The sequence below is a fragment of the Dyadobacter alkalitolerans DSM 23607 genome (assembly GCF_000428845.1).
GTDB classification, from domain to species: domain Bacteria; phylum Bacteroidota; class Bacteroidia; order Cytophagales; family Spirosomataceae; genus Dyadobacter; species Dyadobacter alkalitolerans.
The window spans coordinates 57672-115342 of record NZ_AUAS01000002.1 but is presented as its reverse complement, the minus strand read 5'-3'; the positions used below and the strand labels follow the sequence as shown (position 1 = coordinate 115342).

Annotated in this window: 39 protein-coding genes (1 of these 39 only partly in view); 15 read left to right on the top strand and 24 right to left on the bottom strand. The window is 47.4% G+C overall.

Translation table 11 applies throughout. The features are described 5' to 3' along the window. Window positions 1-407, top strand: partial view of a Crp/Fnr family transcriptional regulator gene (locus tag G395_RS0103620; protein WP_026628831.1) — the 3' portion only. Its footprint begins 163 nt before the window's first position; the window shows 407 of its 570 coding nt (coding positions 164-570); the start codon falls outside the window, past its left edge; its stop codon occupies window positions 405-407. Between the two features lie 76 nt (window positions 408-483). Continuing rightward, window positions 484-1143, top strand: a complete 660-nt coding sequence (locus tag G395_RS0103615) for a metal-dependent hydrolase (RefSeq protein ID WP_026628830.1) — start codon at window positions 484-486, stop codon at window positions 1141-1143. A 57-nt stretch (window positions 1144-1200) separates the two neighbouring features. Here G395_RS0103615 and G395_RS28440 read toward each other — a convergent pair whose 3' ends face one another. Beyond that, window positions 1201-3750, bottom strand: coding sequence for a glycoside hydrolase family 95 protein (locus G395_RS28440; protein ID WP_051349959.1), 2550 nt, complete (start codon window positions 3748-3750; stop codon window positions 1201-1203). Between the two features lie 92 nt (window positions 3751-3842). On the opposite strand from G395_RS28440, the gene G395_RS0103605 reads away from it, so the two are divergent. The 6 genes from G395_RS0103605 (at window position 3843) to G395_RS0103580 (ending at window position 9245) form a co-directional block, all read left to right on the top strand. Beyond that, complete coding sequence (locus tag G395_RS0103605; protein WP_026628829.1) at window positions 3843-4745, top strand: helix-turn-helix domain-containing protein; 903 nt, start codon at window positions 3843-3845, stop codon at window positions 4743-4745. Window positions 4746-4832: 87 nt separating this feature from the next. Continuing rightward, complete coding sequence (locus G395_RS0103600) at window positions 4833-5678, top strand: oxidoreductase (protein ID WP_026628828.1); 846 nt, start codon at window positions 4833-4835, stop codon at window positions 5676-5678. A 186-nt stretch (window positions 5679-5864) separates the two neighbouring features. Further along, on the top strand, window positions 5865-7229 hold the full coding sequence (locus tag G395_RS0103595; RefSeq protein WP_026628827.1) for a sensor histidine kinase: 1365 nt from the start codon (window positions 5865-5867) through the stop codon (window positions 7227-7229). A 26-nt stretch (window positions 7230-7255) separates the two neighbouring features. After that, complete coding sequence (locus G395_RS0103590; protein WP_026628826.1) at window positions 7256-7630, top strand: response regulator; 375 nt, start codon at window positions 7256-7258, stop codon at window positions 7628-7630. Next, a complete protein-coding gene (locus tag G395_RS0103585) occupies window positions 7627-8673 on the top strand; it encodes an adenylate/guanylate cyclase domain-containing protein (protein ID WP_026628825.1) in 1047 nt (348 codons plus the stop codon). Before G395_RS0103590 ends, G395_RS0103585 begins: the two co-directional genes overlap by 4 nt. Window positions 8674-8675: 2 nt before the next feature. Continuing rightward, window positions 8676-9245, top strand: coding sequence for an HD domain-containing protein (locus tag G395_RS0103580; RefSeq protein WP_026628824.1), 570 nt, complete (start codon window positions 8676-8678; stop codon window positions 9243-9245). Here the strand turns inward: G395_RS0103580 and G395_RS30935 are convergent. From G395_RS30935 to polA, 13 genes are all read right to left on the bottom strand, one after another. Then, window positions 9240-12485 (bottom strand): cyclic nucleotide-binding domain-containing protein, encoded by a 3246-nt coding sequence (locus G395_RS30935; protein WP_051349958.1) that lies wholly within the window; start codon window positions 12483-12485, stop codon window positions 9240-9242. The two genes, G395_RS0103580 and G395_RS30935, sit on opposite strands and share 6 nt — an antisense overlap. Window positions 12486-12524: 39 nt before the next feature. Then, window positions 12525-14798 carry a cation:proton antiporter gene (locus G395_RS0103570; protein ID WP_026628822.1) on the bottom strand — a complete coding sequence of 758 codons (2274 nt, stop codon included), beginning with the start codon at window positions 14796-14798 and terminating at the stop codon, window positions 12525-12527. A 92-nt stretch (window positions 14799-14890) separates the two neighbouring features. After that, complete coding sequence (locus tag G395_RS0103565) at window positions 14891-16375, bottom strand: mandelate racemase/muconate lactonizing enzyme family protein (RefSeq protein ID WP_026628821.1); 1485 nt, start codon at window positions 16373-16375, stop codon at window positions 14891-14893. 30 nt (window positions 16376-16405) lie between these two features. Continuing rightward, on the bottom strand, window positions 16406-17338 hold the full coding sequence (locus G395_RS0103560) for an RraA family protein (protein WP_026628820.1): 933 nt from the start codon (window positions 17336-17338) through the stop codon (window positions 16406-16408). A 43-nt stretch (window positions 17339-17381) separates the two neighbouring features. Beyond that, window positions 17382-18914, bottom strand: coding sequence for a SusD/RagB family nutrient-binding outer membrane lipoprotein (locus tag G395_RS0103555; protein ID WP_026628819.1), 1533 nt, complete (start codon window positions 18912-18914; stop codon window positions 17382-17384). An 86-nt stretch (window positions 18915-19000) separates the two neighbouring features. Beyond that, on the bottom strand, window positions 19001-22459 hold the full coding sequence (locus tag G395_RS0103550) for a SusC/RagA family TonB-linked outer membrane protein (protein WP_026628818.1): 3459 nt from the start codon (window positions 22457-22459) through the stop codon (window positions 19001-19003). Window positions 22460-22552: 93 nt separating this feature from the next. Next, on the bottom strand, window positions 22553-23659 hold the full coding sequence (locus tag G395_RS0103545) for a FecR family protein (protein ID WP_026628817.1): 1107 nt from the start codon (window positions 23657-23659) through the stop codon (window positions 22553-22555). 119 nt (window positions 23660-23778) lie between these two features. Further along, window positions 23779-24393, bottom strand: coding sequence for an RNA polymerase sigma factor (locus G395_RS0103540; protein WP_026628816.1), 615 nt, complete (start codon window positions 24391-24393; stop codon window positions 23779-23781). A gap of 190 nt (window positions 24394-24583) precedes the next feature. Then, window positions 24584-26584, bottom strand: coding sequence for a plastocyanin/azurin family copper-binding protein (locus G395_RS0103535; protein WP_026628815.1), 2001 nt, complete (start codon window positions 26582-26584; stop codon window positions 24584-24586). Between the two features lie 22 nt (window positions 26585-26606). Next, window positions 26607-28334, bottom strand: coding sequence for a 3-keto-alpha-glucoside-1,2-lyase-like domain-containing protein (locus G395_RS0103530; RefSeq protein WP_051349956.1), 1728 nt, complete (start codon window positions 28332-28334; stop codon window positions 26607-26609). A gap of 176 nt (window positions 28335-28510) precedes the next feature. Further along, window positions 28511-29986, bottom strand: a complete 1476-nt coding sequence (locus G395_RS0103525; protein ID WP_026628813.1) for a SusD/RagB family nutrient-binding outer membrane lipoprotein — start codon at window positions 29984-29986, stop codon at window positions 28511-28513. A gap of 21 nt (window positions 29987-30007) precedes the next feature. Then, window positions 30008-33337, bottom strand: a complete 3330-nt coding sequence (locus tag G395_RS0103520; RefSeq protein WP_051349955.1) for a SusC/RagA family TonB-linked outer membrane protein — start codon at window positions 33335-33337, stop codon at window positions 30008-30010. Window positions 33338-33563: 226 nt separating this feature from the next. Continuing rightward, window positions 33564-36434 (bottom strand): DNA polymerase I, encoded by a 2871-nt coding sequence (gene polA, locus G395_RS0103515; protein ID WP_026628811.1) that lies wholly within the window; start codon window positions 36432-36434, stop codon window positions 33564-33566. A gap of 247 nt (window positions 36435-36681) precedes the next feature. On the opposite strand from polA, the gene G395_RS0103510 reads away from it, so the two are divergent. Beyond that, the gene (locus G395_RS0103510; protein WP_051349954.1) at window positions 36682-38826 is read left to right on the top strand and encodes a S9 family peptidase; all 2145 of its coding nucleotides are present in this window, start codon (window positions 36682-36684) and stop codon (window positions 38824-38826) included. Between the two features lie 161 nt (window positions 38827-38987). Here the strand turns inward: G395_RS0103510 and G395_RS0103505 are convergent, their stop codons facing one another. From G395_RS0103505 to G395_RS0103490, 4 genes are all read right to left on the bottom strand, one after another. After that, entirely contained in the window at window positions 38988-40274 is a 1287-nt protein-coding gene (locus G395_RS0103505) for an O-acetylhomoserine aminocarboxypropyltransferase/cysteine synthase family protein (protein ID WP_026628809.1), read from the bottom strand. A 132-nt stretch (window positions 40275-40406) separates the two neighbouring features. Next, window positions 40407-41354 carry a helix-turn-helix transcriptional regulator gene (locus G395_RS0103500; protein WP_026628808.1) on the bottom strand — a complete coding sequence of 316 codons (948 nt, stop codon included), beginning with the start codon at window positions 41352-41354 and terminating at the stop codon, window positions 40407-40409. Between the two features lie 36 nt (window positions 41355-41390). Beyond that, entirely contained in the window at window positions 41391-42404 is a 1014-nt protein-coding gene (locus G395_RS0103495; protein ID WP_026628807.1) for an LLM class flavin-dependent oxidoreductase, read from the bottom strand. 126 nt (window positions 42405-42530) lie between these two features. Beyond that, the gene (locus G395_RS0103490) at window positions 42531-42968 is read right to left on the bottom strand and encodes a DUF2147 domain-containing protein (RefSeq protein WP_026628806.1); all 438 of its coding nucleotides are present in this window, start codon (window positions 42966-42968) and stop codon (window positions 42531-42533) included. Window positions 42969-43453: 485 nt separating this feature from the next. Between G395_RS0103490 and G395_RS0103485 the strand changes: the two genes are divergently transcribed. The 3 genes from G395_RS0103485 to G395_RS0103470 all read left to right on the top strand — a co-directional run bounded on the left by G395_RS0103485 (window position 43454) and on the right by G395_RS0103470 (window position 46406). Further along, the gene (locus tag G395_RS0103485; RefSeq protein ID WP_026628805.1) at window positions 43454-44680 is read left to right on the top strand and encodes a GAF domain-containing sensor histidine kinase; all 1227 of its coding nucleotides are present in this window, start codon (window positions 43454-43456) and stop codon (window positions 44678-44680) included. A 202-nt stretch (window positions 44681-44882) separates the two neighbouring features. Beyond that, the gene (locus G395_RS0103475) at window positions 44883-46106 is read left to right on the top strand and encodes an RsmB/NOP family class I SAM-dependent RNA methyltransferase (RefSeq protein WP_026628803.1); all 1224 of its coding nucleotides are present in this window, start codon (window positions 44883-44885) and stop codon (window positions 46104-46106) included. Between the two features lie 57 nt (window positions 46107-46163). Next, window positions 46164-46406, top strand: coding sequence for a hypothetical protein (locus G395_RS0103470; RefSeq protein ID WP_026628802.1), 243 nt, complete (start codon window positions 46164-46166; stop codon window positions 46404-46406). 99 nt (window positions 46407-46505) lie between these two features. On the opposite strand, the gene G395_RS0103465 is transcribed toward G395_RS0103470, so the two are convergent. Then, window positions 46506-47348 (bottom strand): ThuA domain-containing protein, encoded by an 843-nt coding sequence (locus tag G395_RS0103465; protein WP_026628801.1) that lies wholly within the window; start codon window positions 47346-47348, stop codon window positions 46506-46508. A 98-nt stretch (window positions 47349-47446) separates the two neighbouring features. Between G395_RS0103465 and G395_RS0103460 the strand changes: the two genes are divergently transcribed. Beyond that, window positions 47447-49564: a Tex family protein gene (locus G395_RS0103460; RefSeq protein ID WP_026628800.1), complete on the top strand. Its 2118-nt coding sequence runs from the start codon at window positions 47447-47449 to the stop codon at window positions 49562-49564. A gap of 54 nt (window positions 49565-49618) precedes the next feature. Here the strand turns inward: G395_RS0103460 and G395_RS0103455 are convergent, their stop codons facing one another. Next, the gene (locus G395_RS0103455; RefSeq protein ID WP_026628799.1) at window positions 49619-50065 is read right to left on the bottom strand and encodes an SRPBCC domain-containing protein; all 447 of its coding nucleotides are present in this window, start codon (window positions 50063-50065) and stop codon (window positions 49619-49621) included. A gap of 111 nt (window positions 50066-50176) precedes the next feature. On the opposite strand from G395_RS0103455, the gene G395_RS0103450 reads away from it, so the two are divergent. Beyond that, window positions 50177-50632, top strand: a complete 456-nt coding sequence (locus G395_RS0103450; protein WP_026628798.1) for an SRPBCC family protein — start codon at window positions 50177-50179, stop codon at window positions 50630-50632. Here G395_RS0103450 and G395_RS0103445 read toward each other — a convergent pair. The 4 genes from G395_RS0103445 to G395_RS0103430 all read right to left on the bottom strand — a co-directional run bounded on the left by G395_RS0103445 (window position 50629) and on the right by G395_RS0103430 (window position 56156). After that, window positions 50629-51951 (bottom strand): putative porin, encoded by a 1323-nt coding sequence (locus tag G395_RS0103445; protein ID WP_229203943.1) that lies wholly within the window; start codon window positions 51949-51951, stop codon window positions 50629-50631. The genes G395_RS0103450 and G395_RS0103445 overlap by 4 nt on opposite strands. Window positions 51952-52385: 434 nt before the next feature. After that, window positions 52386-53039 (bottom strand): NAD(P)-dependent oxidoreductase, encoded by a 654-nt coding sequence (locus G395_RS0103440; protein ID WP_026628796.1) that lies wholly within the window; start codon window positions 53037-53039, stop codon window positions 52386-52388. Between the two features lie 71 nt (window positions 53040-53110). Then, window positions 53111-53539 (bottom strand): Rrf2 family transcriptional regulator, encoded by a 429-nt coding sequence (locus G395_RS0103435; RefSeq protein ID WP_026628795.1) that lies wholly within the window; start codon window positions 53537-53539, stop codon window positions 53111-53113. 412 nt (window positions 53540-53951) lie between these two features. Further along, window positions 53952-56156 (bottom strand): T9SS type B sorting domain-containing protein, encoded by a 2205-nt coding sequence (locus tag G395_RS0103430; protein WP_026628794.1) that lies wholly within the window; start codon window positions 56154-56156, stop codon window positions 53952-53954. A gap of 62 nt (window positions 56157-56218) precedes the next feature. On the opposite strand from G395_RS0103430, the gene rlmD reads away from it, so the two are divergent. After that, entirely contained in the window at window positions 56219-57640 is a 1422-nt protein-coding gene (rlmD, locus tag G395_RS0103425; RefSeq protein WP_026628793.1) for a 23S rRNA (uracil(1939)-C(5))-methyltransferase RlmD, read from the top strand. Window positions 57641-57671 lie beyond the last annotated feature (31 nt).

The following is a 57671-nucleotide window of genomic DNA, read 5'->3' as shown; positions in this document are numbered from 1 at the left end:
TGCGGGTTTATGTGGATTTGGAAGATAGGGAAGTGACGCAATGGATTTCTTCGAAGGGTTATTTCATCACCGACCTTTCCAGCCTTGTTTTCGGAAAGCCTTCCCGCTGGAACATTCAGGCGCTTACAGATACGAAATTATATACCATTGATAAAGCCGATTATGACCGGATAGGCGACTTCGTTCCCAAATGGCACCAGACCGAAAAGTTGTTCATTGCGCATTGCTTTGTTATGCTGGAAGAGCGTGTGTTCTCGTTCCTGTCCATGACCGCCGAGCAGCGTTATAATGTGCTGTTCGAAAGCAGCCGAGAGATTTTCAATCAGGTGCCGCTGCAATACATTGCATCCATGCTCGGTATGACACCCGAAACGATCAGCCGCATCCGTCGTAAGCAGCTCATTTGATTTCTTGATATAGGTCAAGTGGCTTTGATTGGACCGACTATACTTTTGTACAGTCATTAATCAACCAGCCATTTGTATGTTTATAGGTCATTATGGATTAGCATTCGGAGTTAAGAAAGCAGCTCCTCAAATATCGCTTCTGACATTGTTCGTCGCCGTCGAATTTGTCGACATTCTCTGGCCGTTCCTGCTATTGTTTGATGTCGAGCAGGTGAAGGTTACGCCGGGCATTACGGTTGTTACGCCATTTGATTTCGTACATTATCCCTACACACACAGTTTGCTGATGGGCATTGTGTGGGGCGCATTGGCAGCATTGGTTTATTGGTTTTTCAAAAAAGAGACCAAAAGCGCTGTGATTGTAGGCCTCGCCGTGCTGAGCCACTGGTTCCTGGATGCCGTCGTGCACATTGCCGATTTGCCGCTGACTCCTTTTTCGGATATGAAAGTCGGAATGGGCCTTTGGAATTCGCTCGAAGGGACCCTGGTTGTAGAAAGCATCATCTTCATCATAGGCGTCGCGCTTTATTACAGGGGCACGAAGGCTATTAATAGCAAAGGAAAATGGCTTTTCTGGCTGCTCGTTGCCTTCTTTATCATCATCGATATCTTCAACATGTTCGGCCCGGCGCCGGAAGATTCGATCCCGATGCTATTCGTTTCCTTCGCTGTGTTGCAGTTGATCGTGCTTACATTGGCTCATTTTGTAGATAAGAACAGGGTTGCGGTTCAATAAAAAGGTCAGGACATTGCTCCATAGCAACGTGCCTGACCTTTTAACGCATTTACCTGTTTATTTCCCTTTGAAAACATATTCCTTACCGGGCTCAGTCGGGAAGTCGAATGCCACTTTTCCGGCTTTTACGATTGCGGTGCCCGCAGGAACAGGTTGAATGTTCTTATAAAATGCATTTGAATTTTCACCTTTCGCAGCCTTCAACGCAACTTTCGAAGCAGCCTTCATAGCCCCAGGAACGCCTATGCGGCAGTTTCCTCCCAGCTTGGATCGAACGATGAGCTGTGTGATTTTACCATTGGTCCAGGCAATGTCGAGCTCGAAACCGCCCCTGGCTTTCATGCCTTTTACTTCGCCGCTTGTCCAGTTGTCGGGGATGGCAGGAAGGATGTTGATGAGGCCGTCGTGGCTTTGGAGCAGCATTTCGGTGATGCCGGAAGTGCCGCCGAAGTTACCATCGATCTGGAAGGGTGGGTGAGCGTCCAGTAGGTTAGGGTAGGTCCCGCCGCCTTTTGCATAGTCGGTTCCTTCAACGCCTGTCAGTTTCAATTGCTCGCGGATCAGCTTGTAAGCATGATTTCCATCAAGTAGCCGCGCCCATACATTGATTTTCCAACCCTTACTCCATCCTGTGCCGCCGTCGCCACGCAATTCCATGGTTTTTCTGGATGCTTCTGCAAAATTTGGCGTCGTGATCGGGGAGATCTGGCGGCCAGGGAATAAGCCGAATAAATGTGAAATGTGACGGTGTTCCGGTTCTACGTCCTCCCAGTCTTTATACCATTCCTGCAAGTTTCCCTTTTTCCCGATTTGCATCGGGAACAGTTTGCTGCGCTTTTGAATAAGCATTTGCCTGTATTCCGCGTCGATGCCTAACCTTTCGGAGGCTTCGATTAAATTCGTGAAAAGGTCCCAGATAATGGCCATGTCCATGGTGGTGGCCACCGAGACCGAACCTTTGAAGCCTTTTTCTGTTAAGAAAATGTTTTCAGGAGTCGTGGATGGTGCGGTTACCAGGTTGCCGTCTTTATCCTCGATCAGCCAATCTAGACAAAATTCTGCGGCTGATTTCATCAAGGGATAAGCGGTTTTGGACAAATATTCTTTATCACCGCTAAACTGGTAATGTTCCCACAAATGCTGGCATAACCAAGCGCCGCCCACCGGCCAGTTGGCCCAGGAAGGGCTTCCGCTTACCGGATTTGTTGTTGCCCAGATGTCCGAATTGTGATGGAGCGTCCAGCCTTTTGCGCCGTAGAAATTTTTGGCTGTTTCCTTTCCTGTCACGGCAATGTCGCCAATCAGGTCTATTAATGGTGCATGCAGCTCCGATAGATTGGCCGTTTCTACCATCCAGTAATTCATTTGTGTATTAATGTTGGTTGTGAAATTGCTGCTCCATGGCGGGCGCACTTCACGGTTCCAGATGCCTTGCAGGTTGGCAGGAATTCCTCCGGGACGCGAACTGGAAATCAGTAAATAGCGGCCAAACTGAAAATAAAGCGATTCCAAACCTGCATCTTTCGCGCCCTCAGCATATGCTTTCAGGCGTTCGTCCATAGGAAGCTCCGTCTTGGGATTACCATTAATAACAAGGCTCACTCGATTAAAAAACTTCTGATAATCAGTGATATGGTCACTTTTCATGGCGTCGTAGCTCTTCGTTTGTGCTGCTGTCAGATATTTTTCTGCGATTTGCGACTCGTCTTTACCTTCTTTGTCAGGACATTTATCAAAACCATTGAAGCTGGTCGCCGCCGACAAAACCAGAATGACCTCGGTCGCGCCCGTGATGTGCAATCCCTGCACATCGGCAACGGTTTTGCCATCCGATTCCTTTACTTTCATACGCAGCTCAAACCGCATTCCCCGGCATTTGGAAGGATCATTATAGATCACCGGCTGCTCCATGGTCTGCATGTAACTGGGATCCGTGTGCGCAGGCGCCTGTCCCTTCATCGCCACCTGATCTTGCCCGATCGCTACATTATTATACACAAGCTGGCTTTGTGTGCTTGCAGTAAAATTCAACGCGCCCTTTTTGCTCGCTTTGAGTTTCACAATCATTACCTGATCCGGCGCTGAAATGAAGATTTCTCGACTGTAATCGACGCCGTTTATCGTAAACGAAGTGGAAGACAATGCATTGGAAATGTCCAGGTCGCGCTTGTAGGCGGTAGGTTGACCTTCAAAATCGTGCTTAATGACCAGATCGCCCAGCGGTTCGTACGATTCCGTGAAAATGCCCTGCAGTTTCTGGGTCAGCTCCTCGGCCAGTTTGTAATCTTCGTTAGCCAATGCCGTCCGGATTTGCGGGAGATAGTTCTTCGCATTTGGATTGGGGTTCGTGTTCACCGGCCCGCCCGACCAGAGCGTTTCCTCGTTCAGCTGGATGATTTCTTCATTAACCCTTCCAAAGACCATGGCACCAATGCGGCCATTCCCGATGGGCAATGCTTCATTCCAGTTTTTGGCAGGTTGTTTATACCAAAATTTCAGATCGGATTGCGCGAAGGCAATGTTGCAGGTATGAAGAAAAATGAATGTACATATAGAAAAGCGGAGCGCCCTTCCCGCACCGGAAAGTCGGATTTTGGTTAATCTCATAAATGGTTTTTAAAGTATTTCAATTGGGACAGGTTAACAAGATTGTATCGTTTGCATTCTACTATTCTATTTGAATTTTGTAACTTCGCTTCATGGCAAATTCAGAAACACTCGAAGAATTCTATCAGCACAAGTTTAATTGGCTGCCCGATAACCTCCAACAGGACATTGGTCATTTCAATGTATTTCGTTTGGAAGACTGTATGGGGCCAAATTCCGCACCTATCCAGTATAGCCGCAAGGATTTTTACAAAATTACCCTTATCCGCGGAAAGAACATTTACCATTACGCGGATAAAAGCCTCGAAACGGACGGTGCGACGTTGATTTTCTTCAATCCGCAGGTTCCATACACCTGGGAAGGCGGGCCTGACAGCATTTCAGGTTACTTCTGCATTTTCACAGAGGGTTTCTTTTCCGGTCGGATCAGGGACGGATTGGGTGATCTGCCGATGTTTACACCTGGTGGAAAACCAGCTTACTTGCTCAACGAGGCACAGGAAGCACATGTAGAAGGGATATTTAAGAAAATGCTGGAAGAAATTGACTCGGATTATCAATATAAATATGATCTGCTGCGCAACTATGTGACCGAAACAGTGCATTATGCAATGAAAATGCAACCCTCCGAGTCGCTGTATCAGCATCCGAATGCCAATTCCAGGATCACAGCCGTATTTACGGAGCTCTTAGAAAGGCAATTTCCCATTGAATCCCCGTCTCAACGTTTTACATACCGATCGGCTAATGATTTTGCACAGCAATTATCGGTTCATGTGAACCATCTGAACCGTGCCATCCGCGAAACGACGGGAAAAACAACCACTACGCACATTGCAGAACGCATTGCCAGTGAAGCCATTGCACTTTTGAAGCATACGAACTGGAACATTTCCGAGATCAGTTACAGCCTGGGATTTGAGGAACCTGCGCATTTCAACAACTTTTTCAAAAAGCAAACCAGTCAAACGCCCACTTCTTATCGCATTGTTTGAATTTTGCAATCATCTGTTTGAACCGCGCAATGCAGGATTTTACCCGGTAACCTAATTTTGTTTCATCAAATTAAAACAAACAAAAGAATGGAAACTGATAAAATTTGGTTCGTAACAGGTGCTTCAAAAGGATTGGGGCTGACATTGGTACAAAAACTCCTGGCTAATGGCTATAAAGTGGCTGCTACTTCGCGGAGCCGGGAAGATTTGCAAAATGCGGTAGGCAATGACAGCCCGCAGTTTCTGGCGCTGGCAACCGATCTGAAAAGCGAGGCGAGCGTCCAGGAATCGATTGAAAAAACCGTTGCACATTTCGGCCGCATCGATGTGGTTGTGAACAATGCAGGTTATGGTTTGGTAGGAAGCGTAGAAGAGCTTACCGACAGCGAAGTGCGCGATAACTTTGAAATCAATGTATTCGGCGTGTTCACCGTTATCCGCAAAGCGATGCCTTACCTGCGTGCGCAGCGCTCCGGCCACATTCTGAACATTTCATCCATAGGCGGTTTTATGGGCGGTTTCCCTGGGTTTGGTGCTTATTGTGCCACAAAGTTTGCGGTTAATGGCATGTCGGAGTCGCTGGCGGAAGAAGTAAGGTCGTTCGGCGTGCATGTAACGGTTGTGGAGCCGGGCTATTTCAGGACCAACTTCCTGACCGATTCATCCATTGGCCTTCCCAAAGTTCAGATTGAGGATTACAAAGAAGTGCGTGATTCCCAAAATGCGCACCAAAACGAAATCAACGGAAAACAGCCCGGCGATCCGGAAAAAGCAGCTGACGCTATGATCCGCATCGTAGCAGAAGCCAATCCACCTATGAACCTCTTCCTGGGCAGCGACGCCTTCGCCATCGCAAACGGCAAAATCGCCGCCGTCCAAAAAGAACTATCAGATTGGAAAGATCTCACCATTTCGACTGACTTTGAAGTTTAGGGCGGTTTGGACATAATTTACAAGGGGCAGGCTGCTTTGCAGTTTGCCCTTTCGTGTTATCACGTAGACTTCGAGCGGGCAGTATGTTTGAAGCCGCAGCCCTGATTAGTAAATTGGCAGAAAATAATTACTTTGCTGTTAAATTGGCATTCTTAAAAACGCAAAAAAACAGCACCGTAAACCTGCATGGATTATTTTCTCGTTTCGTTTTTCCTGATCCAGTACGTCCGGTCTTCATTGCAGACAGCCACAAGCCTTCCGGAATGGGACCGCAAATTGCTGATTGGCCGGTATACCAGTATCGCATTACTTGTTACGTATTATGCGACGGACACGCCGGACTGGTTTTCCTGGCTCTGGCATCTATTCATGATCATAGTCCTGCTCATTCTTTTAACTAAGGATGAGTTTCTGTCGATGAAATCGGTTTCGCAGTCGGTTGTCCCGTTTGTGGTCATTTCAATTATAAACGACCTAGTAGATCTGGTTGCTCCCAAATTCCACGATCAATATCACGACTTTCTGGACATTGCGGTCGCTTTCGCATTCATACTCTGCTTTGTGATCTGGTTCTATGCCCGCAAGCAGCAGAAAGTATTGTTAAAAGAACGGGAGGATCGTTTGCGTGAGGAACTGGCCAGTAAAGCACAAAAGGAATCATTGGAATATCTCGTTGCCGAGCGCACAATGGAGCTTACGGCGCAGAAAGAGGAACTGCAAAAGGCAATTGAAGACCTGAAATCTACGCAGAACCAGCTGATACAAAGCGAAAAAATGGCTTCGCTGGGTGAGCTTACTGCCGGGATTGCACACGAGATCCAAAACCCGCTAAATTTCGTCAATAACTTTTCCGAAGTCTCAGTGGAGCTTTGCCAGGAATTGGAAGAAGAAGTGGACAAAACTTCAATTGCGGACGAGGATAAGGATTATATCAAAGGCATCATCGCCGATTTAAGCCAAAACCAACAGAAAATAACGCATCACGGCAAACGCGCCGACTCTATTGTAAAAGGGATGCTGCAACATTCCCGCGCATCGTCCGGGGAGAAAGAAATGGTGGAAATCAATGCGTTGGCTGATGAATACATGCGCCTGGCTTACCACGGTCTGCGCGCCAAGGACAAAGAATTCAATGCAGCGCTGGTTACGGATTTCGACCCTACTATAGGCAAAGTGCTGGTCATGCCGCAGGATTTGGGAAGGGTTTTTCTGAATCTTTTTACCAATGCATTTTACGCCGTTGCGGAGAAAAAACGACTGCTCACAGAGGCTGGCACGCTGGACGATTACAGGCCGGAAGTCAAGATTTCCACCAAAATGTTTGCCGGTAAGCTTTATATAAGAGTGTCAGACAACGGCACCGGCATGCCGGAACATGTGAAAGCCAAGATATTCCAGCCTTTTTTCACAACCAAACCAACAGGCCAGGGAACTGGATTGGGCCTTTCCATGAGCTACGATATCATTACCAATGCGCACAACGGAACGCTGGATGTGGAGACCATTCCGGGGCAAAAGACAGAGTTTAAAATCACAATTCCTGTTGCCTGATTCAAACGACAGCTTATAGATTTGATATGAAAATACTTGTAGTGGACGACGAGGAAGACGTAAAGTCCCTTTTTGAACAAAAATTCAGGAAGGAAATCCGCAGCGCGCAGTTTGAATTTTCATTCGCGTTTTCGGGCGAGCAGGCTTTGGCTTTTCTTGCAGATCATCCTTCTGAGGTCGTTATGATCTTGTCGGACATTAATATGCCCGGTATGAGCGGCATTGAGCTGTTGAAGACCATCCGGAAGGATTTCCCCGCCGCGCCGCCGCAGGTAATGATGATCACGGCTTATGGCGATAGCAACAACCACGATCAGGCAATGCAGCTCGGAGCGGACGATTTCCTGACGAAGCCGGTCAATTTTGTTGAATTAAAAGAGAAATTGCTTAAATCCTTATGAAAGCCAAGATACTGGTAGTGGATGATGAGGCTGACCTGCAGTTACTGATCAAACAAAAATTCCGAAGACAGATCCGCGAGCAGGAATACGAATTTATCTTCGCCGAAAACGGCTTCAAAGCCCTCGAAGCACTTGCGCTGCATCCGGACACGGACATGGTGTTAAGCGACATCAACATGCCCGAGATGGATGGTTTGACGTTGCTCATCCGGCTTGGCGAAGTGAGCCCGATCCTGAAATCGGTCATCGTGTCGGCTTATGGGGATATGGACAACATTCGTACAGCCATGAACCGCGGCGCGTTTGATTTCCTGACCAAACCCATTGATTTCAAGGATCTTGAAGTCACCATGGAAAAGACGCTCACCTATGTGGCACAACTCCGGGAAACCCTGCGCGCCGTTCGGGAAAATGATATTTTAAGAATGTATGTCGACTCGTCCGTGCTGCAATTTATGACGCAGGATGCATTCGAGAAATCATTAATGACCAGCGAGAACATTGAGGCGACGGTCGTTTTCATGGATATGTGCGGGTTTACTTCTATTTCTGAAAAAGAGCCGGCGGATCTGGTTGTGAAGCTCATTAACAAGTATTTTGATGTGATGGTGAAAGAGATCATCGCGCAGGGTGGTCTGGTCGATAAGTTTATGGGAGATGCGGTGATGGCGGTTTTTCGGGGTGAATATCATTTGGACCGTGCCATCGAATCTTCGCTGGCCGTAAGAAACCAGATCGACAATTTTAAAGAAGAACCAGAAGGGCATACGGGCTATTTTCCTAAGGTTTCGATCGGAATTAATTCAGGCGAAATGGTTTCTGGGAACATTGGTTCTGCAGCGCTGAAACGGCTGGACTATACTGTCATCGGCGATGCCGTTAATGTAGCTCAGCGCTTGCAGAATGCAGCAAAACCCGGCCAGGTTTTACTTCCCGAGTCTGCATATCTTGCTGTAAAAGAGGCGTTTAATTGTAATCTGGTGGGGGAGGTCGTTTTGAAAAATAAGGCAAATCCTGTTAAGATTTACGAAGTTTTGGAATAGCCATGAATGTTCAGGAAGCAGAAATTTACATCGTTGACCAGTTTCGCCGGAAATTACCCGACACATTGTATTATCACGGCCTGCACCACACGCTGGACGTCACCAATGCAGCATTGCACCTCGCCAAGCTTGAAGGCATAACCGATCCCGAAGCACTTGACCTGCTCAGAACAGCGGCTTTGTACCACGATTCAGGATTTATGGTCACTTACCAGGGCCATGAGGAGGCTGGATGTGACATTGTACACCAGTCGTTGACCCGCTTCGGTTACAATGCGGATCAGATCGAAGTCATGTGCGGCATGATCATGGCCACCCGGATCCCGCAGAGTCCGAAAACACATTTAGAAAAGATCATTTGTGACGCGGACCTGGACTATCTGGGCCGTGCAGACTTCGAGCAGATCGCCGAAACATTGTATCGGGAGCTCAAAGTCCGAAATATGGTTGCCGACATTGAATCCTGGAATGCCTTACAAAAAACATTCATCAGCAGCCATGCTTACTGGACAGAATCCGCAAGGCGCCTGCGGGAAATTCCCAAACAGGAGCGTTTGAAAACCCTATTATAGGAGCCGCATTTTCTCGTTCTGCACGCGGATCCGCTGGCAAAGGATACGCAGCACGTTTCTCAATATCTCGTCACGCTCTTCCATCAGTTCAAAGAAATCTTCCTGATCGATGCGGAAAACGAGCGTGTCCGTTTCAGCAATTGTTGTCGCAGATCTGGGCTCCGTATCCAGCAAAGCGAGCTCGCCAAAAATCTCTCCCTTATCAAATAATGCAAGCTGTTTCTTGCCGTCGTAAATCCCGATTTGTCCCGTATATATAATGTACATGGAATCGCCGGGATCTCCTTTTGCAAAAATTTGCTGCCCGTCGCTGTAAGTGATTTCCTTCATGATCGGCGCGATGGAGCTCAGGACATTCTCGGGAGTCTGGGCGAAAAGTTGGGTGTTTTTTAAAACAATCACTCGCTCCATTTCCGAAATCTGCTGTGAAGTTTCTGCGTGTTTCATGGTTGTTGTTGTGAGATTAAGGCCTGTGGCTTGTGTATTCGATATGCCCAATTTCAATCGCGCCGCATCCCTGATGAGCCGGGAAGCGTGGCTTGTGAAGCTTTCGATGAGCGCAATTTCGTTGTCCGTATGGCTCTTGTTAATCGCCAGCGCAATGGTCCATTCGGTAAATAATTTTTCTTTCTGGGTCAGAATGTAAGGCACTAATGATACGCCCGATTCCTGGTTTCCCATGTATTGGCGCAAAGCTTCGCGTTTCTTTTGAATAGGGATGTTTTCAAACAATGCGTGCAGCGACGGATACAGCATACGCGGCAAAAGGCTCTCGATCATTTCAAGAGAATTAGCCCGCTTCTCGCGGGATGCATGCCGGATTCCCTTCCAGGCATTTTGCACAGCGTCCTTATCATACTGCATCATGAAAAGGTAAAAGAGACGCTGGCTTGTCAGTTCCAGTTCGTAATCCAGGGTGTTATTCCAGCGTTCATCCGCTTCCTGCTCGTCCATCCCGCTCAGGAGCATGGAGGCGTGAAACAATTCTTTTTCTACAAATTCAGAAATAATGTGCTTATAGTCAGCCATTAACGAATAGTTCGTCAATGCTTTCAATGCGTCCCGGTGAATATAAGTATCTATATAATCAGAATGCACTGAACTTTCTGAATTTACTAAATTTATATTATGGTAAATATTTTTAATAAGTTTAAAAAGTATTTGAAGTATAAATTCGTGTTTCGTTTTTTCGGCCACCTTTATGAGCGTTTGCATACGCTCGCGGGAAGGTTCATTTTGCAGCCATTCCTCCACAATACCAATGCCCGAGTCGCCGGATTTGATCAGCGACGCAACGGTTTGCCGGTTCAGAGAGCCGGTGAGAGATGGCTTCAATTCGCGTAAAAGTTGCGGGGAACCCACGGTTGCGGCTACTTCCAAAGCATAGTTTCGGACCTTTTCCGACCCACTTCGCAGGCACATTTTAACATACTCTTCATGTGCTTTCAGACCGGTACTTTTGACGCAGTCCAATGCTACCATTTGTGCCTGCTCATCCTCCGAAAGAAACAGTCTGCGTAATGTGCCATGGATCAGCGGCAATGCTTTTCCGGCCTCCCAGCTTCCCAGGATCGACCCCTTCACAATGTCCAGATCTTCATGCGAGAGGAATCGCGCCAGCTGCTCTTCCGTAAGCTGCGATTTGGACGCTGCAATCCTGACGGCCAGTGTCTGGCAGGCTGTGTCAGGTTCAGTCTCAATGTATTTTAAGAACGTTTCTGAAAGCTCCGGTTTTTCAAGTCCGGCCAGCGTTTGCAATGTTTTCAGGCGAACCGCAGAGACCGGATTTTTCAATAGGAAATCTACATTCTTACGAAACACAGATTCCTTATTACGGGCCAGCCAGTCAATCGCATTCAGCACTTCCTCTTTTCTTTCGCTCTTTAAATTTTCAGTGATAATGGGCAATGCTTCCGACGGCGAGGCCATTTCACCGCTGCGGATGAAACGCTTGCTGATGGCGCTTTTCAATTCCTGAATGTAATGGCCATAAGCTTTGCGAAATATGATCAGCGCCGCCACCGCGAACAGCAGGGAAAGGTCGAATGTGAGGCTGATATTGCTAAGCTTCTGCGTGTAAATGATCCATAACAATGCGCCGGCAATGAGCATACCCAATGGCTCAAACAGCCCCTTCGCCAATGTATGTCCCTTCAAGCGGGTTTTGGTGGAAAGCGGCTGAAACAGCACAAGGAAAACTGGGTCGAAAATGGTCCTTCTCACCAGTTCAAACAAAAGGTAAGCCGCACAATAATACACCAGCAGCGAAGGTTCATCCTTTCTGAAATACGACGATATAAGCAGGCCAAGCGATATAACAATGGTCGTCAGCGGCAATAGGAACAGCGTAAGCCTGACCCCGAACCGTTCCACCGTTTTGCCCGAAAAAATCAATTTTACAAACGTAGCAACGATATAAGTGGCTGCCAACAGGGTTCCCACGAACACGATCACATCGTGCTGGCTGTGGAATTTGTATTTGACATTCACAAAGAAATGATACTCAATCCACGTTGCGGCTGCCGCAACGAACACCATACCCAGACAAAGTGAGGTAAGGAGCTTATTTCCGCCAAAGTATTTTTCAATGATCTTGGAGTCCGAGGCGGTGATTTGTCTTGGCCTGGCGTGGTGCGGATTAGGAATTTCTGTAAACCGGAAAGTCAGGATCTGGGTGTAGAATGCGAGGGCAAAGAAGACCAGCGAAATGACCAGCAGGATCATTAAAACAGACGGAGAATGGATCAAAACGGCCAGAACAGCACCCAGCGCCTTAGCAGGCATATCGCCCGATCCGATGACGCTGAACAGCCTTTTGCTTTGGCGTACATCAAAAACCAAGGCCGATAATCCCCAGAATTCCAGGTTAATGAGCAGGTAAATGATCCGGTAACCCACCATAATAGCAATGGCCGTTGCAATGCCGCGACCCGCCCAGAGCAGGCCCATCACCACCAGAACCATCAGCAGTGACGACAGCATGGTGCCCAGGCTCAGCCTTTTCAGAAGCAAATGGTGCTCAAAATATTCATACACTTTTCCCGCCGCCATAACTGCAACCGCAGCTGCAACGTAAGCGATGGGCAGTGAATATTCGGGATGGTTTTCAAGCAGGAGCACGTTGGCCGAGACGTAAACCAGCGTTGTCCCGACATTGATAAAGAAATTATGAAAGAAGAAAAGGATCGTCTGGGGATTGATGGAACTGAAAATCTTGCTATTCTTAATCTGGGATATCATATGTTCGGAATGCTGTCGTCGCTTATGTAAATTAAACACTTATCCCCGCACGATCAAAACGGATGGACAGTGCGATAACCAAAGGCTGTGGGACTCGACGGCCTTTTTCCAGCTTTCCAGACTGATAATCATCACGTCTTTTTCAAGCAGGAAATCCTTTTCCAGAACATTCTCAGTGAACAGCGTGACCCGGTCGTTACCAAGTCCGTTTATGGCATCCAGCTCAGCCTGGATATCAGGCGATTGGCTGGCAGCATTGGTGGGATCCATGATGGTAAGCTTCACATTTTCATGCAACACAAGCTTTCTTACAAATTGGAACAGAACCTTGTCATCCGGTGAGAAGATCGGCACAAAGATATTGTCAATCCTTTCAAGCTTATTCTCGATCAAAATGCCGACCGGGATCTTTACCGATTTGATAATGTGCGTCGTGCGTTCGTCAAAAACACCCGAGTGGAAGAGCTTTTCCTTGCCCGTAATGGTGTCAAAAAGCCTTTCCCGACTGATCATTTTGGAGGTGAAACCCAGGATTTTACCTAAAAAGGTGCCTTCGAAAACATTGCGTCCGATCCCGATCATCAGCATGTCATAGTCTCCGCCATTGGCAGTTTCAATAATGTCGTGCTCGATGTCCTGCGATGGTTTCAGCACCGTCGCGAATGTTGCGCCCAGACTGGCCGATTCTTCGGTAATGGGCCGGAATGTTTCCCGCTGATATTCTTCGGTGTTGACCTGGTTCAGGTAACTGCTCGGCGAAAGGTGCAATGCCGTTATGTGGTGTGATTGAAGTTGTTTTTGTATAAAATGATAGGCAATGCGCATCATTTTTCGTCCGCCCTGAGGGCTTGCAAATGCGATCAGAATGGAAAATCTGGATTCTTCGATGGCTGTTTCCAATGCCTCTGAGTTATTTTCAGGCAGGAAACGGTCGATCAGGTCTAGGGCAGGGCCGGTCATACAAGTGGTTGCAAGAGCCATAATGACCATCATCGCAAAGATTTCAGGCGATAGTACGCCGATATCATAGCCAATGTTCAGTACAACAAGCTCCATAAGCCCGCGGGTGTTCATGAGGGAACCGATAATTAAGCTGTCACGCCAGGATTGGTTTACAAAACGCGCCGCAACAGCACTGCCGATAAACTTTCCGGTTGTCGCCAGAAGGATGATTAACCCCGTGATTTGCCAGAGGTAAGGATCATTCAGCAGGCCGATCTGCGTCCGCAAACCCGTAAAAACGAAGAATAACGGCAACAGCAAGACCATAGAAACGTCCTCCACTTTTTCGATGAACAGATTCCGGAAGCTCTGGTTCGCAGGCATAATCACCCCAGCCATAAATGCTCCGAACAAGGCGTGAATGCCGATGACCTCGGTGCAGTAGGAAGAAAATATCAGTACAAGAAAAAACAAACCGACCACCGGTTTCGTCAATCCTTCGCGGTAGGAATAATGGTCACCCAAGCGTTTCAGGACGGGTTTCAGCACTTTCAGCATGAAAAGAACATAGGCAGCAGCCAGGAGAATTGTATATATGGAGCTTACAAAATCACCTGCTTTGACAATAGCAATCACGGCAGCCAGAATGCACCATGCGGTAATGTCGTCGGTGGCCGCGCAAGTGATTACCATCATGCCGAGCTTTGTACGTGAGAGCCCCCGCTCCTGGACGATCCTGGCCAGAACCGGAAATGCCGTGATACTGAGTGCTATACCAATAAAAAGGGAGAAGGACAGGAAGCTGATGCCATCCGGCGCAAATTGTTGATATAAATAAAATGCAAGCCCTACACCCAGCGCAAACGGCAAGATAATGCTCGCATGACTGATCACGACCGCTTCCTGTGCCTTGGTTTTGAGGACTTTGAGGTCCAGCTCCATGCCAATGATAAACATGAAAAGGATCAGCCCCACCTGGCTCAGGAATTGCAAGTTACCCAGCGATTGCGTAGGAAGCAGAAATGTCGAGAACTCAGGAAAATACATGCCGAGCAACGACGGCCCGAGGAAAATACCAGCGGCTATTTCACCAATAACGGTAGGTTGCCCGATGGATTTACATATCCAGCCAAAAATCCGCGCGACCAGGATGATCGTGATGATCTGCAAAAGCAGGGTAGCGAGCGGGTGGGTCAGGTTATGACTGAAAGTGTCTGTGAACTGGTCCCAGGACGACGCTGTCGAAGCCGGGTTATTGGCCAGTAAGTCGGCTTTTTCCAGGGTTTGGCCTTGCCGGATAAAGAAATAAAGTAAAGCAGAAAAGGCACCAATTGTAATCGTGTAGAAAAGTATATTGCGAATGCTCTTCATCGTCAGTAATGAGTGTGAAGCACGCAAAATAGCGAATAAATGCTGAAAACGGGTTCCCAGACCGTTAAGAATGGAAACCCGTTTTTAAATTTTCAACTCCACAAGCGGTCGTGCGAGCGCTTGTCGTTCCAGTCCGGCGTAGGGGCGAAGAAGCTTTTGTCCTTCGGGTTCAGGTGTTTTTTAACTTCTTCTTCGTTCAGCTCAATGCCAAGTCCGGGCGCTTCCAGCGGCACAGGTGCATAGCCTTTGTCAATCAGCTTGCGACCGTCAGTTGTCTTGACCAGGCTCTCCCACCAGGGCACGTCTACCGAATGGTGTTCGAGGGCCAGGAAATTTTGCGTGGCGGCTGCACAATGCACATTAGCCATAAAGCTGACCGGTGTTCCGGCAAAGTGCATGGCCATCGCGATCCCGTTGTCCTCTGCATAATCGCCGATGCGCTTGGTTTCCAGCAAACCGCCCGACGATGCCAGATCAGGATGGACAATGTCCACGGCACGTTTATCGATCAATGCTTTGAAACCTTCTTTCAGGTAAATGTCTTCGCCGGTCAATGTCGGGGTTTCCAGTGCGTCGGAAATGGTCTTCCACTGGTCCGTATATTCCCAGGGAACCATGTCTTCCAGCCAGGCTAGGCGGTATTTATCCAATGCCCTGCCCAGGCGAATGCCGTTATTGAGGTCAAAATGGCCATAATGGTCAGTGGAGAGCGGGATTTCATAACCTACAACGCTGCGCACGTCTTCCACGACCCTGGCCATTTCGTCCAGGCCTTTCGGCGTGATCTGGATCGCTGTGAATGGGTGTTTTGTGTTGGCATAGGAATGATAATCGCCAGCCCATTGGGAAAATCCGCCGCCCCACACCTTATTATTCACAACGCTGTTCTCACTATTCCGCAACATGCCGATGGAGACATCCATTTTCAGCCAGGTATAGCCCTGATCCTGCGTCCTGAATTTGATTTTATCTTTGAATTCATTGAGGTCATTGGATTCCGGCGTATCCGCGTAAAGCCGCACCTTATCCCGGTAACGACCGCCCAGAAGCTGCCAGCAGGGCACATTATAAGCCTTTCCACAAAGATCCCAGAGCGCCATTTCAACGCCGCAGACGCCGCCTGCCTGGCGACCATGGTAACCAAACTGCTTGATCGATTTGAAAAGCTGCTCTACATTGCAGGGGTTTTGTCCCAATAAATGGCTTTTCAAAAACAATGCATAACGTTCGTCCGCACCGTCGCGCACTTCTCCCAAACCGTAAATGCCCTGGTTCGTATCAATGCGGATAATGGGCGTGCGGCCGACATTCTGTACAATGCAATAGCGCAGGTCTGTTATTTTCAGTTCGGATGGTTTTGAAGCGCGGTTAACCTTTGAAGTGGCCTGCGCAATGGTGTCTTCTGTTGACATGGACATAAAGCCGCCCAACGCGATCCCGCCAACGGCTGTTTTTCTCAAAAAGTTACGCCGACTGTCCTTGGTCACCGGGTTGTTGATCTCCGCAGCCGTTGCTACTTTTTCAGCTTGTTCAACTTGTTTGTTAGAAGCAATAATGTCTTTTAAAATGCTTTTCATTAGTGTAGGATTTGAAGTTAGCAAATTGCATTAGTAATTCCTTTCTTTAAGATAATCATCCAGTTCCTTCTTGGTCATAGGAAGCTTGCCCGGATAGTTGTTCACCCAGTTTAAAAAGTCCTTCTGGATCGCAGCAGACCATTTCGTATCGATTTCACCAGGCGTATATTTTCCTTCTTTGAGCCTTAAATGCCCGAATTCATCCCGCAGCGCAGTTACTTCCGAAGTAAGCACGAGCTCTTCCGCCAGGTGGGCAGGAATGAAGATCGTCCCATATTTTTTAGCTAAAACCACATCACCGGGCAGTACAATAGCACGACCGATGCGGATGGGCGTATTAATGTTAGTAAGCATCATTTGCTGAATGTAAGACGGGTCCTGGCCCTTCATCCAGGCATTGAAACCTTTAATCTCACTCAATCCCTCCACATCGCGCACGGAGCCATAGAATATGACACCGCGCTTGGATTTAGCATAAATGGAGTTTCCCAAATTATCACCGATCAATGTTCCATCTGCGATTTTCCCATAACCGTCGGCTACATAAACGTCGCCATCTTTAAGCACATCAATAGGCCAGGAATTGGTCCCGCCGGTTTGTACGCGTCCTTCTTTTTTTCCGGTTTCTTTTACCAAAGCCTCCAAATCAGGCCGGGAGGGCACATACTGGGCGGTTACTACGCGGCCGGTCATGGCGCTGTCGGGGTATATGAGCTGCCATTCGCCTTCGAACTGATTGTGATAACCTTTGTTTCTCAAAACACCCCAGGCTTCTTCCATGGAAATGTTTTTCAATCGCGCCAGGATCGCGTTTGACACTTTCGGGCGGCCGTCCGGTGAGCGCTCGCCCTTCCACGCCGACGTGTAGGCCTTGATCTGATCCGGCGTGGGTGAAATGGACTGCGCCTGCGAGGCCAGTGCCAGGAGGAGAAGCGCTCCTGTTAACAGATTTTGTTTAAGCATAAGTCACTAAGGGTTGGTTTAACTAAGAATATGAGCATCGATTTTATTTATCCCAAAAAACAGGCGTTCCCAGCTCGTCAGGGCCCATCCGTGCTACGGCTTCCTTATAATTGGCCTCATTCACGGATCTCTCCCGAACCGGATATACAAGCCTGCGGATAAAATCTTTCACAGAAGGGTCCTTACCCGGATACGTGTTGACCGGCAGCACTGGGAAGCCGCTCCTGCGGAAGTTTGCCCATGCTTCGGAGCCGTTCAGGAATGAGGAAATCCAATATTGGGTATTGATTTGTTCCAAAGCTTTGGCAGCTGAAAAGGGTTGGGCGGCAAGGTAAGCGTCCTGATTGGCGGCGCTGATCGTGGCGGCAGCATCATAAGTGGCCATTTGTGCCATATGGGCCTTTACACCGGCTTCGTAAAGCTCCTTCACATTGCCCGTAGCCCATCCGCGCTGAACCGCCTCGGCTTGCAGCAACGCCGTTTGCGAATAGGTGATAAAGAACTCCGGCGCATCAATTTTGCCCAGAGTTTTGCGGTTGATCTGCGAGTATTTGAATGCAGAGCCGATTTTGCCAGGAAAACCAGGCGCATTAGCAATGGTCGATTCATTGTAACCATAGGGCATTCCTTCCTGGCTTGCAGGCGTCGTATCCTCTGCTCCGGCCGTAGCGATCGGGTTTCCGGGCGTTTCGTATTTAACGGAAATCACCCTTAGCCGCGGATCATTTGTAGCTTTCAGGGCATCCACAAATGCCTTGCCCAGATAAACATTGCCGCGCTCAGTTCCCTGAAAATAATTGGCTAGCGGATGATTGAATGTGCTGTTAAATGCGATGAAAGCATTATCGGCATTGGAGCTCATCAAGCCGCCGTTTGCCGGGTCCACCGCTTTGGCAACGATCGTTTTTGCCTTAGCGGCATCCACTTTTGAAAACCGCATGCCTGCCCGCAGCAATAAGGAGTTGCCCAGCTTTTTCCATTGTGCAATGTTTCCTTTATAAAAAAGATCACCCGGTTCCACGGCTTTGGCAGCGTCCAGGCCTTTTGTGCCTTCTTCCAATTCTTTCAAAATGTCATCGTAAATGAGCTTCTGGTCATCGTATTTTGGTAGATTAATGCCTTCCAGAAACCCCTTACCAGCCTCAAAATAAGGCACATCGCCGTAAGTATCCACCAGAACCATGAACACGTAGGATTTCCAGATCCGCGCCATGTTATAGAGGTTGCTCCGCGCAGGATTGTCCCTGGTTTGCGTAATAACCGTCGTCAGTAAGTTCACGGGGCCATTTTGCAAATACAGCGAATTGAAATTTGCATTGGAATTAGGATCCGAAACCGCATTGTGATTGCCGCCTTCCAGCACACCGGTGTACGGCGTGTTGATCTGCTGCACGATTTGCAGCTGGTAATTCTGCGTAGCAATAGCTGAGCCGAATTGTGCATTTGAAAACAGATAGGCGGGATCGATGCTGGTAGCCTGAACGGGGTTTTTATTAACCTCTTCGAACCCCTTATCGCAAGCGCTTGCAGTAGCAAGGACGGCGACGACTGTGAGATATGTTAGTATTCTGTTCATATTAATGACTGAATGAGCGGTTGCCGCTGTGATGAATGAGTGAATGACTGAATGAATTTCTGGTCGCTTTTGGGTGAGTGATTCATTTACAGCTTGATATTTAAGTTTAGGCCGTAGCTTCTTGTGGTTGGAAGGGTGTGCGTTTCGATGCCTTGCAGGTTATCGGACGCGGACACTTGTGCTTCGGGATCCAGGTTGTCAATGTATTTTTTGAGCAAAAACACATTGTTGCACATGGCAGAAATGCTAAGACCTTTGATAAATGTCTTTTCCTTCAAGAAGCGCGAGAGATCGTAACCCAGCGAAATGGTCCTCCATCTTACGAAAGCGCCGTTGTAGACAAATGGTGTCGCAATGTTGGTGCTGCGGTAAGCGGTGTAAAATTGCTGTGCTTCAACCCGTTGTGTATTTGGATTTCCTTCCGGCGTAACGCCTTCGAGCAAAACACCGCCTTCACGACCCACAAGAGAGGGCTTGGAAATGCCTTCGCGCAGGAAGTTCAGGTTGGAGTTGGAAAGGATTTTATTCCCCGCTTTGAAATCAATCTGCGTGCCGATCCGGATGCCTTTCACATTGATCGTGTTCACCCACGCGCCCACCCAGGTAGGGATCGCGCTTCCGAAAGTGGTCAGGCTGCCTTGCTGCGGCAATCCACCAGAAGTGACAATGCGGCCTTCCCCATCGCGTTTGTAGTCGAATCCGCGCAACGAGGCGAGGGGTTTGCCCACTTCATGGGAAACGATCCCGAAAAATTCACCCGTTCCTACATCAAACCGTGGCTGACGCGCTGCCAGCTCAATTACTTTGCTGATGTTATAACTTCCGTTAAAGCTCGTTTCCCAGGTTACGCCTTCCGTTCTTACCGGCACAAAGGTCAGGAGGAATTCAACGCCCTGATTTCTTAATTTACCCACATTCACCTTTGTCTGACTGAAACCCGATGTATTGGAAATGTCCACATTCAGAATTTCGTCAACCGTGTTTTTCCGGTAGAAAGAAACGTCCAGATTCAGGCGGCTGTCAAATGTTTTCATTTCAAGACCAACTTCCGTTTCCTTCACTTTTAATGGTCGCAGATTAGCATTAGGCGCAATGGTCGACGGCAGATTTCCCAGTGCAGTTCCATTGAACGGGTTTGCATTGATTCCGTAATATAAATTATCGGAATAGGGATCCGTATCACCTCCAACTTCCGCATATGCGCCCCTTAATTTACCGTATGTCAGCCAGTTAGGTGCATTAGCAAAAGCCTGGCTGAATACAAAGCTCGCACTCACAGAAGGATACAAATAGCTGTTTGATGCAGGATTCAATGTGGAGAACCAGTCATTACGGCCTGTTACATTCACGAACAGAAAGCCTTTGTAAGAGAATTCAGCCGCTCCGTAAACCGAATTAACCTTCTTCTTACTATAACTGTAATTAGGATTTTTTACCTGACCATTGGCAATTGTATACAGGTCGCGCACATAGAAATTGGTTACGGCAGTAGACACATTGTCGCTGATCTGCTGCATTTGGTTTCCTCCCAAAGTGATATCAATGCCAAAGTCGCCAAACGTCCGGTTTGCGCCGATCAGCACATCCAGGTTACGCTCGCGGAATGTAGCCACGTCCTGATAGTAGTAACCATTAAAGCCCGTCGCAACAGCGCCAATCGACCTCGTTCCTGTAGGACGGTTGTAATTATATGGTCTTGTGAAGTAATCCTGCCCGATGCGGCCTTGTACAAAAAGCCAGTCGGTGAAATCATAGCGAACCGATGTGTTTCCGAAAATGCGGTCGCGGCGGACATTCTCGAAGCGGTCGAGAGCAACCCAGTAAGGGTTATTCCGATTTGTAAATCTTGCCAAAGGCATTTCGTTGCCATTCGCGTCTTTGCGGTTTTTGAGCCATTCTGTGTCAATGCTTGTCGCCAGCGTGTAAATGGTCGTATTCGCATTCATATCCTGGATCCCGATCTGAGGCGGGTTCTTGTTATGCTCATTCGAATAGTTAGCATTCAGTTGCGCCGAAAGCTTGTCCGAGAATTTGTAGTTCAAACCCAGGTTGAAAATTTTCTTATGGTAATCAGAATTAGGCATGATGGCATCTGCGTCCGTGTTGGCAAACGACAACCTGAAATTGCCCTTTTCATTTCCACCCGAAAGTGCCACGGAGTTCGTAAAGCTTGTTCCGGTGCGATAAAAGTTTTTGATACGATCTTTGTTAGCGGAATATGGTTTGGAGGTGCCGTCAAACTGAGGGGTCATAGCACCGTCCATCCGCTCTCCAAAAGCAAAAACACCTGAACTTTGTGCCTCCGCGGTTGAGGTAGGGCGTTTTCCAAATTCTCCCTGCCCGTATTCATATTGAAAATCGGTGTAATCCAAAGCCTCCTGCGCCTGGAAATTGGAGTTGATCTCCACACCGATGCCGGTTGTTTTGCTTCCGCTTTTGGTGGTGATAATGATGGCTCCGTCCTTTGCGCGGAATCCGTAAAGTGCGGCAGCGGCAGCACCTTTCAAAACGGTCATGGATTCAATATCGTCCTGGTTAATGCTTTGCAAACCGTCGCCTCCGTCGGACGAGCCGCCGGTGGGGTTACCCGTTCCGTTTCCATTGGACCCGCCCGCAGAAACGCTGCTATTGTTAATGGGAATGCCGTTTACAATGATCAGCGGCGAGTTATTTCCGCCAAAAGACGACTGACCACGGATACGGATTTTGGTCGAGCCGCCCGGTCCGCTTGCTGGCGGCGTAACATTTAATCCTGCTACTTTTCCCTGCAAGCTGTTACCGAGATTCGTTGTGCGGTTTGTCGTAAGTTCCTCTGTATTAATGGTTGCCGTGGAGTAACCGAGCTTTTTCGCATCTCTCTTAATGCCTAATGCCGTCACCACAACCATTTCCAGATTGCGTTCGTCTGGCTTCATTGACAAATCGTAAGTGCTTTGGCTGCCAATGGTCACTTCCTCAGGCGCATAACCCACGTATGAGAATATTAGCACGCCACCCGCATCGGGAACGCTTAATGAATAAGTCCCTTCCGCATTGGTGGCTGTTCCTACTTTTGTAGACTTCACCACAATGCTAACTCCGGGCAGTGGCTGGCCTTTCTCGTCGGACACTTTTCCCGTAATGGTCCGGTCCACGGAAGTGCGATTGTCGGTGTTGCCGGGAACGCGGCTACTGGGCTCAGCGTTGCTTTTGGTGAGGACAATCTGCTTACCCTCAATCTTATAAGCAATGTTAATGGGTCTGAAAAGCTGGTCGAGTACGTCCGCCAGCGGTTTATCCACCGCATTGATAGAAACCTTCTGCTGCGAGCGGATCAGCGCGGAATTGTAAGTGAACCGGACCTGCGTCAGCTTATTCAGCTTGTTGAGCACCGTCTTAATTTCCTGGTTATTCACCTGGATCGTGACTTTCTGGTTCAGCATATCCTGCGCGCCCACAGCGCTTGCTAGCGAAAGGTGTGCGAAGATAAAGGCAATTAATAATTGATAAAGTGACATTCGCATCGTGCTGCAAATCAGCCTGGACAAGAGTCGATGTTTTTTCATACGTGTAATGGTTAGTTTGGTACTTGAAAGATTAGCACTAAAAATTCACTGAAGGCGCGTGATGCCATAGGCTATGGCATTAGCAATGTTTGTTTAGTTGCACCCTTTGCTGGTGATGACAACTTTGCCGTTCACCATTTCATAACCAGCGTCAATCGCCTGGCAAATCGCACTGAGTCTTTGTTTAAGGTTTTCATCATTAAACTGAGCACTGATACTGCAATTCGCGAGCATATGCTGGTCATAATCAATCACAATCCCATACATTTCCTGCAAAGCTTTAAAGACCTGGGACACAGGCTTATCATCGAAAATCAGTTCCTTCTGAACCGACAGATCGGATAGGAGCTGCCGGTTGATCACCATTCCTTTTAGCAGCTTATTATCTTTCCGGTTGAACACGGCCTGTTGATTCGGATCGAGCACAATCATTGAAACCTTCTTATCCGGCTTTCTTTGCAGCGTTTCGTAATCTGTTTTTGGGTAAACAGACACCCGGCCGGTCTTGACGAGCACCATCACAGTACTTTCCTGATCCAAAGCCTTTACCCGAAAGCTCGTTCCCAGCACTTTCGTCACGGTTTCATTGGTATAAACTAAAAATGGACGATCAGGATTTTTAGCCACATCAAAGAATGCTTCGCCGGTTAAAACGACTTTTCTTTCTCCGTGTGCAAATGTAGCAGGGTAACTTATCGTGCTTCCCGGTGACAATGTTGCCACGCTGTTATCGCTCAGAAAAACCGTCATTTCCGTTGCAGTGGCATTTTTTTGCACGATAATAGAGTCAACCGCGCTGCTTTTCGAGCTTACCAGGACAGGAGCATCCGGGCGATTATCCGTTTTATAAAACCACAGACCCACTGCCGATACGAACACAAAAATGGCCGCGACACGCCAGAGTGGTTGTGCGAGTAAGTGATAAATGCTGCTGCGCTTCTGTGTATGTTTTTGAAGCTCGGCCAATCTGGAAATTTCTCCGATTTCATGTTGCAGCCTTTCATCGCTTAGGTTATCCTGATGCATGTCGGATACGGTCAGCGCAAGTTCTCTCGCCATGCCGATTTCTGCGGCTTTATCGGGATTTTCAGCGACCCATTTCAGCCAGAATGAACTGATTTCCGGAGTAGGGGATACCACCCATTTCCGGAACATTTCATCTGTGGCGAAGTCTTCAACCGTATGATGGCGGTAATCCATAAATAAAGCGTGAGGTCTTTAAGTATGTATGTCCGTTTTTTGGATTGATATAACCATAAAAATGAAAATATTTTTTTGAAATAATGATAAAATCGCTGGCAGACGGCCGAATGGGCAGTTTAAAGAAGGGATGCGAAAACAAATAAAGCCCATACAAATTCCGCCGGTGCCCATATCTGCCGGATGTCTTTCAATGTACGGTGCAAAAGATTGGAAACGCTTTGGCGTCCCAAACCCATAATGTGGGCAATGTCTTCGTTGTCAAGGTTTTGATAAAAACGCAGGTAAATGATTTCCTGCTGCCTTTTGGAGAGCAGCGTAATGATGCGTTGCAGGTGACTGGACTGGGAGTGAGCGCTTTCATCCGCAATGATCTGCGACTCGACAGGCGCATCATCCTGCTCCATATCAAAATATTCCTGACCCGGTTCCTGAAAGCGTTTCAGGCGGATGCTTTCTTTGATCAGCTTATGTCTCAGTGCTTTCAACAGATAGGATCTTACAAATGCGGTTTCTGACAGATGCTCGCGGCGTTCCCATAGTTCGAGATAGAGTTCCTGGATGGAATCGCGAATGAAGTCGGGATCAGATGAAAATTTGGTGGAGTAATTGTAAAGAGAGCGGTAATGCACCTGAGCTAGCTGCCCCAACGCAACGGAGTCGCCAGCCTTGAAACGCTGCCAGAGCTGGATATTAATGTCAGAAAGGTTTGATATGTTTGCTTCGTTATTCAAAACTTTAAACCATTAACATTGTTTTATAATTTCAATGAATTGTGCTATTGAAAGCGGCGCGTAGTTTTATTCTCCTTGGAATATTTCAGGTAATGTGATTTTTAATAAAAATGAGAGGAAGAATTTGGAAAAAAACGGCTGTGCTGAACAGGAGTATGTGCAGCACAGCCGTTTACGAGAGATTTGAATCTTACTTGGTCACTTTCAATTTACCCTGCATTAATGTGTAATGTCCTGGGAATGTGCATACATACTGGTAAGTTCCAGGCTGTTTCGGAGCAACGAAATAGATGCTTTCAGATTTTTCAGGTTCCACAATGTTGCTATGGAACAGGACGTCGCTTGTTCTGGGAACATAATTCAATTCCGAACCTTTCAAGCCCAGATTAAGTCCCGCTTCACCAACCGCATTGGCGGTTCCAGGCTTGGTAATCACCAGGTTATGCAGCATATCGTCATTGTTGTTAAAGACAATTCTCACACGGCTTCCGGCTTTCACCTGAATTTCAGAAATATCGAATTTCAATCCCGGAACGGTTCCGATCGTAATCGTCTGATCCGGGCCGTTGGTCCAGCTTGCAGGCATTTCCACCACACGCTTTGCGGACGGTGCCGAATTAGCCGGTTCTGCGGATGCACTGGCAGCTGTGTGGGCACTGTGGTCAACCGCAGCCGCTTTAACCGTTGTTGTAAATGCCGATGCATTCACCGGATTGCCCGACGCAATTTCATTTAATGTATAATAACCGGTTGCATGCAGCAATGAATTGCCATCCGCACCTTTCACGCCATCAGCCTTGATTTCATGAATGTAACCCTTGCGAAGCAGCGCAGGATCGAGCACCAGACGCACTCTCAAACCATCTTCTGAAACCACAATTCCCTTCAAAGGCACTTCCAGCGTGTTAATGATCGGGCTGCCGTAGGTTTGGTGGTATTTGTAAGTGAAGCTGTTGAGCTTGTAAGCATCCTGATCAGCAGCCGCTTTTTTGTCGACCGGGCTTGTGAATGTAATTTCAAAACCATCCGGCATAGAACGCACATTTTTCATTTCAAACGGCATCTTACCCGTCCATACCAGTCGCTGAATGCCGAATTCCTGTTTACCCGTTGCAGACCAGCCACGGCTCGTTTGTCCTACGAACATGGAGCCATCCAGGCCCCATTCCATACGCAAGATCCCCGACATAAATCCTTCGCGGAAAGGGAAAACTGTTCCCTGCCACACACCATTTACTTTTTCAAGATCCACACGCGTAATAATGCTGTGTCCCTGATCCCCCACGAACATTTGTCCGGCAAAAGGACCGAAAGCGCCGTTGGTAACATCTTCCTTAAAATCCGAAGTGGAGATTCCCACGAGCGTATGCGGGAACCAAACGGCCGGCGCCTTCAAGCCAGGCAGTTTTTTGGCAACATCATAAAGTGGCTCGCCCGTATTAGGAACGTCGGAAGGAGTCAGTTTTACAGGTGAACCTTCTTCCTTGCTCCAGCGCAAACCAGCCGGGTTTCCTGCAAAATCACCCTTTTCCAGATGCGTCATACGTCCGGAACCCACCCAGTCGCCCTGGTTTTCGGTATAAAAAATATCGCCTTTGTACGAACCGAAGCCAGAAGGGGAGCGCAGGCCTGTTGCATAGGGGGTCAATTTGCCATCTTCTCTCAATTTTAGCATCCAGCCCCTCCATTTAGACTGGCTCGCACCGCGTCCTACCCAGTCGAGGTTCAATGTTACCAGCAGCTCACCATTAGGCATCGGCACAGGGCCGTAGGAATATTGGTGATAATTGCCTGATAACGGCCATTTTGCAAAGGAATCGTAAACGTCGGCGATGCCATCATTGTCCGTATCCACCAGACGCGTAACTTCTCCGCGTTGGGAGATCAGGAAGTCTTTTCCACGATATAAAAGCCCCAACGGCTCGTGCAAGCCCGATGCGAAACGGTGGAACGAAGGCTGCCCGTCGCCTTTCAGATAAGGGTTGCCGATCATCCAAACTTCACCGCGGCGCGTAGAAGTGGCAAGGCGGCCGTCGGGAAGCACTTGCATGCCGCCGACTTCCATTTTAATGTTCTCGGGAATGGGAATGGTAATGATCCGGTAAAAATCATCCTCTTTATTCTGCTTGGATTGCGCATACGCCGAGACACATCCGAGTGAAATCAGCGTCGTTAATAGTATATTTTTCATTGATTGAGATCTAAGAATATGGTTACCAGAACATCGTATATGTTGCCGAATCGGACACTGGCAACACCAGCTCCTGATTATCTCCCGCAGGCCTCACCATAGCCTGTGCTTTCTGGTTTATCTGAACATAATAGCGGTTATCGATCTGGAAAAGGCCGTTTTTGAGGTCGGTGATCTGTTTTCCTGAACCAAGCAGTGAATAGATGGCTCCGTTTGGCTTGCCTTCAACCGTGAATGTCCGGGACATTCCTTTTTCACTGGAAATGATCTGGTCACTTACCGTTGCAGAACCAATCGCGTAGCGGAACACCGGAAATCCTTCCGGGTTGATTTTATACCCCAGGAAGTTAATGTTTGAAGAATCGGGCCAGGTCGTTGCTTTATCGGCTAAAACGGCCAGGCTGCTTCTGCCCGAAACATGCACAGCTAGTCCAGCAGGAGTCAGCAATTGCGGCTCGCCTCTTTCGTACCACATTTCGGTAACGTTGGCAAAATTCCCACGCCAAGCCTGCAACATGGCGCCGCGGTTCAAGTCGATCGTGTAGCTCCATCCCTGGGGACTTCCTACTGAGATGCAATGTGTACGTTTGTATTTTTCGCCGTCGATCTGGATGAATGAACGCACCATTTCAGGTTGCTTGTCGGGCGTTACGCTGATGTACGGCTTTGGCTCCGGCTCAGGAAGCGATGAAAGCACATGCAGGTCGTAAGGACGAATGCCCGCCTTCTCCACGCGAAGTCCCAAAGCAGGTTGTCTCCATGGAAAACGTGAGTAATGTATTTTAAACTTATGCGCTCCCTGCGTCAGGTTAGCAGAACCTGTATGCGTTTCCTGTGAAGTGCTTTCGCCCAGGCTCATCACACTTTTACCGTCCACCTCGAAATCGAACATCGGTCCGGAGTAAACGCTTGTAAAAATGTATTCGCCAGCTTCCTGCACATCCATATCGCCTTCGTAAACCAGGTGAAACTCACGCATTCCGTTCGTTACTTCCTGCGTTAGTGCGGGTGATTTGCTTTCATGTGAAAGCTTACTGTATTCCTTCGCGTCCCATTTGTCGGAATAAACTTTGTAAGCGAGGTTGTTCAATGTCAATGTCTTACGGCTTGCCAGCAACTGGTAACCCAGATTTTTGAAAGCAATCGTTCCTTTATTTACTTCAAATGAAAGCGGCCTGCCTTCGGCTGTGGCTTGGGAATTCGGGAGGTAAACTGTTTCAAGAACCGTCACACCATTCAGCGAAAGCAGATTCAAACGCGCCGAATTGGCAACGCCCGGAACAGCTGCGTCATAAACGAGTTCAAGTGTTTGCCAGAGCCCGGGCGCTTTTGAAGCGTTTTGTGTTGGAAACTGGCCTATAAAGCCGGAAGTGGATGCATTGGCATCACGCTGCTGGCTGCTATCCGAGATTCTTACCTTCTGTCCGCCTGGGAGTACGATGTAACCTTCTGCGCCTGGCGAAACCATGAATTCGGTCGAAAGGCGCATATCGCCTGCTTTCAATTTTGTTGTCAGGGGTTTGCCTGGGCTGCCGACCAGGACGCCTTCGCCGGATTTGGTTTTGGGTTTTGCGTTCCCCGTCGGGTGAATTGCCACATCGCTTTGCACGGACCAGTTTGGGCTGGCGCTTTCAAATGAGCTGAGGTCTTTTAAGGGAAGCAGGGAGTAATTTCCTTTCGCTGTCTGGCCCATAACCATTATGGGACAAGTCAGAAAAAGCATGGAAACTTTCTGAATCAAATGACGCATTGGATATATTAAGTGTATTGTTCACAATTAAAAAGCGAAGTTCGCATTTTGCTACTAATATATCCTGTTAAATTGTAATTAATTTTTAAATAAATAGGGTTTTCTTCATAGTAAAAAAAGACCGCTTTTTCAGGGCGGTCTTTTTTGTTAACGGGAGTGAAAAAAGGATTGTAAGATCATTTGTCCCACCATACCTTGGTGTTGTAGTTATCTGCGCCTTGTCTTGCTACGGCTTCGGCTAGGCTAGTGGGGTTTAATGTTTGTTCGCTTCTTGGGTAGGCGAAGCGGACGGGGACTTTACCGCTGTTTACGTTGTCGACGCCCGGGGTGATTGTTGGAATGCCGGTCCTTCTCCAATCGAACCAGGCTTCTAAGCCTGTAAAGAAAAGCGCGATCCATTTTTGAGTGCCGATCAATGTTAATGCGTCGGTTTCCGAATAGGCCGAGCCGGGGGTTGTGAGGTAATTAGCTGGCATTGTGACATTTGCATAGCCAAATGCAGCTTTCACGCCTTCTTCGTAATACATCTTTGCTGTCTTCGGCGATTTTACCAAACCTTTCTTCACAGCCTCAGCCAAAATGAATTGCAACTCCGGATAGCCCATAATGTAGCCCTTAGCCACATTCAAGCCTCTTTCTGTGATCGAACCTTTGTAGAATAATGATCCTGCACGCGACACATTGTTGGGGCCGCCGTTGTAGTCCAGGGCTGCCACTTCGTTCAGGCCATTGGGGACGCCTACGTATTTGGGCGCGTTGGCAGCAACGGATGCGTCGGTGGGCTGTGCGAAAATGGCGATACGCGGATCGGCCAATGCGGTAAGCTTGTCGCCCAGATTTTTACTCAAACGAAATTCATCGAATGACCCCTGGCGTGCAGTATACAAGGGAAATTGGTTAGGAGCGGATGTAAGATAACGCAAAACTCCGTTGTCTTCGTTCTTGTTGGCATCGCTGAAAATAGGGCTTGCAGTCGGGTTGTCAATGATCGCTTGCATGTCTGCTTTCACATCCTTCACATTCGAGATCCGCATCAGGTAACGCAGGCGCAGGCTGTTTGCCAGTTTTTTCCATTTGCTTACATCACCATTATAGATCAAATCTCCCACAACGACTTCTCCCGGCCCAAGTATTTCATTGGCGGTTTTGAGATCGGCCAGGATGCCATTATATACTGCCTCCTGCGTTTCGTATTTGGGTTGTAAAATGCCCGTAACACCCTTTGTTGCTTCCGAATAGGGAATATCTCCGTAGGCGTCTGTCAGCAAAGAGTACATCCAGGCGCGCATAACGAGTGAAATTCCTTTGTAATTATTGGCTTTGTTGCGGTCACTGATCTCAATGAGCAGCTGCACATTCCGCAGGTTGTTATACATATTTTCCCAAAGCCCGTCGCGGTCGCCCCAGGTGTAACGGTCTTCTGATACGAACTGGATTTTCGCTGTATGCTGGATCACAATGTTGCCTATGGACCAGCTTTGGTCGACCATCTGGTTCACAGCCGTGCGGATGATGCCCGGCAATAGCAGGTCCGGCGTAACGGCCGTAATGGCGTTGGGATCTGTATTTTTCTCAACAAAATTGTCTGTACAAGCCGGCAAAAAGAAGGCGGCGGCCAGGATCATTAATGTATATTGTCTTATCTTTTTCATATCCTTAAATGTTTGCCTCAGTTAAAAAGTAAATCCAAGATTGAAGCCCCAGCTGCGTGTGGTAGGCATTCCAACTGATTCAATACCAGGAACAATGGTGCCGCCGCTTAGCGAAGAAGTTTCCGGATCAACGTGCGGTACTTTGCTCCAAACTGCAAGATTCCGTCCCACAACGGAAACATTAAGTCCCTTGATCTTTGCGCGTGACAGATATTTTGCAGGAATAGCATACCCCAAACGAACCTCTCTCAATTTGGCATAGGAAGCATTGAAAATCCCGCCTTGCGGAATGTCGCGGTTACCCGTGCGTGACTGGTGATATTCCCTTGCAGTGAGTTTCACATCATTCACGCGATAGCTTCCGTCCGCATTTTCGATCACACCTTTACCAATTACGCCGTTGCCAGCCTTGGTAATGTCGTAACCATCGGCACGTCCTTCAAGTGTTTCTTCCAGCTGTCCTGCTTCCAGACCTACTACAAATGTTTCGGAAAAGATCTGACCGCCGTGACGGATGTCAAGCAATCCACTCAGGCTGACGTTTTTGTAAGTAAATGTGTTCCTGATTCCGGCCATCCAGTCGGCGTTGTAGTTTCCTACTTTTACCAGATTGCTGGTGCCCATGAAACGTCCCGATTCGTTAAAGATCTGCTGTCCGAAGTAAGGGCTGTTCTTGTCTTCCACTTTCTTGAAACCAATCGCATACATATCACCCATGCGTTCGCCTACTTGTGCACGAATGGATACGCCATGGCGCTCAGCCATTTGATAATCAGTTACTTCTCCGTCAAATTTTACAACCTTGCTTCTGTTTGCCGACCAGTTTACATTGATATCCCATTTGAAATCCGAAGTCTGGATAGGAGTGCCTGTAAGCATTACTTCATAACCGTAGTTCCTGATCTCGCCCGCATTGACGATCCTGTCGCCAAAGCCGGAGGTGATGGAAACCGGAACGGATGGAAGGATCTGGTTTTTTGTATTGATATTATAAAAAGTAAAATCAAGTCCGGCGCGACCTCTCAGAAAACGCCATTCTGTTCCGATTTCAAATGAAGTGCTGATCTCCGGTTTCAAGTTGTAGTTAACAAGCCGGTTGGTGGAGTTGTAAATCGGATAGTCTCCCCATGGATTATCGCGGCTGTAACCGGAAGTAAAGCGATAAGGATCCGTATCATTACCAACCTGCGCCAAACTCGTGCGGACCTTACCAAACGAAACCCATTCCGGCATCGTAACCACATCGCTCAACACGGCGCTCAATGATGCCGATGGATAGAAATAGGAATTGATCGTTTGCCCCAGTGAATCGGCTGCCATAGGAAGCGTCAATGCCGTTGACCAGTCGTTACGCGCTGTTACGTCGAGGAAAAGGAAGTTTTTATAACCAAACTGGACCGATCCGTAAACGCTGTTAATGACCTTATTAATGTCGTCAATGGAGCTTACAAGTGGAATTCTTGTATTGTTAAAACTAAAAATTCCGGGGATAAGCAACTGGGGAGCAGTTACTTCCAGGTTATTCGTGTTGCTGATCTGGCGGTTAGCGCCAAGGTTTGCACCGAATGTAAAATCCTCGCTGAACTCCTTATTAGCACTTAATAAAAAGTCAAAATTCGATTCTCCATTCCGAACGCGCTCTTCACGATAGCTTCCGAAAGGGAAACGCTGCGTACTGAATGCCCTGCGACGTTTTCTGAGCTCGTTATTAAAGTCCGTTCCACCGCGTAATTGCAGGCTCAACCAGCTTGTGAAATCATATTTAAGAGAAATATTTCCGAAAATACGGTTGGCATTCTGGCTGTTTGTGTTCTCGTAAAGGTTGAAATACGGGTTGTCGTGATAATTATAGTTGAAGTTATATTGCTGTCTGTTCTCCATTCCAGGAATCCAATAATCCTTCAAGCTGTTCAAATCCACGTGCTGACCCATCCAGCAATGCAGTAGGTAAATGATGCTTTCTGTTCCGTAAGTCAGGTTAGGACGGTTATCACTTTCGCTGTGCACGTAGTTGGCAGATATGCGGACGCTCAATTTTGGGGAAAGGTTATAGCCCGAGTTCAGTGCAAATGTATTGCGCTTGATGTCGGTGTTGGGAATGATTCCTTTTTGGTCCAAAAGCGTGTAAGAAAGACGGAAATCGCCTTTTTCGTTCGAGCCGGTCACCGAAACGTTGGTGTTGTTGGTAATCCCCGTTTCGTAAAAGTCTTTCAGGTTATTTCCCGGGACGAAAGGCGTTGGTGTAATGGTGCCGCGTGCCGCCAGGTCGGCAGGGGAGCCCAAAATGCCATCATCGACCAGTGAAATGTCGCCGCCGCGGTAACCATTGGAAGTAGGAGAGTTGGCTTGTGCAATCAGTCTGCCGTCCATTTGCGGGCCCCAACTTTCGTCAACGCCGTCACGGGTCCCACCGCCGCTTCCGTCTACAAATGAAAATTCACCATTATTTCCCTGGCCATATTTACGCTGAAATTTCGGCAGGATCAACGGGTTTTCAAAAGTCACGCCCGCATTTACCGAAACGCCCAGCCCTTTGCTGTTTTTACCTGATTTCGTTGTGATCACTATCACACCATTTGCACCCCGCGATCCGTAGAGCGCCGATGCATTAGCACCTTTCAGCACAGTCATGGATTCCACGTCGTCCGGATTGATCAGCGATGCGCCGTTTCCATAATCCAGTTCCTGGAAATCGCGGCCGCTGGAGCCTGTCAACGCATTGGTAATGGGCACCCCGTCGATCACGAACAAGGGTTGATTTTTATTAATGTCCAGTGATTTGTCACCCCTGATGGTTATACGTGCTGATCCGCCGATGCCGCTTGGGCTGCTCATAACCTGCACACCTGCCACTTTTCCGGCCAAGCCGCTGACGAAGTTCGTCTCGCGCGCCTTATCCAGGTCGCCGCCTTTGATTTCCTGGACGGCATAACCCAGTCTTTTTGTTTCCTGCTTGATACCCAGGGCCGTGACCACCACTTCGTTTAGGTTTCTGGCGTCCGGTTTCATGAGAATGTCGATAACGGACCCGCTGCCGATGGCAACTTCCTGCGACAAATAGCCCACATAAGAGTAAATCAATGTGGCTGCATTGTCGGGCACAGTAACCGTATAGCGCCCTTCTGAGTCTGAAATTGTGCCTGATGTCGTTCCTTTGAGCACGACGCTGACGCCCGGCAGTCCCAGGCTGTTTTCGTCTGTGATCTTTCCGGTGATGGTCCGGTCGGGTTTGGCTGCATTGGCTATCGGTGCCGCGAAAGCGGCCAGGAACATAAGCAGCATTGCTACTCCTTGCTGGCATAGCCGCGGAATTTTCCGGCTCTCAATTAGTGGTAAAAGTTTGTTTCGCATAAGAATGAATTTTAACGGTTGTTGAACTAAAATTCTGCACCTCATATACTGCCATATGCACGCGTCAGGCTAGTAAGGTATCAGGTGCTCCATTTCGGGTGCAAAAATCGGGAGATTAGGACCGTACGTTGTGAAGTATATGTAAACAAATTGTTATCTGATAAACATAAAACGCCGTCTGCACCAGAATTGTGCAGACGGCGTTTGAATAGGAATTAGGCCAATTTTAGTGTGCTTCGAGCCAGTTGGCACCGATGCCGATCCCGGTTTCCATTTTTACGGGCAGCGGAATGGCGATACGCATTAGCTCGTCCACTCTTTCTTTCAACAGATCAATTTCGTCGCGGTGCGCGTCAAAAACCAATTCATCATGCACTTGCAGGATCATACGTGATTTGAGTTTCTCCTTTGCGATAAAATCATGAATGTTAATCATCGCCACCTTGATCATATCGGCCGCTGAGCCCTGTATGGGCGCATTAATGGCATTTCGCTCGGCATAACCGCGATTGGTTTGGTTCCTGGAATTAATGTCGGGCACATAGCGGCGCCTGCCCAGAATGGTTTCTACAAATTCCTTTTCCCGCGCATCATTCACCACTTTGTCCATATAACCTTTCACGGCGGGGAATTCTTCAAAATATGCCCGGATGATTTCGCCGGCCTCGCCCCGTGGAATGGCCAATCTTTGAGCGAGCCCGAATGCGGAAATCCCGTAAATGATACCAAAATTGACCATTTTCGATTTCCTCCGCATGTCCGAAGTCACTTCCTCCAATGGCACTTTAAACACCTTACTGGCCGTAGTTGCATGAATGTCACGCCCCTGATTGAACGCCTCGATCATACTTTCATCTCCGCTGAACGCTGCCATAATGCGCAGCTCGATTTGTGAGTAATCCGCAGAAAGGATCTGAAATTCCTCATTATCAGGCACAAATGCTTTCCTGATCTCCCGCCCGCGCGGTGTGCGGATCGGAATGTTTTGGAGGTTAGGATTCGTTGAGCTTAATCGCCCTGTCGCTGCAACCGCCTGGTTGTACGACGTATGAATGCGCCCGGTGCGACTGCTTACCAGCAAAGGCAATGCATCCACATAAGTCGATTTTAGCTTTTGTAGTTCCCTGTAATCCAGGATTTTACGTGCAATTTCATGACTGTTTTCGAGCTCCGAGAGAATGTCCTCGCCCGTTGCGTACTGCCCGGTTTTGGTTTTTTTCGGCTTCTCGATCAGTTTCATTTTATCGAAAAGCACCTCACCCAGCTGCTTCGGCGAGCTGATATTGAATGATTGACCTGCTGATGCGTAAATTTCACTTTCTGTTTGCCGAAGATCCAGTTCAAGCACATTGGACATCTCTTTCAGAGCGCCTATGTCGAGCCTTACGCCTTTGCTTTCCATGGAAGCCAGCACTTTCAAAAGTGGCATTTCAACTTGCTCGAACAGTTTGAATGCATTCACCTTCGGCAGCTCGCGCGCGAAGATTGTGTTCAGCTGCAATGTAATATCGGCGTCCTCGCCTGCATATTGCGTGATCTCAGGAATGGAAACATCGCGCATAGTGCCTTGTTTCACCCCTTTTTTGCCGATCAGCGAAGTAATAGAAACCGGTTCGTAATTGAGATAAGAAGCGGCCAGGATGTCCATTCCGTGGCGCTTGTCCGGTTCCAGCAGATAATGTGCCAGCATGGTGTCGCTGAGTTTGCCATGGATTTCAATTCCGTAACTTCTCAGTACTAGCAGGTCGTATTTTATATTTTGCCCGATTTTTTCAATGGATTCGTTTTCAAACACTTCCCTGAAATTTTCAAGAATCTCAATGGCTTTCTCACGATCGGCAGGAACCGGGATGTAGAACGCTTCTCCGGGCAGATAGGCGAATGAAAGTCCCACAAGTTCAGCATCAATGGTGTCCAGCGATGTGGTTTCTGTGTCAAAACAAAACGATTCCTGCAAAGAGAGATAGTAAGCCAGGCTTTTCAGCAATTCCGGCGTATCCACTGTGTGGTAACGGTGGAATGTGTTGTCGATGGTCGACTTCGTTGTCGGGATATGCAGGTCTTCGTATGACTGCTCCGGCGCGTCGTCGTCTGCGATCCCTTCGCTGATAATGGCGGGCTGCTTGCCTAATTCCTCGGTTGGATTCCCGAAAAGATCAAGCTGTCCAGCTTTCTTCGGCGGCTCCTTTAGCCCCGGCCTTAAGGCCGGGGTAATTTGGGAGCCCAAAATCCTGGTTTTAAGCGTTTTGAATTCCAGTTCATCGAACAGCTCGATGATTTTATCAGCGTTGGCTGCGCAAACGGTAAGGTCTTCGGGATCAAACGGGACCGGAACTTTAATGTCGATCGTCGCGAGCTGCTTGCTCAGCACCGCCTTATCAAGATTTTCACGAAGCTTTTCGCCCAGCTTACCTTTTACTTCGTCGGCATGCGTGATGAGGTTTTCAATGGTGTCGTATTCCGCGATCAGTTTTTGAGCTGTTTTTTCTCCCACACCCGGCACGCCCGGAATGTTGTCCACCGCGTCGCCCATCAATCCCAGAATGTCAATCACCTGATCGATACGCTGGATCTGCCAGCGGTCGAGAATCTGCTGTACGCCGAGCACTTCGGCACCTTTGCCCAGGAAGGCGGGCTTATATATGTACACATGCTCTTCCACGAGCTGACCGTAATCTTTGTCCGGCGTCATCATAAAAACTTCAAAACCCGCCGCGGAAGCTTCCTTGGCAATGGTCCCGATAATATCATCCGCCTCATAACCGTCCAGAACGAGGATCGGGATACACATTGCTTCCAGGAGGCGCTTTACAAGTGGAATGGCCACGGTAATATCCTCCGGCTGGGCTTCGCGCTGCGCCTTATAGGCCTCATATTGTATGTGCCTGAAAGTAGGCGCGGATGTGTCGAATGCAACGCCGATATGTGTTGGTTTTTCCTTTTGCAAAACTTCAAGCAATGTATTGGTAAAGCCAAACACAGCACTTGTATTCAATCCCTTTGACGTGATCCTGGGCGCCTTGATAAATGCAAAGTGCGCACGATAGATTAACGCCATCGCGTCCAGCAGGAAAAGTTTATGAACGGGTTTATCCATGAGGTCTTTAATTTACGAAACTCAAATATAATGTAAGTGTGCCGATGAAATGGATTGCTGACGCTTTTTTGTAGATTTAAGGCAGCCAATGCAGCGTATGGACAGCATGTATTTCCCTTAATGTTCATTTTTATATTATTATACTTTTAATATTAATAATAATAATCAAATGTATAATTAAAATTGTAAGTAATATACATTGATATCTTTTTATAAATATTATATTGAACCTAAATCAACGTGCCTGATGCGAATCATTTTACCTTTTTTAGCTGTTATCATTTTTTCCTGTAACCAAAATAAAGACGTGAACGAAGCATATCAATGGCCGGAAGCAACGCCTCCCGTAGCAGAAATGAAAGACCATGAAACCGGAATGCATGGCGACAAACGAAATGACGAGTATTACTGGATGGCCGATTTTTTCAGGAAAGGCTCGGACAGCAACAAAGTGGTGGATTACCTGAAAGCGGAAAATGCTTACACAGACACGATGATGGCGGCCACAAAGAAATTCCAGGAAGATCTTTTCACCGAAATGAAAGGCCGTATCAAGGAGAAAGACGAGTCGGTGCCGGTGTTCAGCAATGGTTATTGGTATTATACAAGAAGCGAAGAAGGCCAACAATATTTCAAATACTGCCGCAAAAAAGGATCACTGAATGCGCCGGAAGAAATGCTTCTGGACGTGGATAAAATGGCGGAAGGACATCCGTATTATTCCGCGGTTGGATTTAATGTAAGCCCTGACAATAAATTGCTGGCCTATGGCGTGGACACCGTTTCGCGGCGTCAGTATACAATTTATATAAAGAACCTGGAAACGGGCGAATTGTTCAAAGACAAGATCTTCCCGTCAAGCGGCGGATCGGAGTGGGGGAATGATAACAAGACATTGTTTTACACAGCAACGAATCCGAAAACACTGCTGAGCGAAAAGATCAAGCGGCATACATTAGGAGCCGATAGTAAGAAAGATGCGGTGGTTTATGCGGAGAAGGATAACAGCAACTACATTGGTGTTGGCAAAACCAAATCTGAAAAATACATCATCATCGCATCTTCGGCGACAATGTCATCGGAATACAGGATCCTGGATGCGGACAAGCCGGAAGGCGATTTTGAGGTTTTTCAGCCAAGAATGAAAAATGTCCTTTACGACATCGATCACCAAAATGACAAATTCCTCATCGTTACCAATAAGGATGCGCTGAATTTTAAGCTGATGGAAACGCCGCTGAATAAGACGGGCGTGGAGAACTGGAAGGAAGTTATCCCAACCAGAAAAGATGTTCTTTTGGAAGGAATCGACGTTTTCAAAGACTTCCTGGTCATTACGGAACGTAAAAACGGCCTGTTACAATTGCGTATCCGCAACATTAAAACCAATGCGGAACATTATGTGGATTTCGGTGAACCTGCTTACATGGCTTACGCCAGTTCTAATCCTGAGTTTGACAGCCAAAATCTGCGCTACGTTTACACTTCGCTTACAACACCCAATTCCGTGTATGATTACAACATGGAAACGAAAGGGAAGGAGCTGAAAAAGCGCCAGGAAGTGATTGGCGGATATGATCCGGAGCAATATGTGACGGAGCGCTTGTATGCTGAAGCACGCGACGGCGTAAAGGTCCCGATCTCGCTGGTTTATAAAAAAGGCACTGTGAAGAGCGAAAAGACGCCATTGTTACTTTATGCATATGGCTCGTACGGCAACAGCATCGACGCCGCATTCAGCAGCACCAGGCTCAGCTTGCTCGACAGGGGCTTTATATACGCGATCGCGCACATACGCGGCGGTCAGGAAATGGGGCGACAATGGTATGAAGACGGTAAGTTGCTGAAAAAGAAAAACACATTCTACGACTTCATTGATTGCGCAGAATATCTGATCAAGGGCAAATTCACGTCACCTGCACACCTATACGCAGAAGGTGGCAGCGCAGGAGGCTTGTTAATGGGCGCCATTTCCAATCTTCGCCCAGACCTATGGCGAGGCATTATCGCCGACGTCCCATTCGTAGACGTGGTCACAACCATGCTCGACGAAAGCATCCCTTTAACCACCAACGAGTTCGACGAATGGGGCAACCCGAAGGATAAGGAATATTATACATTCATGAAAACATATTCCCCTTATGACAATGTCGAGAAAAAAGACTATCCCAACATGCTGGTGACCACTGGCCTGCATGACAGCCAGGTCCAATACTTCGAGCCCGCCAAATGGGTCGCAAGGCTCAGAACCCACAAAACGGATAAGAATGTGCTGCTGCTAAAAACAAACATGGAAGCCGGCCACGGAGGAGCGTCGGGGAGGTTTGAGTATTTGAAAGAAGTGGCGCTGCAATTCGCGTTTATGTTCGCGTTGGAGGGGATTCGGGAGTGATAAAGTCAACTGGCCTGTCAGCCTGAGCGATGTTTAACCAGCCCTGTCAGCCTGAGCGGAGACGAAGGCGCGTTACCCAGGAGTAGCGCGCCTTCGTCTCCGCTCAGGCTGACAGGGCTAGTTATTACGTCAGTCATAGGCTGACAGGCTAGTTAATCTACCTATAACACCCCGAAGGCGGCCTCTATATCCGCAATGATATCATCTATATGCTCAATCCCTACCGAAACCCTAAGCTGTGTTGGGTGTACACCTGCTGAAACTTGTTCGATTTCGTTTAGTTGCGAGTGGGTGGTGGAGGCTGGGTGGATGATCAGGGTTTTGGCGTCTCCTACGTTGGCCAGGTTACTGATCAGTTTCAGGTTGTCTACGAATTTTTCTGCTTGTGACCTGTCGCCTTTGATGGCGAATGATAACACGCCTCCAAAGCCTCTTGTAAGATACTTTTTCGCCAGCGTGTGGTATTTGCTGCTTTCCAGGCCGATGTAATTTACGCTTTCAACTTGTGGTTGAGCTTCCAGCCATTGCGCCAGTTTCAATGCGTTTTCTCCAATCCTTTCGACGCGTAGTGAAAGCGTTTCCAGACCTTGCAGGAACAGGAAGCCGTTGAATGGTGATAGGGCAGGGCCCCAGTCGCGCAGACCTTCCACGCGGGCGCGGATGATAAACTGAATGTTGCCGAATGGTCCGCCGATGCCAAAAACATCGTTCATAACCAGGCCATGGTAACTGGGTGATGGCTCGGTGAACTGCTTGAATTTACCATTGCCCCAGTTGTACGTTCCCGCGTCTACAATCACGCCGCCGATGGATGTACCGTGACCGCCGATCCATTTTGTTGCCGACTGCACCACAATGTGCGCTCCGTGCTTAATAGGCTGAAATATGGCCCCGGCTGCTCCAAATGTATTGTCAACCATTAAAGGCAGATCATATTTGTTGGCCAACGCTGCAAATGCCTCAAAATCCGGAACGCTGTAACTTGGGTTGCCGATCGTTTCCAGATAAATGAATTTGGTGTTTTCATCGATCAGCTTTTCAAAGCTGCTTACGTCGTCCCCATCTGCAAAACGCGCTTCGACGCCTATGTTTTTGAAAGAGTTCTTAAACTGGTTGTGCGAACCGCCGTATAGGAACGATGTGGTTACAAAATTGTCGCCAACTGTCGTAATGTTATTGATTGCTATAAATTGGGCTGAATGTCCGGATGCAGTAGCCAATGCCGCCACGCCGCCTTCCAAAGCAGCCACTCTTTTCTCAAAAACATCATTGGTAGGATTCATGATCCTCGAATAAATATTTCCGAACTCCTTCAATGCGAACAAGTTGGCTGCATGTTCGGCATTGTTGAACACGTAAGATGTGGTCTGATAGATGGGAACCGCACGTGAATTGGTTACGGGGTCTGGCTGTTGTCCGGCGTGGAGTTGTAGGGTCTCAAATTTCATCTTTTTGAACGTTGTTTAAGGTGGATAGAATTCAAATGTATTAAATAAACATATAGTAGATAGAAATTATAGTCTTTTATTTCAGACACAATTTTTATCATTTTACCAATAAAAAAGCTTTTTTCATATATATCAATGGGTCAGCTTCTCCGAAATCTGAACCAGCAAGGCCCTTACTTTGTCTTTCAGGCTCTCCGGTTCAAGAATGCACGCGCTTGTGGCGAGCATCAGATACCATAGTGCGAAAGCGTCCAGCGAGGCGGACAGAAAGCTCATTTCAATGCCATCGTCTGTCACGGTCTCGGAAACGAAACCGTAATAATACTTTTGATTGCGAATGTAATGTGATTTGTTTTTGTCGATTTTGATCCGGATCAGCCGCAGGTTTTTAGTGTCCCACGACTGCGAAAGGAAATCCTTTAACGGCGCGTGCTTATGCTGGAAATCTTTGTCGGTCAGTTCGATTTTAAGGATTCGGTCGGAGCGGAAGTTGCGGTAATTGTTGCGTAAATGGCAATATGCGATTGTGTACCAATAATCATTTTCATGGTAAATCCCGACCGGCTCAATCACACGTTCCGTCAGATCCTGGAAGCCGAGCGAGTTGTAATTGATTTTGGTAATCTTCCTTTCGGTAATGCTGTTAAGCAAAATGTCCAGCGTGTTGCTGTCTTCCCCATAAAACGGCTTCGCCGATTGCCTGACCTCAATGTGGTTTTCAAGCGTTTCCACCATTGATTTTTCACTGCTCCGCAACACCGACTTGATCTTGAACATGGCCGACTGATATTGCGATTGCGTGGAAAGGTCCGTGAATTTTTCCATCAGCTTTTCGGCTGTGATGAATGTCCGCGCTTCCTCTTTCGTGAACATGACGGGAGGCAGGCGGTAACCATCCATGATAGAATAGCCCACGCCTGCCTCCCCAATAATAGGCACGCCTGCCTCAGCCAACGAGCTGATATCCCGGTATACTGTCCGCAAACTAATTTCAAACCGCTCTGCGAGATCCTGCGCCTTTACAATTTTGCGGGATTGGAGCTGAATAAGTATGGCAGTAATGCGGTCAAAACGGTTCATTTGGTGCTGGCTAACGGATTTGCCACAAAAATAAACTTATTGGACCGGTTCTCTCAAATTAAATGCCTCAGAAATTAACTCAAATGACCGTATGCGGTTTTCATTGCTGTCAGCCATGGTCGAAACGATAATTTCATCCACATCAAAGTCATTGGCAAGCTTGGTAAGTTGCTCTTTGACGTCATCTTTTGTGCCAGACACAATTCTTCCGCTGTTGTAACGAAGGCGTTCAAGCTCGCCCTCGGTAAACCTGTATTTCCTTACCGTTTCCACGTCCGGGAAAGGCCCGAATTTTCCTTTCTCAAATTCGATCAGAATGTAATCCATCATCTTGCGCATTTCAAGCGCCTTTTCCTCCGTTTCCCCGCAAAGGACAAATACAGAAAGCAGGGCATGCGGCTGCGCATATTGATCTGACGGGCGGAAGTTTTTGCGATACGTCTCAATCACATCCGGCTTGACGAACCCATTGATAAATTTAGCCACAGCCAATCCCATCCCAAATCGCGCAGCAATGTTGCTGCTGCCCCCGCTGGAACTCAGGATCCATTGCATAGGAATGGTAGGGGACTGCGGAGCTGCATAAATGAAACCGCGTTCCGTTCCTGCCGTATCCCGAAAGAAATGCTGTAAGTGCTCCAACTGGCGCAAATAACTGCTTTCGCTGAAATCGTTGGAGGGATTCAATATTGAGGATGTGATCCTGTCTGTGCCAGGCGCGCGGCCCATTCCCAGGTCGATGCGGCCCGGGAAAAGCGTTTCGAGCATCCGGAAATTTTCGGCCACTTTCAATGCGCTGTGATTAGGAAGCATAATGCCTCCCGACCCGATGCGGATATAATTTGTAGAATCCGCCAATTTTACCATCAGCACTTCTGGTGTGGATCCTGCTATAAATGTTGAATTATGATGTTCGGAAACCCAGAAACGACTGTATCCAAGTTCTTCGGCAAGCTTTGCAGTGGCAATTGTCTCATTGATGGCATCCTGAACCGTAGCGCCCTGTCTCACAACAGATTGGTCCAATATTCCTAATTTTATATGCTTCATACGCGCGATGGCTATTTAGTAGAGAACACCGGGCTTACCCTGTGTATTCCCTCAGAACACATTAGCGTTGCTTTCCTTGCGGATAGCAACGCACCTATGAAGGTTAAATATCCATGCCATTACTGCTCACAGCACTCGTTCCCAATATGTGGAACGGCCTAGCAGCGGAATTCCTACGTAGCCTCGGATTTCCAATTTTTCAGTTCTGAGTTTCATCAGGCAGCTGTATGTTTTCCCGCTTTTGGGATCATACATTTTCCCCTCATCCCATATTCCTTCGCTGTATATGAAGTCGTGTAACAGATCAATGTTGAGTACGCTTCTCGTCCGGAGTTTTTCATTGGTATTATTGACATCCTTGCGTTGCGTTTGGCCGTCAGCTTCCATTAATTTTTGCGCCCAAACGAGTTTCCCAGAGTAAGAATTTCCGTTTTTATAGATCTCAACGCGCGTGTCTTTTTCTTCATTAACCCATTCTCCCAAAATCTTATCACCTGGCGCAGATTGACCAAAAGCAAAAGATACGACAAGAGCGAAAAATATTGTAAAAGTAATTTTATACATTGGAATGCTGATCAGTCTTTAAATGGTTCATCGATGTCGGAAGTCTTAAAAATATACTAAATTTCTTAAACGTAAAAATTTTGTAACTAAAACAGGAGTTTCGGCGATAACGCTATTTGAAGCATTTGGAGATACATATCTATTATCGGTAAACCATCTAACGTCGATAGATTTAATATTTAACAGCGTTAGATTTTATTTTCTGTTATTCTGACTAAAATAAATCACATTGTTTTTCCGCCGAGGCCGGCACAATATACAACACTTCGTCCATATGTAAAACTGAATTATTCCAAGACACAAGAAACTGGTTTAAGGCCGGTGACATCGTTACTGTTTCTTATCGGCGGGTTAAGTGAGTGATTGCGGGATATAGATACAAAAGTCGTGCTGGACAGCTTCCGTGTTATGAGCTTAGAATTAATACTAGCCGAATCACGTTTTGTAACTATATTCGAAGCAGTAAACCAGCCTAATATTTATTCATGGAAAATCGACCTCCTGTTCCGGAAAACGAAATGGAAAGGTTATTCAGCCTTTCAGATTTTGACCTTGATTATTCGGATCACCAAGACACATTTAAAGACCTGGCCAAGCTTGCGGCCAAAGTGACGGGAACATCTATTTCGCTGGTTAACCTCATCGATTCATTGACACAATGGACCATTTCCAACTACGGTTTAGATCTGGATCAGATGCTTCGTGAGGATTCGGTTTGTCAGTATACCATCATGGAACCCGAGCAATTTGAGGTTGCGGATCTTTCTCAGGACGACCGGTTCAAGGACAAATTCTATGTAACGGGAGGTCCGAGTGTGCGTTATTATTATGGAGTCCCGCTCAAAACCAGCAAAGGACTGCAAATCGGCGCATTATGCGTACTGGATACAGAACGGAAGGCGCTTGATCCCGAGAAAGTTGAACTCATGAAGATCATTGCTGATGAGATCGTGAGTCGGCTGAAAACGCATAAGGTGCTGGAAAACCTTCGTGCAAAGCTCAATGACGCGAAACAAACACAGAAAAAAGTTGCACATGACATTCGCGGGCCGCTGGGCGGGATCGTAGGACTGGCTCAGATCATCAAAGACCAGGGTGATGAAAATCAGATGGACGAAGTGCTCGAATTTGTAAATCTGATCCATAAAAGCGGGAATTCGATCCTCGATTTGGCCGAAGAGATCCTGGATTCACATAAAGAGAAGAAGACGGCTGTTACCGAAGGCCCCGTCCTGGATAGCAACCGTTTTAACCTGGTTCTCTTCAAAGAAAAGCTTCTCAAATTATATGAGCCCCAAGCTAAGCATAAAAAGGTCTTTTTCAATGTTGAAACAAGCAGCCTGACCGAAAATGTAGCTTTCTCTAAAAATAAATTGCTGCAAATAACCGGTAACCTGATCTCAAATGCCATCAAATTCACGCCCGTTGGCGGCACCATCACGGTGGATCTGAAACTCGCTATAACATTGGAAATGCCCACCTTGCTCATATCTGTAGGCGATACAGGCGTAGGTATGCCCGCTGCCGCCGTCGAGAGTATCATGTCCGGCAATGCATCCTCTACGGGCGGCACGAGCGGCGAGCAGGGCTTCGGGTTTGGATTAGCACTGGTGAAACACCTGATCGACAGCCTGGAAGGCGAAATGGAGATCCATTCCATCGTCGGAAAAGGCACAACATTCAACGTCAGATTGCCTCAGAATATTTATTAATCAGCAGGTTTGTGGTCGTCCTTCCAGCTGGTCCAAGGCGACCGGCCAGGCTTCGGCAATCCCAATAACTGTCAGCGTAATGATATAGCTATCTCAAAACAGAAGGGTTTGAAAACCGTGCCTTTGCAATCAAATATTGTTTTGTACGTAAGACATTACCAATTTTACCGCTTCAGAGGAGCATTTGTTTAACCCAGATATTTTGAAACTATATAAAGGACTGGTTGCTGCAACGGTTGAAGCATTGCAGCACATATTTGTTAAAAACCGCCAGGCTGACCGCGTTGTGGAGCAGCTTTTAAAAACAAATAAGAAATGGGGTGCCCGGGACCGTGCTTTTATCGCAGGTAACACCTACGAGATCGTGCGCTGGTGGCGTCTCGTCAAATTTGCTGCGGATATTGAGAAGGTTTCTGAACCTGAGGAATTCTGGAAAATTGTGGGCGTATGGCAAATCATTAAACCCCTTCACCTTCACACAGAAGACGACGGCCAATTGCCCGAGTGGCTCGAATTTGAGGATATTAATGCTGAAAATGTATTAGTGCGATATAAAGAAGGACTCACCGTACGGAAAATTGCGCAGTCTGTTCCTGACTGGATCGATGCCATTGGCGAGGCGGAACTGGGAGACGACTGGGATGCAGAACTGGCTGCGCTGAACCAGCAGGCGCCTGTTGTGATTCGGGTGAATACGCTAAAAAGCAATGTTGCTGCCGTCAAGGAAGTTTTCGGCGAGGACGCAGCGACAGAAATTGCAGGCATTCCCGACGCGCTTGTTTTGAAGAAACGCCAGAACATACTGAATCACGACGCATTTAAACAAGGGTTTTTTGAAGTTCAGGACACTGGTTCACAATTAATTGCGCCGTATCTGGACATTCATCCGGGCCTTAGCGTTATTGATGCTTGCGCAGGTGCCGGCGGGAAAACGTTGCACATTGCGTCGCTGCTGCAAAATGAAGGTTCTATCCTTGCGATGGACATTGAACATCATAAGCTGCTCGAACTCGAAAGACGAGCGGGTAGGAATGGTGTTCAAAATCTGCAAACCATGATGATCTCTTCCGATAAGATCTTTGAATCACTTGGGGGAACGGCAGACAGGCTTTTACTGGACGTTCCGTGCTCCGGTTTGGGTGTATTAAGGAGAAATCCCGACTCGAAATGGAAGCTGAAACCGCAATTTTTGGAAGAAATAAAAAAAGTGCAGTGGCATATCTTGAACACTTACAGCCAAATGGTGAAGCCTGGGGGTAAAATGGTTTACGCCACTTGCAGCGTGCTTTCCTCCGAATCCGAAGATCAGGTGAAACGGTTTATGAAAGCCAATAAGCGGGAGTGGAAGTTTATCTCCGCGCACCGCACATCCGTCGCGAAGGACGGAACGGATGGATTTTATATGGCCCTCATGCAAAAGAAATAAACATCATGCGGTAAGGCACGGTTTTTTGCAAAGTCAAAGCAAATTAAACTGATCACTATGAAATCCCAGACAGACAAGCGGGAAGAGAAGCTCGACGATGAAACGGTCGACAGGCAACCCAGGCAGCAACCGGTGCCCAGTTACGGTGAACCAGGTCAAATGGGCCCTATGAATACAACACCGGACGTGCCAGGCGCTGATGCCCCAGAGGTAAGCACAGGCAACAGGTTTGATACGGACGAGCCTGCCGAGGAAGAGGACGAGCGGGAAGTAGGAGAGATCGAATCCGAAAATCCCTGATATCCACTTCTTTCTACCAGCTTTTTAATTCCTGCAAGAATGGGGTTTTTCACCTTAACCATTGTTGCAGGAATTATTTTAATTTCTTAGCGTTAATTTCTAGCCCTTTCTTCTGCCCAGCCATAGTATGCTGTTCAGTATCAACTGGTTCTGAATGGGATTGTCAAAAGTAAACGAGAGCTCCTTGTTTGTTTTGCTCTCGTAGTCAATGTCATTGTGCCCCATATTCATATACACCATTTTGAATCTTTTGTTAGTCCAAACCACTGGATAATAGCCGCTATGCCAGATTTCGTTCTGCTTAGGACCGGTTCCGAGCGGAAAGCTAGCTGGGTCAATCGATAGCAGGATCTGAATGTCCGGGTTCGCTTTCAGGTCTTTTTCCCAACGATACCATTCGTTTGGCGATGCTTTGAATGTTGCAGGCAGCCCATTTATAACCGGGCTCTTAGATTCCTCGACTTTTAAAATAGCAGAAGTAGGCTGCCACGTGTTGCTTTTATACTGTCCGGAACCAAGGAATTCGTTGTTATACCAATCCCAGTTCTGTGGATAAGCCGATGGCGTCAACGCGAATGCCGAGAAGTGAAAACCCAACCAGCCACCTCCTGTTTCCATATATTTTTGAAATGCTTCACGCTGTTCGGGCGTCTCCGGCCGAGTATCCAAAAACAAAACAACCTGGTAATCAGCCAGAAAGGCAGTATTCAGATTATTCCAGTTACTGGTTGTGTCATAAATAAAATGATTCTCCCGCGCCATTTCAGGAAAACGCTTATTAGCCTCACCAACAAAACTGATATGCGCCTTATCGTTTTTTCCAGTGAAGAATGCGATGACTTTGAAATCAGATTGTGCCTGGGAAAAAAATGGCGCTAATGTAAGGAGCAGCAACAGCGAACTGGCACCATTACGGCGCAGGAATTTCATGAAAACGGGCATAGGGTAGGAAAGTTAAAGTCACTAAATCTACGAATATCTGCTTTATTTGCGGAAAGAATTTTCGAGAATCGATTTCACAAAAAGCGTATTTCAATCAAATGAATTTCCCCTATATAGCCCAGCAGACGTCCATTTCTGAGAAACAGGTTAAAAATACCATTCAACTTTTTGAGGAAGGGGCGACGTTGCCGTTTATTTCGCGTTACCGGAAAGAGGCTACAGGTGGGCTGGACGAGGCGCAGATCGGTGCGATTAAAGATGCCTGGCAAAAGCAGCTGGAAGTGGAGAAACGGCGTGAGGCCATTTTGAAAAGCATTGAGGAACAGGGTAAACTAACCCCGGAGCTTCGCAAGCAGCTGGCCGGTGTGTTTACAATGGTCGAGCTGGAAGACATTTATCTACCCTACAAACAAAAAAGAAAGACACGGGCGGGCATTGCCATCGAGCGCGGTCTGGAACCGCTTGCGCAGCTGATTTTCACAGGCAAAGAGTCGGATCCGGAGCGGAAGGCAGCTTCGTTCCTGAATGATCAGGTGCCGACGGCGGATGATGCTTTGCAGGGCGCCAGGGACATTATAGCGGAATGGATTAATGAAAACCCGGATTCACGGACCCGCATTCGTAATCTTTTCCAACGCGGTGGGATCATTACTTCCAAGGTTAAAAAGAAAAAAGAAGAAGAAGGCGTTAAATACCGCGACTATTTCGATTTTTCCGAGCCATTGGCGCGCATTCCTTCGCACAGGTTGCTGGCAATCCGCCGTGGTGAAGAAGAAGGGATTTTGAATGTGACGATCTCGCCGGACGAGGACCAGGCCATTGAAGCATTAAACCGCCTTTTCCGCAAAGGCCCGCCAGCCGTTCTGACACAAATGGAGCTAGCGATTTCGGATAGTTACAAGCGACTTTTGAAACCATCCATCGAAACCGAATTTGCCAATCTTTCAAAAGAGAAAGCGGACATTGCTGCTATACAAGTGTTTACCGAAAACCTGAGGCAATTGTTGCTGGCGTCACCGCTGGGACAAAAAAGCGTTTTGGCGATTGATCCGGGTTATCGCACGGGCTGCAAAGCCGTGGTGCTGGATAGCCAGGGAAATCTGGTTGCGGACCAGGTAATTTATCCTTTTGACAAACCCGCAGAAGCAAACGGGAAACTCTCGGACCTGATCCAGAAATGGAAGGTCGAGGCGATTGCAGTCGGCAATGGAACGGCCGGGCGGGAAACGGAGGATTTCGTGCGCAAGCTTTTAGCGAATGCGGGCAAGTCGGACGAGATTGGTTTGTTTATGGTAAGCGAGCAGGGTGCTTCCATTTATTCGGCATCGGATGTGGCGCGCGAAGAATTTCCGGACAAAGATGTAACCGTTCGTGGCTCAGTCTCGATCGGCCGCCGACTGATGGACCCGCTGGCGGAGTTGGTTAAAATCGACCCGAAATCGATCGGGGTTGGTCAATATCAGCATGATGTAGACCAGAATTCATTGCGAAATGCTTTGGATACAGTCGTGGAAAGCTGCGTAAATTCCGTAGGCGTAAATCTCAACACGGCAAGTAAGCATCTTTTGCGCTACGTTTCCGGCTTGGGAACGTCCCTGGCGCAGAATATCGTGGATTTTAGGGCTAAAAACGGTGACTTCAAATCTAGGCAGCAATTATTGAAAGTGCCGCGCCTCGGAGCAAAAGCATTTGAGCAGGCTGCCGGTTTTTTAAGGATCGAGAATGGTGCTAATCCATTGGATAATAGTGCGGTACATCCGGAACGTTATGATGTTGTGGGCCAAATGGCCAAGGATGTGGGCGCCAATGTGAAGGATCTTATGCAAAAGCCTGAGTTAAGGAAGCAGATCAAACCTGAAAAATATATTTCGGATTCAGTAGGGCTGCCAACATTAAAAGACATTCTGCTGGAACTGGAAAAACCATCACGCGATCCGCGCGAGGGCATGAAGAAATTCGAGTTTGATAGTTCGGTCCGCAAGCCGGAAGATTTGAAAGTAGGAATGGTTTTGCCTGGCATTGTTACCAACATTACTGCGTTCGGCGCATTTGTTGATGTTGGTGTGAAGCAGGACGGGCTCGTTCACGTCTCGCAGATGGCGGATAAATTTATAAAAGATCCTAACGAAGTGGTGAAGTTGCAGCAGACCGTGAGTGTGAAGGTAACTGAGGTGGATTTAGCAAGAAAGCGCATTGCACTCAGCATGAAGTTATAGAAATGCTAAGCCAATCCGGTTTGGATTAAGCCGGATTGGCCTTTTACTAACGCTTTAAAGGACGTGGTTCCGTTCGCCTTCCAGGATTCGTTTAATCTCTCCGACTACTTTCATCCAGTTACCCTCAGCCGCAACCACTGCTTCTTCTGTTTCCAGATTGTCCTGCGTAATGGTAAGCGTCGTTTCATCGTCGTATTCTGAAATGTGATAAGTAACGTGCGCGTAGTTGTCTTCAAAATCATCCGTTCCGGAAAGTGGGCTCCAATATGAGAAGCTTAAAACGCGCTCGGGAATAATTTCCAGAATTGTGCCTTTATCTTCATAAGGCGTGCCGTCCCAGACGCCCCTGTAAACGATCGGGCTGCCAACGTGCCAGTCGGAGTACACTTCGGCGCCGTACATATATTGTTTAACAATCTCGGGATCTATTAAAGCTTTCCAAACAGCCGAAGGGCTGGCATAGATGGATGTGGATGTAGTTGCGATCAGTTGTCTGTTCATAATTTCGGAATTAGGTCATGCCAAAACACAGAGAAAATCATGCCAACAATCCGCTTTTTGGTCTGGTACGCGTATTTTAGCGTATGTAGTTTTGTATAAAATACATGTCACGTGCAAGAATTATATTTCAAACAAAATCTCCCCATTTCGCTCGACGAAGCCTGGTCGTTTTTTTCTAACCCGGCTAATTTGAAAGAGATAACCCCGGCCAAAATGGGCTTTGTAGTAACTTCAAGGCATCATGGTGGCGAAATGTATGCGGGTCAGATCATTCGTTACATTGTCAAGCCGGTGCTTGGTATTCCTTTAAAATGGTGTACTGAAATAACACATGTAGCTGATAAACAGTACTTTGTGGACGAACAGCGTTTTGGGCCCTATGCATTCTGGCACCATCAGCACCGTTTTACAGCCATTCCCGGAGGTGTGATGATGGAAGATATCCTGAATTACAAGGTTCCTTTTGGTTTCCTGGGAGATTGGGTTAATGCGCTTTTTGTAAGAAATGAAGTCAATCAAATCTTCGAATATCGCCGGAAGGTGCTTACAGAGCGCTTTGGAAGCTAGAAATTATACTGCACCCGGCAGGTGAAAAGATCATCTGAGACATCCGTTTCAAAACCTCTTAACGCAGATTTTTCATTTCGGACAAAATCGCAATAGAAGGTAAATTTAAGCGATTCGTTGGCGCTATATACGTAGCCCATCCCAATCGTATCATAGCGGAGATCAGACTTGCTAAACCCCCTGGCGTCTGTAATTTCGGTGCCCGAAACGCGCTTATTAGGATCATACCAGTCATATTTCATCACAAACTGATGTTCGAGACTGCCCAGATGCTGTAAAAAGTAAAAATAAGCGCCGTCAAAATTCCGGGTATAAAGCGGGTCTTTTATTCCGTTCGTTACGGGATAAACGCCGGGCGTTTCGCTGCTGGCAAGTGTGGCCGTCTGATCGCCGCGAATGTATTCCAGCCGGAACTCCGTTTCGCCCTTTCTGTTTGGGAAAGCGATCTGAAAATCGGCGCCGGCATAATTTCGCGGCGCAACCTTATAAAGATTCCTTTCTGATGAGTCGCGGACCATCGCGTATTCGCCAGCATTGGCCTTCGTACGATATAATATGGCAGACTGACTGGTAATCCCACCTGCATAGCCGGAAATTGCTCCGGAAACAATCGCGCCGCCCAAGCCGCTCACCTTCGAAGGTTTGACGCTAAGCCGGCCGATGACATCTTTATGGCTGTCGTAATCCACCGGCCCCGACATTCCCTGACCATTGAACACGCCTACATCCATTTTGAGTTTCTGCTGCCAGGTCACCGAATTGCGGCTCGTCACGGTCAGCATCGCACCGATGTCCCGCTCCGTCCGCATGAGTATTTGGGACATTCTTCCGCGCTCCGGCGCTTCCCGAGTGGCAGACGATAGGTTCACTTCATAACCAAAAGGCCTGGCGAACATGCCCGTGGTCAGCGCGAATATTTTGAATTTGTTCTCATAAAATCTTCCCCAAAAATCCCGGATCGCCACGCCGCGCTCCGTACCATCAAACTGGAAAACGAAGTACGAAGTCGGTTCATTTTTTTTATTCAGGTGCGCATAATCTACCCGGAGCCGGCCCCGCCGTAGCATAAATCTATTGTTGGATTGCGTCGAAAAGTTGCCGCCGCCATAAGTTTCCGCACCCTTTTTTGAGATGTATTGAAACTGCGGCTGAATGTATCCGCTGATCCGCACGCGATTGTAACGCTCGTAAATGGACAACATTCCTTTTCCCATTTGGTTGGTCGTGTCCACCAGGTCCATCAAGAACCGTTGTGAGTAGGCCTGCGAGTTGCTTAATAGGGCAATAACAAATAGTAAACCGGTAATGCGGTATTTCATTGGAACGAAGTTGGTGTCAGCAAATGGGGTACAAAGAACTTTATTTTCCACTAATATTCTTGCCCAAGTGCCCTAACTTTTCTTCAAAACCAATGCTTGTTCGTTCGCATTATTACATGAGAATGGGTGAGATTATTCGTAAAGTCTATGCGTTGGTCAACTGGATAATTTTAAGACACATCTAGGAAGGTAGCTTAAATAAATGTATTATTAGGTTAAATCTTTTGGAAAGTATGTAATGTATTGTATAAATAAAAAAGTATTATCTGGATTTATACTAATATAATGTATTATAAGGTGATTATGTTTAATACTTTGCTTGTTTATTTTTTGTATTCTACGTATAGATAGCATTAAATGTTGTTTATATAAAGTCAGTACGGTACATTTAAAGCTATCTATACATTATAAATCGTTATTAGTCAGATTATGAGCTAATAAGCGACGGTAAACCTTTGCTTGATATGCTTCGGCGTTTCGATCTCATCCACAATGGCAACCGATAGATCTTCTACCGAAATGATACTTCTTCCTTTTTCATTGAAGACCGGTGTGTCTAAAGAAGTCCTGTATGTGCCTGTTCTTTTGCCCGAGGTGCCGGGATGCATTTCAATTGCAGGGCTCAGATAGGTCCAATCAAGGTTATTTTCCGATTTAATCTCACCCTGGTATTTGCGCGCTGCTCCGGCACCTGCTTTGTATTCTTCCGGGAAATCAGGTGTGTCGATCAATTGCACTCCTGGTGCTACTTCCAGACTTCCTGCGCCGCCAATTACCAGAAATCTTTTTACGCCTGCCTGCTTCACGCCGGTCTGAATGGAAGCTGCTCCTTCGAGATATTCGGCGTAAATGTTGGGATTGGTCCAGCCCGGATTGTATGCGCTTATAACGGCGTCAACGCCCGCAACGGCTTGCGATACTGCCTCGGTGTCGAGCACGTCAGCCTGTTTGGGGACGATCAAGTTGCTTTCGGTTGGAATCTTTTCAATGTTTCTGGCGATGGCGACAACTTCATGGCCGCGGGAAATCAATTCCTGTAAAAGGGGGGCGCCTACAAATCCGGTTGCGCCAATTAATGCTACTTTCATGCTTGGGTTTTGGTTAAAATGTTAGTTGTTTTTGAAAAAAAAGGAGAACCATTTTGGGCATTGGTTAATGACTAAATTGTCGACTTTCCAGCCTCGAAATTTCGGCAGAAATCTACCAGTGATTTCTTTGCCAAATTAGCCCGCAATGCGAGCTCTGCTTCGGTGTAAAGTGCGTCCAGATATACATTGATTTGACGACCTACATGGCACTCAGGATTGGGCGCATTAATGCCTTTTCCGAGCAGATCATTTTGCCGTATTGCATCATAAATCTCGGATAGAAGAATAGACTCAGCCGGCCTCGCAAGCCTGCTGCCACCTGCCTTACCTTCCTTGCTAACGACGAGCCCGTGCGCGCGAAGATTGCCCAACTCCTTCCGGATAAGCACAGGATTAATGTTAACACTGCCTGCCAAATACTCAGAAGAAATCCAGTCGTCACCTTCGAAAGCGAGTAAGGAAAGGATATGAACCGAAATACCAAACCGTCCGTTGTTCATTTACTGTAATGATTGTTATTACAGTATAAAGGTTGTGAGTTTTAAATTAGAAAGTAAAAAAGATTAACTTAATCAGCATTAATATGAATCGTTATCTTATAATTGTCTGATTATCAATGCTTATTCAGTTGTACATTCATGCAAATAGTATTTTATAACTGTATAGAAAGTATTAAATGTAATATCTGTATTATATTATCTATTGTTTAAAATGTATTTAATTAAATATTAGATATTATCTATTCGACATTATTTAGTGTATTAAAAGTATAATATTAATATATTTTTAGAAAGAACTAAATGTATCAAATGTATATTTATTATATAATGTAACTAACATTCCTTACTATTCGATATATCTGAATGTAACAGCCATATCGAATGTTCGTTACTTACAGAATGTTTGCAGACGCTATTTGAGAATGGTTAGCCCGCCTTTGAAAGACTTTTTAGTGTATTGCACGACGTAGTAATAGTAGCCTTGGGAGATGCTGGCAGGGCACCAGTTTTTGCGGACTTTGGAATAATAAACCTGCTTTCCCCAGCGGTTAAAAATCGTTACATCTTTGAACTGATTGACACAGTTATCGGCAGGTAGATCCTCTAAGAGAAAGCAGTCATTTTTGCCGTCATTGTTGGGTGTGATCACGTTTGGAAATTCGGGAACGACGTCCGAAGTGTCGTCCTTCACAATAACCCTGACCGTCGTTGTGTCGCTTGCTGCAGCGCAGCTTTTGTCTTGGGTTATGAAGTCGATCATGAACGCTTTTTCGGACTGCCCGTCGAGCATGGAGCACTCGGGTGACCAGGCGTAGGGAGAGCGTACTTCTTTGACACCAGTTTTGTTGGCAAACTTCATTCCGGCATCCCCAATGCTGAATCCGCGCCCGGCAGCTGCCAGGCTGATTGTATTGGTGTCGGGATCTGTGGCCAGCACGTCGAAGACGATCTTGCTGCTGCTTCCGATGGTGTAGGTTATCTCTGGTGTTGCCAGCGATGTTTCTACCAGCGGCGGGGTGTTGGGCGATTCATCAACGACAAAATAGACCGGCTTCGAAACCGCCAGCGGATTGCCGACACAGCGCATGTCTTCCACCTTGAAATCCACAGCGAGCGTATCACCTTTTTTTGCATTACATGGCGGCGTCCATTTGAATGTTTGCTGAATCTGCGCCTTACCGCTGATGGCTTTGAAATCCATAGCCATATCCACCATATTGAAATCCTGTCCGCGACCGGAAAGGGCAATGCTGTCTTTGTCGATGTCCTTGCCATACACCGTGAAAACGACGGGCACACCGGCTGTCACGTAGACATACTGGCCGGGTAGGGAAGTAGTCACCTCGGGCGATTTGTTGCTGCTGCTTTCGCGACGGATCAGAATGCTGAGCGTATCCATCAGCGGAACGGGACAGCTTTCATCTTCTGCAATCAGCTCGATCTTGATCGGGCGCTCGTCGTAGGTTACAAAGCATTCGTCCAGGCAGACTTCAAATTTGAGCGTGTCGTTGGCAATTTTCGTTTTGAATTCGGCCGGCAGAATGGTGAAATAGTTTTTCGAATTATTAACGGCCCGGCCGTTGATCCGGATGATCTGGTTAACCGTTGGATCGGTAACCATTACTTCAAAGCAATTCGGGTCGCCTTTTTTGACGGTAATAATTTCGTTTTCCGTGTAGTAAGTGTTTTTGCCTTTTGGTTTAAACAACAATTTCGGAGCGTCCATTTTAGGGCAATCCACGACTTTGAGTTGAAAATCCCTGGTTAGCGTCCCGATCTTCACACCGTTCCTGAACTCATCCACCTGCACGGCGAACACATAAAGGCCGACATTACCCGGAGTCACGGACAACATTCCTGTTCTTGGATTGACAGTCAAAGGTTTTGGCCCGGGGATAATGTTGGCCTCCGATATGCCGGGAAGCCAGGTAAGGCGCGGGTAATTGGACGAACCTCGGGCTTCAACACTAGGATTGGCTTTGTCAGAAAATCCCTGCATTGGTGTGATCAGCTTGTAACTAAGGCTGTCGCCGTCGGCGTCCTTTCCACCAAAATCAAAGAAAAACGGAGAATTCACGCAGGCATAGTCGCCTTTGATTGCCGGGAAAATGGGGGAGGAGTTCCTGAAATTTGCATTGTTCTTGAAAAGCGGGGGAAATTCAAGGTAAAAGAGGCTGCCGGCGTCACCCGGTGCCTGAATGTTCGTGATCGTCCCGTTCCGGCAGCATCGATCCCAAACCATATAATAGCCGTGCGGATCACTAAAATCGGTGGGTTCCAGCTGTAACGACGAGCTGTAAGTAATCATATATGTTTCGAGCGACGATATTCCGCACTGCGGATTAGCATAGGTGACCGATTTTCGTTCTATTTTTGGGGCTTGAAGATAGCCGATGGGCTGGTTGTCGCGTTTTCGGAAGACGTAAATGTTCACAGCCGGGTCCTCAGCACCGGGATTGCCATTCAGCGCATCAAAGTACATTGTTAGGCCGATGTTATAGTTGTAATAATTGTCTTTGTTTTCCGTAATAAAGAGCTGCCCGCCAACAATGTGTGTTGCATAGGTTTTGGAAAAGGCAAACAGCATCAGCATGAACAAGATGTACCGTTTTTTCATGGCTTGATAAGGGAGTAGAAATTGTCCTATAGGATTTGGAATTTGAAATTTAAAAAAGAAATATGGTTAAGAATATCAAGTATGAGTACGTTGAAATTACCGATTTTGCAGCAGAAGGCAAATGTATATTTAAATCAGATGACGGCGTAATATTTGTAGAAGGAAATGTGGCTCCCGGTGACATAGTTGATTTGCAAGTAGTAAAAACCAAGAAAAAACTCAAAGAGGCGATCGTTACGAAGATCCATTCAAAGTCGCCTCTCAGGACAGACCCATATTGCCTGCATAACGTTGTATGCGGCGGCTGCAAATGGCAACATATTGCGTATGAGCATCAGTTGAAATTTAAAAGACAACAGGTTGTAGACCATTTCCAGCGGATCGGGCACATTAAGAATGTAAGCATTAATGAAATTATCGCTGCTCCAAAAACAGAATATTATCGCAATAAACTTGAATTCACTTTCTCCAACTGGCGCTGGCTTACCAAGGAGCAGATGGACTCGGGAGCTGCATTCACCAAGCATGCGCTCGGCTTTCACGTTCCCAAGCGTTTTGACAAAATATTTACCGTAGACCATTGTCACCTGCAACCGGACCCTTCCAACACGATCCGCAATTCGTTGCATCATTTCGGTGAGCTGCATAACATTCCTTATTACGACGTCCGCTTCAACAGGGGAACGCTCAGGAACCTGGTGGTGAGAACCGCCAATTCGGGTGATGTAATGGTGATTGTGCAGTTTGGTGAGCAGAATGACGAGGCCATTGAGCAGGTGATGCAGTATTTGCATAAAACACACAGAGAAATTACTTCCCTGAATTACATTGTGAACCTGAAAGGAAATGACTCTTACCAGGATCAGGAAGTGATCCATTATGCTGGCGACACCACGATTCGTGAGACGATGGAAGATCTTACCTTCCTTGTTGGTCCGAAATCTTTTTATCAGACCAATTCAGAACAGGCTTATCAGCTTTTCAGCGTAGCGCGTGAGTTTGCGGGTTTGACGGGCAATGAATCGGTCTATGACCTTTATACGGGAACCGGGACCATTGCCAATTTCATAGCGCGCAGAGCAAAAAAGGTCGTGGGTGTTGAATATGTGGAAGCAGCAGTGCAGGACGCGAGGAAAAATTCGGAATTGAACGGCATTACCAACACAGCCTTCTTTGCGGGCGATATGCGGAGCATCATGAATGAAAGCTTCCTGCAGGAACACGGAAGGCCGGATGTGATCATCACCGATCCGCCGCGCGCGGGAATGGACCAGCCCGTTGTGGAAACGATCCTGAAAGCAGCTCCGGATCGCATTGTGTATGTAAGTTGCAATACGGCCACGCAAGCACGCGACCTTGCGCTGATGTCGGAAGATTATGAAGTGACTAAGGTGCAGCCGGTAGATATGTTCCCAAACACGCACCATGTGGAGAATGTGGCGCTGCTGGTGCGGCGGAGCGGACTTCGTCTCCGCTCAGTCTGACAGTCGCTTTGGGCCGGACTTCGTTTCCGCT

Excerpts from the sequence above, each read along its gene's own strand:
- polA (WP_026628811.1), bottom strand. The coding sequence starts at position 36,434 with ATGGATAAACCCGTTCATAAACTTTTCCTGCTGGACGCGATGGCGTTA.
- G395_RS0103505 (WP_026628809.1), bottom strand. The coding sequence starts at position 40,274 with ATGAAATTTGAGACCCTACAACTCCACGCCGGACAACAGCCAGACCCC.
- G395_RS0103585 (WP_026628825.1), top strand. The coding sequence starts at position 7,627 with ATGAAAGCCAAGATACTGGTAGTGGATGATGAGGCTGACCTGCAGTTA.
- G395_RS0103470 (WP_026628802.1), top strand. The coding sequence starts at position 46,164 with ATGAAATCCCAGACAGACAAGCGGGAAGAGAAGCTCGACGATGAAACG.
- G395_RS0103460 (WP_026628800.1), top strand. The coding sequence starts at position 47,447 with ATGAATTTCCCCTATATAGCCCAGCAGACGTCCATTTCTGAGAAACAG.
- G395_RS0103520 (WP_051349955.1), bottom strand. The coding sequence starts at position 33,337 with ATGCGAAACAAACTTTTACCACTAATTGAGAGCCGGAAAATTCCGCGG.
- G395_RS0103525 (WP_026628813.1), bottom strand. The coding sequence starts at position 29,986 with ATGAAAAAGATAAGACAATATACATTAATGATCCTGGCCGCCGCCTTC.
- G395_RS0103615 (WP_026628830.1), top strand. The coding sequence starts at position 484 with ATGTTTATAGGTCATTATGGATTAGCATTCGGAGTTAAGAAAGCAGCT.
- G395_RS0103535 (WP_026628815.1), bottom strand. The coding sequence starts at position 26,584 with ATGAAAAATATACTATTAACGACGCTGATTTCACTCGGATGTGTCTCG.
- G395_RS0103485 (WP_026628805.1), top strand. The coding sequence starts at position 43,454 with ATGGAAAATCGACCTCCTGTTCCGGAAAACGAAATGGAAAGGTTATTC.
- G395_RS0103580 (WP_026628824.1), top strand. The coding sequence starts at position 8,676 with ATGAATGTTCAGGAAGCAGAAATTTACATCGTTGACCAGTTTCGCCGG.
- G395_RS0103600 (WP_026628828.1), top strand. The coding sequence starts at position 4,833 with ATGGAAACTGATAAAATTTGGTTCGTAACAGGTGCTTCAAAAGGATTG.
- G395_RS0103550 (WP_026628818.1), bottom strand. The coding sequence starts at position 22,459 with ATGAAAAAACATCGACTCTTGTCCAGGCTGATTTGCAGCACGATGCGA.
- G395_RS0103435 (WP_026628795.1), bottom strand. The coding sequence starts at position 53,539 with ATGAACAACGGACGGTTTGGTATTTCGGTTCATATCCTTTCCTTACTC.
- G395_RS0103590 (WP_026628826.1), top strand. The coding sequence starts at position 7,256 with ATGAAAATACTTGTAGTGGACGACGAGGAAGACGTAAAGTCCCTTTTT.
- G395_RS0103555 (WP_026628819.1), bottom strand. The coding sequence starts at position 18,914 with ATGAACAGAATACTAACATATCTCACAGTCGTCGCCGTCCTTGCTACT.
- G395_RS30935 (WP_051349958.1), bottom strand. The coding sequence starts at position 12,485 with ATGATATCCCAGATTAAGAATAGCAAGATTTTCAGTTCCATCAATCCC.
- G395_RS0103490 (WP_026628806.1), bottom strand. The coding sequence starts at position 42,968 with ATGTATAAAATTACTTTTACAATATTTTTCGCTCTTGTCGTATCTTTT.
- G395_RS0103445 (WP_229203943.1), bottom strand. The coding sequence starts at position 51,951 with ATGAAATACCGCATTACCGGTTTACTATTTGTTATTGCCCTATTAAGC.
- G395_RS0103545 (WP_026628817.1), bottom strand. The coding sequence starts at position 23,659 with ATGGATTACCGCCATCATACGGTTGAAGACTTCGCCACAGATGAAATG.
- rlmD (WP_026628793.1), top strand. The coding sequence starts at position 56,219 with ATGGTTAAGAATATCAAGTATGAGTACGTTGAAATTACCGATTTTGCA.
- G395_RS0103530 (WP_051349956.1), bottom strand. The coding sequence starts at position 28,334 with ATGCGTCATTTGATTCAGAAAGTTTCCATGCTTTTTCTGACTTGTCCC.
- G395_RS0103500 (WP_026628808.1), bottom strand. The coding sequence starts at position 41,354 with ATGAACCGTTTTGACCGCATTACTGCCATACTTATTCAGCTCCAATCC.
- G395_RS0103430 (WP_026628794.1), bottom strand. The coding sequence starts at position 56,156 with ATGAAAAAACGGTACATCTTGTTCATGCTGATGCTGTTTGCCTTTTCC.
- G395_RS0103565 (WP_026628821.1), bottom strand. The coding sequence starts at position 16,375 with ATGAAAAGCATTTTAAAAGACATTATTGCTTCTAACAAACAAGTTGAA.
- G395_RS0103595 (WP_026628827.1), top strand. The coding sequence starts at position 5,865 with ATGGATTATTTTCTCGTTTCGTTTTTCCTGATCCAGTACGTCCGGTCT.
- G395_RS0103510 (WP_051349954.1), top strand. The coding sequence starts at position 36,682 with ATGCGAATCATTTTACCTTTTTTAGCTGTTATCATTTTTTCCTGTAAC.
- G395_RS0103455 (WP_026628799.1), bottom strand. The coding sequence starts at position 50,065 with ATGAACAGACAACTGATCGCAACTACATCCACATCCATCTATGCCAGC.
- G395_RS0103495 (WP_026628807.1), bottom strand. The coding sequence starts at position 42,404 with ATGAAGCATATAAAATTAGGAATATTGGACCAATCTGTTGTGAGACAG.
- G395_RS28440 (WP_051349959.1), bottom strand. The coding sequence starts at position 3,750 with ATGAGATTAACCAAAATCCGACTTTCCGGTGCGGGAAGGGCGCTCCGC.
- G395_RS0103605 (WP_026628829.1), top strand. The coding sequence starts at position 3,843 with ATGGCAAATTCAGAAACACTCGAAGAATTCTATCAGCACAAGTTTAAT.
- G395_RS0103440 (WP_026628796.1), bottom strand. The coding sequence starts at position 53,039 with ATGAAAGTAGCATTAATTGGCGCAACCGGATTTGTAGGCGCCCCCCTT.
- G395_RS0103560 (WP_026628820.1), bottom strand. The coding sequence starts at position 17,338 with ATGCTTAAACAAAATCTGTTAACAGGAGCGCTTCTCCTCCTGGCACTG.
- G395_RS0103465 (WP_026628801.1), bottom strand. The coding sequence starts at position 47,348 with ATGCCCGTTTTCATGAAATTCCTGCGCCGTAATGGTGCCAGTTCGCTG.
- G395_RS0103570 (WP_026628822.1), bottom strand. The coding sequence starts at position 14,798 with ATGAAGAGCATTCGCAATATACTTTTCTACACGATTACAATTGGTGCC.